This window comes from Photorhabdus heterorhabditis (genome assembly GCF_018448905.1).
In the GTDB taxonomy this organism is placed as follows: Bacteria; Pseudomonadota; Gammaproteobacteria; order Enterobacterales; family Enterobacteriaceae; genus Photorhabdus; species Photorhabdus heterorhabditis.
Map to the genome: position 1 here is coordinate 1 of NZ_RCWA01000036.1, position 47,740 is coordinate 47,740.

The 47,740-nt window shown below is 42.2% G+C and carries 40 protein-coding genes and 2 pseudogenes; 32 read left to right on the top strand and 10 right to left on the bottom strand.

All coding sequences use genetic code 11. The features are described 5' to 3' along the window. The 3 genes and pseudogenes from EAE89_RS18135 to EAE89_RS18145 all read left to right on the top strand — a co-directional run. Positions 1 to 116, top strand: a pseudogene (locus EAE89_RS18135) (IS630 family transposase); the annotation flags it as partial. A 37-nt stretch (positions 117 to 153) separates the two neighbouring features. Continuing rightward, complete coding sequence (locus tag EAE89_RS18140; RefSeq protein ID WP_214086360.1) at positions 154 to 543, top strand: hypothetical protein; 390 nt, start codon at positions 154 to 156, stop codon at positions 541 to 543. After that, positions 521 to 898, top strand: a complete 378-nt coding sequence (locus tag EAE89_RS18145; protein WP_054479270.1) for an ASCH domain-containing protein — start codon at positions 521 to 523, stop codon at positions 896 to 898. The genes EAE89_RS18140 and EAE89_RS18145 overlap by 23 nt, the downstream gene beginning before the upstream one ends. Positions 899 to 1,097: 199 nt before the next feature. Here EAE89_RS18145 and EAE89_RS18150 read toward each other — a convergent pair whose 3' ends face one another. Then, complete coding sequence (locus EAE89_RS18150; RefSeq protein WP_214086361.1) at positions 1,098 to 2,081, bottom strand: quinone oxidoreductase; 984 nt, start codon at positions 2,079 to 2,081, stop codon at positions 1,098 to 1,100. 170 nt (positions 2,082 to 2,251) lie between these two features. Here EAE89_RS18150 and dnaB point away from each other — a divergent pair, with 170 nt between their 5' ends. From dnaB to EAE89_RS18180, 6 genes and pseudogenes are all read left to right on the top strand, one after another. Then, a complete protein-coding gene (dnaB, locus tag EAE89_RS18155; protein ID WP_054479273.1) occupies positions 2,252 to 3,661 on the top strand; it encodes a replicative DNA helicase in 1,410 nt (469 codons plus the stop codon). Positions 3,662 to 3,699: 38 nt separating this feature from the next. Continuing rightward, positions 3,700 to 4,779 (top strand): alanine racemase, encoded by a 1,080-nt coding sequence (gene alr / locus EAE89_RS18160; RefSeq protein WP_214086362.1) that lies wholly within the window; start codon positions 3,700 to 3,702, stop codon positions 4,777 to 4,779. Positions 4,780 to 4,831: 52 nt separating this feature from the next. Then, positions 4,832 to 6,028 carry an amino acid aminotransferase gene (locus EAE89_RS18165; protein WP_054479277.1) on the top strand — a complete coding sequence of 399 codons (1,197 nt, stop codon included), beginning with the start codon at positions 4,832 to 4,834 and terminating at the stop codon, positions 6,026 to 6,028. 249 nt (positions 6,029 to 6,277) lie between these two features. After that, positions 6,278 to 6,481: pseudogene (locus EAE89_RS18170) on the top strand (colicin E3-like toxin immunity protein). 655 nt (positions 6,482 to 7,136) lie between these two features. Continuing rightward, positions 7,137 to 8,228: a PfkB family carbohydrate kinase gene (locus tag EAE89_RS18175; protein WP_214086363.1), complete on the top strand. Its 1,092-nt coding sequence runs from the start codon at positions 7,137 to 7,139 to the stop codon at positions 8,226 to 8,228. Further along, on the top strand, positions 8,225 to 9,163 hold the full coding sequence (locus EAE89_RS18180; RefSeq protein WP_214086364.1) for a pseudouridine-5'-phosphate glycosidase: 939 nt from the start codon (positions 8,225 to 8,227) through the stop codon (positions 9,161 to 9,163). Before EAE89_RS18175 ends, EAE89_RS18180 begins: the two co-directional genes overlap by 4 nt. A gap of 48 nt (positions 9,164 to 9,211) precedes the next feature. Here EAE89_RS18180 and uvrA read toward each other — a convergent pair whose 3' ends face one another. Next, positions 9,212 to 12,046 carry an excinuclease ABC subunit UvrA gene (uvrA, locus tag EAE89_RS18185; RefSeq protein ID WP_054479284.1) on the bottom strand — a complete coding sequence of 945 codons (2,835 nt, stop codon included), beginning with the start codon at positions 12,044 to 12,046 and terminating at the stop codon, positions 9,212 to 9,214. A gap of 359 nt (positions 12,047 to 12,405) precedes the next feature. Here uvrA and EAE89_RS18190 point away from each other — a divergent pair, with 359 nt between their 5' ends. After that, positions 12,406 to 12,951, top strand: coding sequence for a single-stranded DNA-binding protein (locus EAE89_RS18190; protein WP_054479287.1), 546 nt, complete (start codon positions 12,406 to 12,408; stop codon positions 12,949 to 12,951). A gap of 77 nt (positions 12,952 to 13,028) precedes the next feature. Here the strand turns inward: EAE89_RS18190 and fghA are convergent, their stop codons facing one another. From fghA to EAE89_RS18205, 3 genes are all read right to left on the bottom strand, one after another. Further along, positions 13,029 to 13,871 carry an S-formylglutathione hydrolase gene (fghA, locus tag EAE89_RS18195; protein ID WP_214086365.1) on the bottom strand — a complete coding sequence of 281 codons (843 nt, stop codon included), beginning with the start codon at positions 13,869 to 13,871 and terminating at the stop codon, positions 13,029 to 13,031. A gap of 88 nt (positions 13,872 to 13,959) precedes the next feature. Next, positions 13,960 to 15,069 (bottom strand): S-(hydroxymethyl)glutathione dehydrogenase/class III alcohol dehydrogenase, encoded by a 1,110-nt coding sequence (locus EAE89_RS18200; protein WP_054479292.1) that lies wholly within the window; start codon positions 15,067 to 15,069, stop codon positions 13,960 to 13,962. Between the two features lie 816 nt (positions 15,070 to 15,885). Continuing rightward, a complete protein-coding gene (locus EAE89_RS18205; RefSeq protein WP_054479294.1) occupies positions 15,886 to 16,218 on the bottom strand; it encodes a hypothetical protein in 333 nt (110 codons plus the stop codon). 659 nt (positions 16,219 to 16,877) lie between these two features. Between EAE89_RS18205 and EAE89_RS18210 the strand changes: the two genes are divergently transcribed. The 3 genes from EAE89_RS18210 to EAE89_RS18220 all read left to right on the top strand — a co-directional run bounded on the left by EAE89_RS18210 (position 16,878) and on the right by EAE89_RS18220 (position 20,616). Further along, entirely contained in the window at positions 16,878 to 17,033 is a 156-nt protein-coding gene (locus EAE89_RS18210; protein ID WP_244866599.1) for a hypothetical protein, read from the top strand. Positions 17,034 to 17,348: 315 nt separating this feature from the next. Then, the gene (locus EAE89_RS18215; protein WP_214086366.1) at positions 17,349 to 18,695 is read left to right on the top strand and encodes an NCS2 family permease; all 1,347 of its coding nucleotides are present in this window, start codon (positions 17,349 to 17,351) and stop codon (positions 18,693 to 18,695) included. A gap of 271 nt (positions 18,696 to 18,966) precedes the next feature. Then, positions 18,967 to 20,616 carry a Na+/H+ antiporter gene (locus EAE89_RS18220; protein WP_054479297.1) on the top strand — a complete coding sequence of 550 codons (1,650 nt, stop codon included), beginning with the start codon at positions 18,967 to 18,969 and terminating at the stop codon, positions 20,614 to 20,616. A 193-nt stretch (positions 20,617 to 20,809) separates the two neighbouring features. On the opposite strand, the gene metR is transcribed toward EAE89_RS18220, so the two are convergent. Further along, positions 20,810 to 21,766, bottom strand: a complete 957-nt coding sequence (gene metR / locus EAE89_RS18225) for an HTH-type transcriptional regulator MetR (protein ID WP_054479300.1) — start codon at positions 21,764 to 21,766, stop codon at positions 20,810 to 20,812. 108 nt (positions 21,767 to 21,874) lie between these two features. Here metR and metE point away from each other — a divergent pair, with 108 nt between their 5' ends. Continuing rightward, positions 21,875 to 24,151, top strand: coding sequence for a 5-methyltetrahydropteroyltriglutamate--homocysteine S-methyltransferase (metE, locus tag EAE89_RS18230; protein ID WP_214086367.1), 2,277 nt, complete (start codon positions 21,875 to 21,877; stop codon positions 24,149 to 24,151). Between the two features lie 238 nt (positions 24,152 to 24,389). Next, positions 24,390 to 25,223 (top strand): twin-arginine translocation signal domain-containing protein, encoded by an 834-nt coding sequence (locus tag EAE89_RS18235; protein ID WP_214086368.1) that lies wholly within the window; start codon positions 24,390 to 24,392, stop codon positions 25,221 to 25,223. A gap of 329 nt (positions 25,224 to 25,552) precedes the next feature. On the opposite strand, the gene pcp is transcribed toward EAE89_RS18235, so the two are convergent. Further along, positions 25,553 to 26,209 carry a pyroglutamyl-peptidase I gene (gene pcp / locus EAE89_RS18240; protein ID WP_054479307.1) on the bottom strand — a complete coding sequence of 219 codons (657 nt, stop codon included), beginning with the start codon at positions 26,207 to 26,209 and terminating at the stop codon, positions 25,553 to 25,555. An 809-nt stretch (positions 26,210 to 27,018) separates the two neighbouring features. Here pcp and udp point away from each other — a divergent pair. The 11 genes from udp (at position 27,019) to hemB (ending at position 36,562) form a co-directional block, all read left to right on the top strand. Continuing rightward, the gene (gene udp / locus EAE89_RS18245) at positions 27,019 to 27,774 is read left to right on the top strand and encodes a uridine phosphorylase (protein ID WP_054479309.1); all 756 of its coding nucleotides are present in this window, start codon (positions 27,019 to 27,021) and stop codon (positions 27,772 to 27,774) included. Positions 27,775 to 27,870: 96 nt separating this feature from the next. Then, entirely contained in the window at positions 27,871 to 28,656 is a 786-nt protein-coding gene (locus EAE89_RS18250) for a tyrosine-protein phosphatase (RefSeq protein ID WP_054479311.1), read from the top strand. 68 nt (positions 28,657 to 28,724) lie between these two features. After that, positions 28,725 to 29,261, top strand: coding sequence for a DedA family protein (locus tag EAE89_RS18255; protein WP_420806671.1), 537 nt, complete (start codon positions 28,725 to 28,727; stop codon positions 29,259 to 29,261). Between the two features lie 126 nt (positions 29,262 to 29,387). Further along, positions 29,388 to 30,722 (top strand): DNA recombination protein RmuC, encoded by a 1,335-nt coding sequence (gene rmuC / locus EAE89_RS18260; RefSeq protein ID WP_244866601.1) that lies wholly within the window; start codon positions 29,388 to 29,390, stop codon positions 30,720 to 30,722. Positions 30,723 to 30,794: 72 nt separating this feature from the next. Next, a complete protein-coding gene (gene ubiE / locus EAE89_RS18265) occupies positions 30,795 to 31,550 on the top strand; it encodes a bifunctional demethylmenaquinone methyltransferase/2-methoxy-6-polyprenyl-1,4-benzoquinol methylase UbiE (protein WP_149617381.1) in 756 nt (251 codons plus the stop codon). 28 nt (positions 31,551 to 31,578) lie between these two features. Further along, positions 31,579 to 32,202 carry a ubiquinone biosynthesis protein UbiJ gene (ubiJ, locus tag EAE89_RS18270; protein WP_235525469.1) on the top strand — a complete coding sequence of 208 codons (624 nt, stop codon included), beginning with the start codon at positions 31,579 to 31,581 and terminating at the stop codon, positions 32,200 to 32,202. After that, positions 32,189 to 33,826 (top strand): ubiquinone biosynthesis regulatory protein kinase UbiB, encoded by a 1,638-nt coding sequence (ubiB, locus tag EAE89_RS18275; protein WP_054479317.1) that lies wholly within the window; start codon positions 32,189 to 32,191, stop codon positions 33,824 to 33,826. Before ubiJ ends, ubiB begins: the two co-directional genes overlap by 14 nt. 107 nt (positions 33,827 to 33,933) lie before the next feature. Next, on the top strand, positions 33,934 to 34,194 hold the full coding sequence (gene tatA, locus EAE89_RS18280; RefSeq protein ID WP_054479319.1) for a Sec-independent protein translocase subunit TatA: 261 nt from the start codon (positions 33,934 to 33,936) through the stop codon (positions 34,192 to 34,194). A 3-nt stretch (positions 34,195 to 34,197) separates the two neighbouring features. Next, positions 34,198 to 34,641 (top strand): Sec-independent protein translocase protein TatB, encoded by a 444-nt coding sequence (gene tatB / locus EAE89_RS18285; protein WP_054479321.1) that lies wholly within the window; start codon positions 34,198 to 34,200, stop codon positions 34,639 to 34,641. A 21-nt stretch (positions 34,642 to 34,662) separates the two neighbouring features. Next, positions 34,663 to 35,439: a Sec-independent protein translocase subunit TatC gene (gene tatC / locus EAE89_RS18290; protein ID WP_054479323.1), complete on the top strand. Its 777-nt coding sequence runs from the start codon at positions 34,663 to 34,665 to the stop codon at positions 35,437 to 35,439. 109 nt (positions 35,440 to 35,548) lie between these two features. Then, positions 35,549 to 36,562 carry a porphobilinogen synthase gene (hemB, locus tag EAE89_RS18295; protein ID WP_054479325.1) on the top strand — a complete coding sequence of 338 codons (1,014 nt, stop codon included), beginning with the start codon at positions 35,549 to 35,551 and terminating at the stop codon, positions 36,560 to 36,562. A 48-nt stretch (positions 36,563 to 36,610) separates the two neighbouring features. Here hemB and rfaH read toward each other — a convergent pair whose 3' ends face one another. Beyond that, a complete protein-coding gene (rfaH, locus tag EAE89_RS18300; RefSeq protein ID WP_054479327.1) occupies positions 36,611 to 37,099 on the bottom strand; it encodes a transcription/translation regulatory transformer protein RfaH in 489 nt (162 codons plus the stop codon). Positions 37,100 to 37,573: 474 nt separating this feature from the next. On the opposite strand from rfaH, the gene ubiD reads away from it, so the two are divergent. Together ubiD and fre are read left to right on the top strand one after the other, a co-directional pair. Beyond that, positions 37,574 to 39,046, top strand: a complete 1,473-nt coding sequence (gene ubiD, locus EAE89_RS18305) for a 4-hydroxy-3-polyprenylbenzoate decarboxylase (RefSeq protein ID WP_054479329.1) — start codon at positions 37,574 to 37,576, stop codon at positions 39,044 to 39,046. Positions 39,047 to 39,056: 10 nt separating this feature from the next. Then, positions 39,057 to 39,758 carry an NAD(P)H-flavin reductase gene (fre, locus tag EAE89_RS18310; RefSeq protein WP_054479331.1) on the top strand — a complete coding sequence of 234 codons (702 nt, stop codon included), beginning with the start codon at positions 39,057 to 39,059 and terminating at the stop codon, positions 39,756 to 39,758. Between the two features lie 83 nt (positions 39,759 to 39,841). Here the strand turns inward: fre and fadA are convergent, their stop codons facing one another. Both fadA and fadB read right to left on the bottom strand, forming a co-directional pair. Further along, complete coding sequence (gene fadA, locus EAE89_RS18315) at positions 39,842 to 41,008, bottom strand: acetyl-CoA C-acyltransferase FadA (RefSeq protein WP_054479332.1); 1,167 nt, start codon at positions 41,006 to 41,008, stop codon at positions 39,842 to 39,844. 11 nt (positions 41,009 to 41,019) lie between these two features. Continuing rightward, entirely contained in the window at positions 41,020 to 43,206 is a 2,187-nt protein-coding gene (gene fadB, locus EAE89_RS18320) for a fatty acid oxidation complex subunit alpha FadB (protein WP_054479334.1), read from the bottom strand. Between the two features lie 275 nt (positions 43,207 to 43,481). On the opposite strand from fadB, the gene pepQ reads away from it, so the two are divergent. Genes pepQ through hemG form a run of 4 tightly spaced genes read left to right on the top strand, consistent with a single transcriptional unit; the run spans position 43,482 to position 47,476 of the window. Further along, entirely contained in the window at positions 43,482 to 44,816 is a 1,335-nt protein-coding gene (gene pepQ / locus EAE89_RS18325; RefSeq protein WP_054479336.1) for a Xaa-Pro dipeptidase, read from the top strand. Next, a complete protein-coding gene (locus EAE89_RS18330; RefSeq protein WP_054479338.1) occupies positions 44,816 to 45,427 on the top strand; it encodes an IMPACT family protein in 612 nt (203 codons plus the stop codon). Before pepQ ends, EAE89_RS18330 begins: the two co-directional genes overlap by 1 nt. Before the next feature lie 37 nt (positions 45,428 to 45,464). Continuing rightward, the gene (gene trkH / locus EAE89_RS18335; protein ID WP_214086370.1) at positions 45,465 to 46,916 is read left to right on the top strand and encodes a Trk system potassium transporter TrkH; all 1,452 of its coding nucleotides are present in this window, start codon (positions 45,465 to 45,467) and stop codon (positions 46,914 to 46,916) included. Positions 46,917 to 46,939: 23 nt separating this feature from the next. After that, on the top strand, positions 46,940 to 47,476 hold the full coding sequence (gene hemG / locus EAE89_RS18340; protein WP_054479342.1) for a menaquinone-dependent protoporphyrinogen IX dehydrogenase: 537 nt from the start codon (positions 46,940 to 46,942) through the stop codon (positions 47,474 to 47,476). Positions 47,477 to 47,740: the final 264 nt, after the last annotated feature.

Here is a 47,740-nt window from a genome sequence, read left to right on the forward strand (position 1 = left end):
GAAATCATAGCTGTCAATTTATGTGGCAGTTGATTAATTATGTTGATGCCTTTTTGGCATCGTTTTCATCACAGCAAAAACCAGGAAGACAAAGAATGGGTGTAGCACTATTATGAAACCTTATTTATATGTGCAATGAAAGATGTCCTTCATATGAAGAGAGGGGATATCATTGTTATATATAGAACGACTGATAAACAAGGGGCAGCACGATATAGATCTGTGATTAGTTCACTTTGCGTTGTTGAAGAAGTCAGGTGTATTAATGAGTTCTCAACGCTAGGAAGTTATATTGATTATTGTAGTAAATTTAGTGTCTTTAGTGAAAATGAATTAATTGAAAAATATAGAATAAGAAAGTACCCATACATAATAAGATTTACTTATAATATGGCTTTACCCAAAAGGATTATTCGTGATAGACTCATTAACGAAGTCGGTTTAAATAATGGTGATTATTGGGGTGTAATGAAATTAACCAATGATCAATTTAATAAAATTATCAAACTGAGTGAAGTGAATGAAAGTTTTATTATCAATTAAGCCAGAATATGTTGATAGAATACTTGATGGCTCAAAGAAATTTGAATTTAGGAAAGTTGCTTTTAAGAATAATCAAGTTCAATCCGTTGTTATATATGCAACTATGCCGATAGGAATGATTGTCGGTGAGTTTGAAATTAAAGAGATCATTTCTAACTCTCCTTCCGTTGTATGGGAAATGACTCATAAATTTGCAGGTACAACGAAGGATTTTTTTGATAGTTATTTTGAGGGAAGAGAAAAGGCTGTCGCAATTAGTATTGGTAATGTTAAAAAATACGATAAGCCTTTGCCTTTAAATATGCTTGGTCAAGGGGTAACAGCGCCTCAATCTTATCGTTACTTATCTGCATGAGGTACGTCCTACCAATAGGGGTATTGCTCTGTCTATCTCCTATGGATTTCAAGATACATCGCAACGGCAAGGGAGCGAATCCCCGGGAAAATAGATAACTATGTGACCGGGGTGAGTGAGTGCAGCCACAAAAGGCAACTTGAAAGATAACGAGTATATTAGACTTGCTGGCTTAGTTAATAATCCGCTCAACTTACCGTTAAGGGATTAGTAAACTTGACCCTTGTGTTGCTCGACTTTCCAGAATCTGATGTGCCCTTGTTGCTTCACTTAGCGGGAACTTCTGATTTTCTGGTACATCGACATTAATTTTGCCGCTGGCAATCAGATCAAATAATTCTTTACTTGCTTCATCCAACTCTTCTCGCGTTGAAATATAGCCGGCGATAGAAGGGCGGGTAACAAATAGTGAACCTTTTTGATTCAAAATCCCCAAATCAACACCAGTAACAGGCCCGGATGCATTGCCAAAGCTGACCATCAATCCGTGACGTTTCAAGCAATCCAGTGAATCTAACCAGGTAGATTTACCAACCGAATCATAAACTACACCGACTTTCTCACCACGGGTAATTTCATGAACCCGTTCGACAATATTTTCACGGTTATAGTTAATTACCTGCCATGCCCCGGCATTTTTAGCGAGTTGTGCTTTCTCATCCGAGCCAACTGTCCCAATAAGTTTTGCCCCTAAAGTTTTTGCCCATTGGCAGGCAATTAGCCCAACGCCACCCGCAGCGGCATGAAATAAAAAGATTTCTCTTGGCTGAATTTTGTACGTACGGCGTAGAAGATAATAAACCGTCAGTCCTTTTAAAAAAGAAGCAGCAGCTTGCTCGAAGGAGATAGTATCAGGCAGAACAGTGACTTTATTTTCCGCGACATTATGCACTTCACTGTAAGCACCCAAAGTTGATTGTGCATAAACCACGCGATCACCGACTTTTAGGGTAGTGACCGCAGAACCAACTTTGGTAACGACGCCTGCGGCTTCAGTCCCCAGACCGCTAGGTAATTGTGCTGGTGGATAGAGTCCACTACGAATATAAGTGTCGATGTAGTTGATTCCAATAGCTCTGTTTTCTATTTGTACTTCATTATTAGCAGGATCTACAGGTGTAAATTCACAATATTTCAGGGTTTCAGGGCCACCAGTTGTAGAAAATTCGATATGTCTTGCCATGACTCAACCTCTTAAATGTTGGTGGAACGCTTGTACGTAACAGTTGAGCTCATTGTAAACGGGCTTTAGTGTGTCAGAAATAATTACAAACTATATGTAATTACTCAAGGCACTTCATAGCGTATACTCGTGTCCTGTTGCAGATTTATCAGTAGATTATTGCGGGATTCATGGCGGGAAAAAAATCAACTCACAACAAAGCGGTCGAACCTAAAGATCGCCAAATGGAAGGACTGAAGCTTCCGCCACACTCTTTGGAAGCAGAGCAATCCGTGTTAGGCGGTTTAATGTTAGATAACGAGCGCTGGGATAATGTATCCGAACGTGTTACTAGCAATGATTTTTTCAGCCGTCCACACCGGCGCATTTTTTCTGAAATGCAGCGATTGCTGGAGATGGGTAATCCAATCGATCTGATTACGTTATCTGAATCTCTTGAGCAAAGTGGTGATCTAAGTAATGTAGGTGGTTTTGCTTATCTGGCCGAGTTATCAAAAAATACGCCAAGTGCCGCTAACATTAACGCTTATGCAGATATTGTCCGTGAACGTGCTGTTGTCCGCGATATGATCGCCGTTGCGAATGAAATTGCGGATGCCGGTTATGATCCTCAGGGCAGGAGCAGCGAAGAATTATTGGATCTGGCTGAATCACGAGTATTCCAGATCGCAGAAAACCGGGCCAGCAAAGATGAAGGGCCAAAAGGGATAGAGCGTATCCTTGAGGAAACCGTCGAACGAATTGAACAACTCTATCAGCGCCCTCATGATGGCGTAACCGGTGTTTCTACCGGTTATCAGGATCTGGATAAGAAAACCGCGGGGTTACAGAAATCGGATCTGATTATTGTGGCCGCTCGTCCTTCTATGGGTAAAACCACTTTCGCTATGAACCTGTGTGAAAATGCAGCTATGATGCAGGATAAGCCGGTTCTGATTTTCAGCCTTGAGATGCCTGGCAACCAGATCATGATGCGTATGTTGGCATCTCTTTCTCGAGTGGATCAGACTCGTATCCGCACCGGCCAGCTTGATGATGAGGATTGGGCGCGGATCTCCAGTACGATGGGAATACTGCTGGAAAAACGCAATATGTATATTGATGACTCGTCGGGTCTGACGCCTACCGAAGTCCGTTCCCGCGCCCGGCGTGTTTTTCGTGAAAATGGTGGATTGAGTCTCATCATGATCGACTACCTGCAATTGATGCGGGTTCCGTCCTTATCTGATAACCGTACCTTGGAGATTGCAGAGATTTCCCGTTCATTGAAGGCGTTGGCTAAGGAGCTTCAGGTGCCGGTGGTTGCACTTTCTCAGCTCAACCGTAGCCTTGAACAACGTGCGGATAAACGTCCAGTTAACTCCGATTTACGTGAATCCGGTTCTATTGAGCAGGATGCTGATCTGATCATGTTTATCTACCGTGACGAGGTTTACCATGAGAACAGCGACATGAAAGGTGTGGCTGAAATCATTCTTGGTAAGCAGCGTAACGGCCCAATTGGTACAGTTCGCCTGACGTTTAATGGTCAATGGTCGCGGTTTGATAACTATGCCGGACCCAGTTATGACGACGAATAAGTACTAACCACCAAAGAATCAATAAATTAAGGAATAGAATGAAAGCGGCAACCGCAGTTATTAACCGCCGCGCTCTGCGACATAACCTGCAACGGGTAAGGGAGCTTGCCCCTAAAAGTAATCTGATTGCAGTTGTGAAAGCAAACGCTTATGGCCATGGTTTACTAGAAACAGCACATACGCTGGAAGATGCCGATTGTTTCGGTGTAGCGCGAATTGGTGAAGCATTGACGTTGCGTAATGGTGGTGTCGTCAAACCGATTCTATTATTAGAAGGATGTTTTGGTGCGGTTGATCTGCCGGTGTTGGTAGCCAACCAGATTGAGACTGTGGTTCACAGCATTGAACAACTGGAGGCACTGGAACAGGCTGAGTTAACTCATCCGGTAAAAGTGTGGATGAAACTTGACAGTGGAATGCATCGCCTTGGCATACGGCCGGAAGATGCAGAAGATTTCTACGAACGGCTGAGTCGTTGTAAAAATGTGCAGCAACCCGTTAATATTGTTAGCCATTTTGGCAGGGCTGATGAACCAACGGCAGACACAACTTGCCAACAGATAGCCTGTTTTCAAGCTTTCTGTGCTGACAAACCGGGAGAAAAATCTATTGATGCATCGGGAGGTATCCTGTTGTGGCCAGAAGCCCATCAGGATTGGGTGCGTCCTGGGCTGATGATGTATGGTGTATCGCCATTGTCTGATAAAACGGCCATGGATTTTAACCTGATCCCAGCGATGACCTTAAAATCGAGCTTAATTGCTGTTCGTAAGCATAAAGCTGGCGAGTCAGTCGGTTATGGCGGGACTTGGGTTAGTGAACGTGATACTCGTCTGGGGGTTGTGGCTATCGGTTATGGTGATGGTTATCCGCGTAGTGCTCCTTCAGGGACACCAATATATATTAATGGCCGTGAAGTGCCGATTGCTGGCCGTGTCTCGATGGATATGATCTCTGTTGATTTGGGGCCAGATGCGACAGATAACGTCGGTGATGAAGTGGTCCTCTGGGGAGATGTGTTGCCAGTGGAACGGGTTGCTGAATGCACTGGTATCATTACTTATGAGTTGGTGACCAAACTCACTTCCAGAGTGGTAATGGAGTACCTGGACGAATGATGTTGTAGGTTATATTGTTCTTAAGTAACTCACTAATAAGGAGTAAAGCCTGATGTTCCAGAATGTTGATGCTTATGCCGGTGATCCTATTCTTTCGCTGGCTGAAGAATTTAAAAAAGATCCTCGTGCGGAAAAAATTAATCTGAGCATCGGGCTTTATTACGATGAGCAGGGTGTGACTCCGCAATTGCAGTCGGTAGCTACCGCAGAAGAACAACTTAGAGCGTTATCGCAGACTGCCTCTCTTTATCTGCCGATGGAAGGATTGACATCATATCGTCTTGCGGTTCAGGAACTGTTATTTGGTAAAGATCATCCGGTGTTGAAACAGCAGCAAGTGGCAACCATTCAAACATTAGGCGGTTCTGGCGCCCTTAAAATTGGTGCTGATTTTTTGCGTCGCTACTTCCCTGATTCAGAAGTATGGTGCAGTGATCCAACCTGGGAAAACCATGCTGCTATTTTTGCAGGTGCTGGTATTAAGGTGAATTATTACCCTTATTTTGATACACAGACCAAAGGGGTAAAATTCAGTGAGATGTTGGAAACGTTCGGGAAATTACCAGCAAAAAGCATTATTGTGATGCACCCTTGTTGCCATAATCCAACAGGATCTGACCTGACCTATGATCAGTGGGATCAGGTTGTTCAGATTGTTAAAGAGAGAGAATTACTGCCATTCCTTGATATTGCTTATCAGGGACTTGCTGATGGTATGGAAAAAGATGCTTATGCCATTCGTGCTATGGCGACAGCCGGATTGCCTTGTCTGGTAAGTAATTCTTTTTCGAAGATATTCTCCATGTATGGTGAACGCGTCGGTGGCTTATCTGTCATTTGTGATGGTGAGCAGATTAAAGAGCAAGTATTGGGGCAACTGAAAGCGGGTGTACGTCGTGTCTACTCTAGCCCGCCGAATTTTGGTGCACAGGTTGTCGCTAAGGTGCTGACTGATCCCGCATTGAAAGCGCAGTGGTTGGAAGAAGTTGAGCGTATGCGCTTGCGTATTTTGGAAATGCGCACAGTGCTGGTGGATACCTTGAAAACCACATTACCAGAGAAAAACTTTGAGTATTTTCTAAAACAGCGCGGGATGTTCAGCTATACCGGTTTTAGTCAGAAACAGGCGGATCGTTTGCGCCAAGAGTTTGCTGTTTATCTGGTTGGTAATGGCCGGGTTTGTATGGCGGGTGTTAATCACCGTAATGTTGCACGTATTACTGAAACATTTGCGGCGGTAAATAAGTAATAAATTTTAATGTAAATGAGCTGCTGTTGACGATTGTGAGCGGCAGTTTTGTAAAATAGTAGTATACCCTCTTTAGAAGCGTACCGTGTATGGTGTGCTTAATTTTAACTTCAATCAATTGAATTATAATATTTTTTCTCTGTGTTTTTTCACCCTGCAATTATTAATTAAACTATTAACTAGTATCACTAATCTTAAATAAAGTGGAGGGAGAAAGCGTAACATTAAAAAATTTTTATGAGGTGAGTTATGGGGTTAAAGTTAAACATTGTGTGGTTTGACAGAAAATCGGAAGAGTTTATTGGTGAAGAGTATTCTGGAGATCTGGGAGATGATGGTTCAGTAATAGAGAAATTAGGGCTTCCTATTCAAGATAATATTAATAATGGTGGATTCGATGTAAAAAAATAATGGGTTCCGATACTTTAGTCATATTTTAAAAATAAAATTTAAATAGATAAATATTGGTATCAAATATATTTTGACTACCGAGATTAATGGTAATTATTTATTCTTACTTAAACCTTGCTAACATGAATTGCAGAAAAATTAGGTAGATAATAAGTATTGAGTTCTATATATCATAGAATTCAGTTCTTTTATGTACCACTCTTAATGGTAATGACAATATACTTTCATAGTTATTTTATTGAATTTAATTACCTAGTTAAACGATAATTTTTGATTATTATGGTCATAGGATAACTTTCTTATCTAATAATATACTATTTGATAATGCTCCGACTATCCCTATTTATTGTGAAATAGATCACTTTTTTATGAAATATGTTTCATCCGGTAAAAATACTTATGACTATTTCAAAGCATAGCCAAACACTTGTTAGTATTCGATAAGAATTTTCCTATTCCTTTGTTTTATCAGGTTTATTTTAAACATAAAATACAGATTTATTATCAAAGTGCTGGAATAAATGTTTTCTAGCAGAATTTAACTTGATGGTTATCACATAAAATAGGACTGAAAATTCAGCAAAGCATTCTTACGATCATTCTCTCAACTTCGTTATAAAGTAAAAAATCCTTCTTTACTGTTTTGCGTTTCACGCATAAAACAAACGTATGTTTAGAAACAAACAAGTGCCTAAAAATGACGAACCGGGAAAAGCAAATATTGTATCTTCTGAGACAAGATCCGTTGATCCCACAGCAGGAAATTGCCAATATTTTAGGGATAAGCCGCTCTGGTGTCGCGGGTCACATTATGAATTTAATGAATAAAGGGTATATAAAGGGGAAAGGTTATATTTTATCTGATCACAATTATGTGGTGGCTGTTGGTTCTATTAATATGGATGTCTGTGGTTATGCCTCTTCTAAATTAATTTATGCAGATTCTAACCCAGGAAAAGTAAAGTGTGCACCTGGTGGTGTAGGGAGAAATATTGCCCAAAATATCGCGTTGTTAGGTAAAGAATGTCATCTTATTTCTGTGGTTGGTAATGATTTCTATGGTAGTACTTTATTGGATTTAGCCAAACGTGCAGGTGTCAACATCGATCATTGCTATAAGCTTCATGGTGAGAATACCTCAACTTATATCTCTTTATTAGATGACAATGGCGAGATGTTAGTTGCCATTAACGACATGCATATTCTGGAAAAACTGACGCCATCGTTGTTGGTGGATAATTGTGATCTTATCCAGCATGCGGGTGTACTGGCTATTGATTGCAATTTATCCGAAGAAGCCTTGACCTGGCTGTTTACCAATGCCGGAACAGTCCCTGTATTTGTCGATCCGGTATCTGCATTTAAAGCACCTAAAATTAAAAATTGGCTTTCCTATATTCATACTTTAAAGCCTAATCGCCTAGAGGCAGAGGCGCTTAGTGGCATGAAAATAACCCATCTTTCTGATGTTCTTGGTGTAGCACAGTGGTTTCATGATCAGGGCGTGCAGCGATTAGTGCTCAGCATGGGTATGGACGGTGCCTATTTCAGCGAAAATAATGGTGTGGCCGGCTGGTCACGTCCCATCAGTATCAAGATTGTCAATGTAACAGGTGCCGGCGACGCTATGATGGCCGGGTTGGTAAGCTGTTGGCTGGAGGATATGACGCTGGCCGAAAGTGTTCGCTTTGCTCAAGGATGTTCTGCGTTAACGCTATCTTGTGAATTTACCAATAATCCAAATCTGTCGAATGGCAGTGTTCAAAAACTTTTGGAATTACCATCATGAAAAATCACGCTATTGGAAATGAATATCTGGATATTTCTTCAGAAGTTACTGAGGCTTTAGCGAATAATCAACCTGTCGTAGCGTTTGAATCCACGATTATTGCTCAAGGGATGCCCTATCCGCAGAATGTGGAGGTTGCCTTACAGGTTGAACAGAAAGTCAGGGAGAATGGCGCTGTTCCCGCAACGATAGCTGTCATCAATGGGCGGATGAAAGCGGGATTGTCGCATGAGGAAATAGAACTTTTAGGTAGAGAAGGTTATAAGGTGACGAAAGTCAGTCGCCGTGATTTACCCTTTGTTATCGCTGCTGGAAAAAACGGTGCGACTACGGTTGCTTCTACCATGATTATCGCTGAAATGGCGGGCATTAAAATTTTTGCTACTGGCGGCATTGGTGGTGTGCACCGTGGAGCGGAACATACTTTTGATATTTCCGCCGACTTGCAGGAATTGGCTAAAACCCGTGTTGCGGTAGTTTGTGCCGGGGCTAAATCCATTTTGGATCTTGGTTTGACAACAGAATATCTTGAGACTCATGGTGTGCCACTCATTGGTTATCAGACTCACTCTTTGCCGGCGTTTTTCTGTCGTACCAGTCCATTTTCGGTTAGTGCTCGCTTAGATTCCCCAGAACAGATAGCCCAAGTCATGGCGATAAAATGGCGTACTGGATTGCAGGGGGGATTAGTGATAGCTAATCCGATCCCTGAGCAGTACGCCATGCCAGAAGAGGAAATTAATGCTGCTATTGAGCAGGCGGTGCGTGAGTCCATTGAGCAGGAAGTTAGTGGAAAAGAGTGTACACCTTTTTTGTTAGCCAGAGTGGCTGAGTTGACTGGCGGCAATAGCCGGTCTTCTAATATTCAATTAGTGCTCAATAACGCTGAATTAGCGGCGAAAATTGCTTGTCATTATTGGGAAAACTATATGTGAAGTTGCTGTCAGGAAATAGAGGGGCCTCACTAAGCCCCTACCTGCGCGTTATACTTTTTTCTGCAATATAGGTTTCAGGAAACGGGCGGTATGTGATTTTTCACATTCGGCTACCTCTTCTGGGGTGCCAGAAACCAGAATTTCGCCGCCGCCGCTACCTCCTTCAGGACCAAGATCAATGATCCAGTCAGCGGTTTTAATAACATCAAGGTTGTGCTCAATAACCACAATAGTATTTCCTTGAGCGCGTAACTGATGCAAAACCGCCAGCAATTGCTGGATATCAGCAAAATGCAAACCTGTTGTTGGTTCATCAAGAATATATAATGTCTGTCCAGTTCCGCGTTTGGATAACTCGCGTGCTAGTTTTACTCGCTGAGCTTCACCACCTGATAACGTTGTTGCTGATTGCCCCAGACGAATGTAGGAAAGACCAACATCCATTAATGTTTGCAGTTTACGAGCCAAAGCCGGAACAGCATCAAAGAATTCACGAGCTTCTTCGATAGTCATATTCAGCACTTCATTGATATTCTTGCCTTTATATTTTATTTCCAATGTTTCACGGTTATAACGCTTACCTTTACATTGATCGCAAGGTACATAAATATCAGGTAGGAAGTGCATTTCTACTTTAATCACGCCATCACCCTGACAAGCTTCACAGCGTCCACCTTTAACGTTAAAACTGAATCGTCCAAGTGTATAACCACGGGTACGGGATTCCGGTACGCCAGAAAATAATTCACGGACTGGCGTGAATACGCCGGTGTAAGTTGCTGGGTTAGAACGGGGAGTTCGGCCTATCGGACTCTGGTCAATATCAATCACTTTATCGAAATGTTCCAGCCCCTGAATATCAACATAAGGAGCGGGGTTGATATTGGTCGCACCATTTAACTGACGTTGTGCAATGGGGAATAGCGTATCATTTATTAGCGTCGATTTACCGGAGCCAGAAACCCCGGTAATACAAGTGAATAACCCGACTGGCAGATTGAACATCACATTTTTCAGGTTATTACCTTTGGCACCAATCAGTTTCAGTATCTTTTCCGGATCTGCCGGAATACGCTTTTCTGGAATCGCAATTTCTCGTTCACCACTCAGGAACTTACCTGTCAGTGAATCTTTACTCACCATGATATCTTTAACTGTGCCTTCTGCGACGATTTCGCCACCATGCACACCGGCACCGGGGCCGATATCAATGATATGGTCGGCAGCGCGGATTGCATCTTCATCATGTTCAACCACAATCACGGTATTTCCCAAGTTGCGCAAGTGGATCAGTGTCTCCAGCAAGCGTTCATTATCCCGCTGATGCAATCCGATAGAAGGTTCATCAAGTACATACATCACTCCCACCAGACCGGCACCAATTTGGCTGGCAAGGCGGATACGTTGAGCTTCACCACCGGACAGCGTTTCGGCAGAACGGGAAAGTGTCAGATAATTCAGACCAACATTAACCAGAAATTTCAGACGGTCGCGGATCTCTTTCAGTACTTTCTCAGCGATTTGTGCACGTTGACCGCTGAGTTTGAGATTTTGGAAGAAGTTCATCGCATGGCCGATACTGAAATCTGAAATCTCCGGCAGGGTTGTATTCTCGATAAATACGTAACGTGCTTCTTTGCGCAAGCGGGTTCCGTGGCAGGAGATACATGAGCGATTACTAATATATTTTGCCAGTTCTTCACGAACAGCAATGGATTCCGTTTCTTTATAGCGGCGTTCCATATTATGCAGTACACCCTCGAACGGATGGTTGCGTACTGTGGTATCGCCACGGTCATTGATGTATTTAAATTCGATAGATTGTTTACCAGAACCGTACAACACCACTTTCTGAATACTGCTGCTCAGGGAGTTGAAAGATGCTTCAATATCGAATTTATAATGTTCTGCCAGTGAACATAGCATCTGGAAATAGTAGAAATTACGGCGATCCCAGCCACGAATCGCACCACCGGCGAGAGAGATATCACCATTCTGAATCACTCTGTCAGGATCGAAAAATTGCTGAATGCCTAAACCATCACAAGTTGGGCAAGCACCGGCTGGGTTGTTAAAAGAGAACAAGCGAGGTTCCAGTTCACTCATACTGTAGCCACATGTTGGACACGCAAAGTTGGCGGAGAAAATCAGTTCCTCAGCCTGAGCGTCATCCATATCGGCGACAATGGCTGTACCGCCTGAAAGCTCCAGAGCGGTTTCAAAAGATTCCGCCAGACGTTGCGCCAGATCGGCGCGAACTTTAAAACGATCAATGACCACTTCAATGGTGTGTTTCTTCTGTAATTCCAGTTTTGGTGGATCGGATAAATCACAGACCTCGCCATCAATGCGCGCGCGGATGTAACCTTGTGCTGCCAGATTATCCAGTAATTTAGTGTGTTCGCCTTTGCGCTCTTTTACAATCGGTGCCAGCAGCATCAAGCGATTACCTTCTGGCAGTGCTAATACATTATCTACCATTTGGCTAACAGTCTGAGCTGTCAATGGAATATCGTGATCAGGGCAGCGAGGTTCACCTACTCGGGCAAACAGCAAACGTAGATAATCATGGATTTCGGTAATTGTCCCCACGGTTGAACGTGGGTTGTGGGAAGTGGATTTTTGCTCAATGGAAATGGCCGGGGATAATCCTTCAATATGATCAACATCGGGTTTCTCCATCAGTGACAGAAACTGGCGCGCATAAGCTGAAAGCGATTCAACATAACGGCGCTGCCCTTCTGCATAAAGGGTGTCAAATGCTAGAGAAGACTTACCTGAGCCGGACAAACCCGTGATAACGATCAGCTTGTCTCGGGGAATTATCAGATTGATATTTTTGAGATTATGGGTGCGTGCGCCCCGAACTTCGATGTTATCCATGAACTATTTCCCGGATGATTCATACGTGCATATACCCGTCATCTTTCAAGTTGCCTCTTTGTTGGCTGCACTCGCTCACCCTGGTCACAGAGTTTGCTATGCTCCCGGGGATTCACTCCTTTGCCGCCGCGATGCATCTTGAAATCCATAGGGTATATAATAATAAGTGAGTTATTATTACACAGAGTTGACTGATTAGATATACAGTATTTAAGTGAAATAATGTAATAAGTACAGTATGAAAGTACGGTAAGCTTCGCAAAGTCCACTTTAAAGTGGTCACGTTTCATTTTTAGCGTCGCATGTTAAACTGCGTTGCTTAATAATTGTAGAAATTCATTTCATCAGGAGTATTCCCAATGGCCAGCAGAGGCATAAACAAAGTTATTCTAATTGGTAATCTGGGGCAGGACCCTGAAGTCCGCTACATGCCAAACGGCGGCGCAGTTACCAACATTACTCTGGCGACTTCTGAAAGCTGGCGCGATAAACAAACCGGCGAGATGAAAGAGAAGACTGAATGGCACCGGGTGGTTTTATTCGGCAAACTGGCAGAAGTTGCGGGTGAATACCTGCGTAAAGGCTCGCAGGTTTATATTGAAGGTTCCCTGCAAACTCGCAAATGGCAGGATCAGAACGGCCAGGATCGTTACACCACTGAAGTTGTGGTAAACATGGGTGGTACCATGCAAATGTTGGGTGGCCGCGCTGGTGGTAATTTCCAGGAGGGGCAACCACAAGGGGGAAGTTGGGGACAGCCACAGCAACCACAATCACAGCAGCCACAATCACAACCACAACAGGCTCAGCAGTTCAGCGGCGGCGCTACTTCTCGTCCAGCTCAATCCTTTGCTCCACAGAGCAATGAGCCGCCAATGGATTTTGATGATGATATTCCTTTTTAGGATTTACCTAAGAGTAAAAGTGTAAATTTACGAGAATAAGCCTCTGTTTTTGCAGAGGCTTTTTATCTGAACTCGTATTAAATTGACTGGATAGCCACTAGGGTATTGGCATGATACGCGATATGTTCGCCGATAAAACTGGCGACGAAATAGTAGCTATGGTCATAGCCGGTGCGTAGGTTTAGTGTGTAGGGATGTCCTGTCCTTTCGCATATATCTTTTAGTCGTTCAGGGCGCAACTGTTCTTCAATAAACGGGTCATCGGTACCGATATCAATTAACACATGCAATGGTTCAGTGCTATTGGCTAGCAGCTCGACTGTATCATAGGTTTTCCATGTGTCACGATCTTCGCCCAAGTAAGCGCGAAAAGCTTTTTCTCCCCAAGGAACCTGAGAGGGCGCAACGATCGGTGAAAAGGCCGATGCACTGCGGTAACGATCTGGATTACGTAGAGCTATCATCAGTGCTCCGTGGCCGCCCATAGAATGACCACTGATGGTCCTAGCGGTTGTTGCCGGAAAATGTGCTTCGATCAGGGCCGGTAGCTCTGACACCACATAATCGTACATGCGGTAGTGCGTCGCCCAAGGTTGCTGTGTCGCGTTGAGGTAAAAACCGGCTCCCTGACCCAAATCATAAGCGTTATCATCCGCAATTTTTTCACCGCGCGGGCTGGTATCCGGGGCGACAAGGATAATACTCTGTTCGGCAGCGTAACGTTGAGCACCGGCTTTAGTGATGAAATTCTGCTCATTGCATGTTAAGCCTGAGAGCCAGTACAGCACCGGTAATTTCTGATGTTCAGCTTGAGGAGGAAGGTAGACAGCAAAATTCATGGTACAGCCAAGTACAGCCGATTCGTGCTGATAAACATCCTGCCATCCTCCAAAACAAGCGTGGTGTTCAATTCTCTCCATTCTTTTTCCTCTGTAAAACTTACCGGTTCACTCATTTCACGTTAAAAACCGTCTGCTACAGCACGGTTTTTAACTCCTGTAAAACAGTTTAGTAATGGATGACTGTGCGAATGGATTTTCCCTCATGCATCAAATCGAATGCTTCATTGATGCGTTCGAGCGGCAAGGTGTGAGTAACAAAGGGTTTTAATTCAATTTCACCTTTCATTGCTTCTTCCACCATTTTAGGCAACTGACTGCGGCCTTTAACACCGCCAAAGGCGGTGCCTCGCCATGAACGGCCCGTGACTAGTTGAAATGGTCGGGTTGAGATTTCTTGCCCTGCACCGGCCACACCAATAATTACTGATTGCCCCCAGCCACGGTGTGCACTTTCGAGCGCGGCACGCATGACATTGACATTACCAATACACTCAAAGGTGTGATCCACACCCCATTCCGTCATTTCGATAATAACCTGCTGAATAGGTTTGTCGTAATCATTCGGGTTCAGGCAGTCGGTTGCACCGAACTGTGTTGCCAGCTCAAATTTTGCTGGATTTGTATCAATGGCAATGATTCTGCCCGCTTTTGCCTGACGAGCGCCTTGGATCACGGCAAGGCCAATGCCGCCGAGTCCAAAGACGGCGACAGAGTCACTAGGTTGCACTTTAGCTGTATTGTGCACGGCACCAATGCCGGTAGTGACACCGCAGCCCAGTAGGCACACTTCTTCATGGTTTGCTTCTGGGTTGATTTTTGCCAGTGATACTTCGGCTACGACTGTATATTCGCTGAATGTGGAGCATCCCATATAATGATAAATAGGCTGCCCTTTGTAGGAAAAACGGGTTGTGCCATCTGGCATGACTCCTTTCCCTTGAGTTGCCCGTACGGACACACACAGGTTGGTTTTTCCTGATTTACAGAACAGGCATTCTCCGCATTCCGCGGTATAAAGAGGGATAACGTGATCTCCGGGTTTAACGCTGGTGACGCCTTCGCCAACCTCAACGACTACGCCTGCACCTTCATGCCCGAGTACGGTAGGAAAAACGCCTTCCGGATCATCCCCTGACAGGGTGAAGGCATCCGTGTGGCACACACCGGTATGACTGATTTTGACCAGTACTTCACCGGCTTGGGGTGGGGCAACATCGATTTCAACGATTTCAAGGGGTTGACTTGGTCCAAATGCAACAGCGGCTCGTGATTTCATAATCTTTCCTTTTGAATAAACAATGTCATGTGTTCGCGAATACAGATTAATAAAGTCAGTCGGTTTGTCAGCGAAGGTATGTTCGGTGCGGATAAACTGCATCTTCGATCGAGGCTTTTTGTGCGTCAATCTGGCCTTTTATCCTCCTGATCCGAGTGAGAACACGTTTTTTCTCTTTCTGGCGAATGGGTATAAAACAAGTATCTCCTGAATAGTCGGGGATGTATATATACTCGTTATCTTTCAAGTTGCCTCTTTGTTGGCTGCACTCACTCACCCCGGTCACAGAGTTATCTATGTTCCCGGGGATTCGCTCCTTTGCCGTCGCGATCCATCTTGAAATCTATTGGGTCTAGCGTGTGGTGAAATATGGATTTAGATCGCACTATTGAGTCTATTTGTTTTTTAATTCTGTATCCTGTTCTGATAAATATTTACCTATTTTTTCAGTGAACCTTAGTTTAAATTAATAGGAATAAACGAGATGAGTTATTCACATTATATGATTGAGAATTCATTGATCTTATTATTAAGGCAAAATCCTTGATTGATTTTAGTATTAATTTTGGCAGGGATTTAGCTTTGGTTGAAAAATGATGATAAAAATTTGGTGATTATCATGTTTAATTTAGATATTTAAATTAGTAAATTATTTATATAAAAATTGCTATAAATTAAAGGTTTATTTCTTGGGTTTTATAATTAAATTTGTTGAAATGAATTTTTCCACGGATGTCTATGAAATAGATAAGCTTTATTTTAGACAAGGAGAATGGGGGGTGTTATAAGGCTCTGCATAAGCAGAGCCTATATGTATTACTGCGTAACATCGATCAAACCGAGATCATTATTTAATGTTGTGCCACTAATCATATAGTTGGCAATCGCTTGGCTTCCTTTTTTGTATGAAAAAACTTGATGAGCTTCATTATCACGACCCCATACTACAAATACATGCATATAAACCGTCGCGCCATCAGGAACGCCAAGATCGCCTGGGTCAATGGTTTTTGTTACTCCAAGAGTAATGTCATCACTTTGTTTACTTAAATACTTTTCGCCATCAGAATCAATATAACTAAACAGAATTCTGGCAACAAATCCGCCTGAATTTTTTAGGCTCATTTGTCCAATTTGTTGAAATTCCATCATAATTTCCTCTTAAGAAAAACATTAATAACATTAAGATATTCGATTGCACAAATCGTCCAAGATTTATAAAAAGTAAATAACATCTTAAAACAACTGGGGCAAATAAATATTATGTTTATTTTAGGGGGGATAAAATTATGCTGATAAACATCAAGAATATATGATTTATTTGTTTTTATTTTTGCAGATATTTAATATAGTTCATTATTTTTCTTTGAAATATAATTCAGTGTGATTTTTGTTTTTTATTATATAGTAACGTTTTTATATTATTTTTATAATGCTCTTATATTGTTTTTATTAGCAATAATTTCAATGTATAATATTTTTGTTGAGAGTTTGGAATTAAATTTTTATTTTTGAATGGTTTATCCAAATAGCATTTAATATATAACTCTTTGAGTTAAGTTAATGGGAGTCTATTAGACTTCATTTATTGAGTCAGTATTAGTTGTTTGTCATTCTGGAGTATCAATCTAAAATTTTATTTTATAAAACTATAATATCATTAAATGAATTAAGAAAACGTACAATTTTTTAGGTGTTATATTGGAATATGAATAATTGAATCTTTGTAAGTAATAATATATACCCAATAGATTTCAAGTTGCAGGGCGGCGGCAAGGGTGCGAATCCCCGGGAGCATAGAGTTATCTATGCTCCCGGGGATTGGGAGTTTGTTTGGCCCATTGCTTGCAGGTGTAGCGAGTTCAGTGGTGCTATCAGGTTTACCTATTTTACTTGTCATCATTGCGGCATTATTTCTGGTTTCGACAATGGATCGGTTTAATCCACAGAGTGATAATGGCTGAAGGCTGAAGATTGTTACAGCGATAGAAGCTGGTTGTGAGCAGCAGCCAGCCCCGAGTAAATCTTATTTCTTTTCGAAGAGTGAATAAATTGAACTCTAAATAATCTCGTTAGCTATTGATTTCGACACTATGATCACTGGATAATCTTTCGCCTTAAATTCTCTCACTGTTTTCTATTCTAAAAGCCAAACGATTGCTTTTATGATTTATTGAACCGATTGGTGCAATATTCATTAGTTGTTATTCAGTGAGGTAATCGTTTTCGTTTGATTAGGAAGTGGAAGAAGTACCATGAACATAATGCAGGGGAATAATATGTCTGGCACTCAGGCACCAGTTAAATGCAGACTGGATAAGTATTTCAAATTGACTGAACGTGGAACAACGGTACGCCGTGAAATGCTGGCAGGACTCACAACTTTCTTGGCGATGGTTTATTCAGTCATCGTTGTACCGGGGATGTTAGGGCAGGCAGGGTTTCCCCATACGGCTGTCTTTATTGCGACTTGTTTGGTTGCCGGTTTTGGTTCTTTGTTAATGGGCCTTTGGGCTAACTTGCCGATGGCAATTGGTTGTGCAATTTCATTGACTGCATTTACCGCTTTTAGTTTGGTTTTAGGACAGCAAATCAGTATTCCGGTTGCACTTGGTGCAGTATTCCTGATGGGGTGCTTGTTTACGGTGATTTCTGTTACTGGTATTCGTTCCTGGATTTTACGCAATATACCTATGGGTATTGCACATGGTGCAGGGATTGGTATTGGACTGTTTTTGTTACTGATTGCGTCAAACGGTGTTGGTCTGGTCATTAAGAACCCGTTGGAAGGTTTGCCTGTTGCTCTGGGGGCGTTCACCTCTTTTCCTGTGGTGATGACTTTGCTTGGGCTGGCTGTTATTTTCGGCTTGGAAAAGTTGAAAGTTCCTGGCGGTGTGCTGTTGGTGATTGTTGTGATTTCTGTTATTGGGTTGATTTTTGATCCAACGGTGAGATATCAAGGGTTCTTTAAAGTACCGAGTCTGGGTGATGATGGATTGTCCCTGATTTTTAGTATGGATATTATGGGGGCTTTACAGCCGATTGTATTACCTAGTGTGTTAGCGTTGGTAATGACCGCCGTATTTGATGCGACCGGTACAATCCGTGCGGTAGCAGGGCAAGGGAATCTGTTGGATAAAGGTGGACAGATTATTAACGGTAGTAAAGCGCTGACTGCCGATTCTGTCAGTAGTATTTTTGCCGGTGCTATCGGTGCTTCTCCGGCTGCGGTATATATTGAATCAGCCGCGGGTACCGCAGCAGGTGGTAAAACAGGTTTAACCGCAACAGTTGTCGGTATCCTGTTCCTGTTGATTTTGTTCTTTTCTCCACTTTCATATCTTGTACCGGCATACGCGACTGCACCGGCGCTGATGTATGTTGGTCTGCTGATGTTGAGTAATATCAGGAAACTGGATTTCAATGATTTTGTTGGGGCAATGTCCGGTATGCTCTGTGCAGTCTTTATTGTTCTGACCTGCAATATTGTTACTGGTATTATGCTGGGCTTCAGCTCTTTGGTTGTTGGTCGTATCTGTTCCGGTGAATGGCGTAAATTGAATATGGGGACAGTGGTGATTACGATCGCTTTGGTAGCATTTTATGCTGGTGATTGGGCTATTTGATTGATTAAAAAGTGCGTAAGGGGCGTCTGTGCCTGCGCACTTTACCATTTCTTGCGATTACTTTTAAATTTTCAATTATTTCACCGCTATTTATCTGATTAGTTTACAATATTCCTGCAATTCTTTTGGATACGGCTCGGCATGTATCCACCTTTTTCGATTGATTCAGTTATTTTAGTATTAAGATTCTATTCTCACTGTTTTTGTTTTGACGGAAAGAAAAAGTCTCAATCTATATACCAATGGTTCTCAGGTAAATTGTAAGGGCAACATGGAAATATTCTTTACTATTTTGATCTTGATTTTGGTGGTTTCAGTCTCTGGCATTCTGACTAAGGTGATTCCGTTCCGCATACCTCTGCCGTTAATACAAATTGCGATGGGGGCATTATTGGCTTGGCCACATTTTGGTTTGCATGTTACCTTCGATCCTGAACTGTTTCTTGTTCTGTTAATCCCTCCTCTGTTATTCGTTGATGGCTGGAAAACGCCAACCAGAGAGTTTTTCCAGCATGGAAGAGAAATTTTCATACTAATGTTGGTACTGGTTCTGGTTACTGTTGTTGGTATTGGTTATCTGATTTACTGGCTGATGCCGGGCATTCCATTAATTGCCGCTTTTGCTCTTGCTGCTGTGCTATCGCCAACAGATGCAGTGGCTTTGTCATCCATTGTTGGAAAAGGGCGTATGCCTAAGCGCATGATGAGTGTGATGGAAGGGGAAGCGTTAATGAACGATGCTTCCGGTCTGGTAGCTTTAAAGTTCGCGGTAGCGATAGCAATGGGAACGATGGTATTTACTGTTACCGGCGTGACTATCGAATTCTTCAAAGTTGCTATTGGTGGTTTGTTATCCGGCATTGCCGTGACTTGGTTATACAGTAAATCTTTGCGTTTGATGAACCGTTGGAGCGGTGGCGATCCCGCAACACAAATTGTTTTTATGTTGCTGTTGCCGTTTGCTTCTTACATGATTGCAGAACATATCGGCGTCTCCGGTATCTTGGCTGCGGTTGCTGCGGGCATGACTATCAGTAAAGCTGGGGTTATTCGTAATGCGCCGTTGGCGATGCGTTTACGTGCTGATAGTGTCTGGTTAATGCTGGAATTTGTGTTTAATGGTCTGGTATTTATTATGTTGGGCCTGCAATTACCGGGGATCTGGGAAACGTCTGTTGTACAGGCAGAACTCGATCCAACAGTTGAAACCTGGATGTTATTTGCTGCCGTTGCAGTGATTTATGGTGCGCTTCTACTATTGCGTTTCTGTTGGTTGTGGCTGATGAAAAATATCAGCAAAACTTTTATGAAAAAAAATCCGCTGCATTTCGCGGCTTATACCACCCGTGAATTGTGGCTGGCATCTTTTGCTGGTGTTCGCGGTGCAATCACACTTGCTGGCGCGCTGTCTGTTCCTCTGTTTCTGGCGGATGGTACGCCATTCCCGGCTCGTTATCAGCTTATCTTTATTGCTGCCGGGGTCATCCTGTTCTCGTTGTTAATTGGGGTTATGTCTTTGCCATTCCTGTTACGGGGAATTCAAACTTCCAATAAAGAGGCAGATATCAGTGAAGTAAGAATGGCGCGGGCAGCCATGGCGGAAGTGGCTATTGTCAGTATGAATAAGATGGAGGAACGTCTTTCTGCCAGTACTGAAGAGCAACTGGATGCTGAAGTTATTACTGAAGTTGCTTCCAGAGTAATTGGCTATTTGCGTCGCCGTACTGTGGGGCAGGATGAGATAGAACATAACCTGCTAGTGGAAGATTTGGAACGTCGTTTTCGTCTGACTGCATTAAGGGCAGAACGCGGCGAGCTGTATCATTTGCGTGCAACCAGAAAAATCAGTAATGAGACACTTCAAGCCTTACTGCATGATTTGGATTTATTGGAAGCTCTATTGGTAGAGAAAGAGCACTGATATCCTGTAATTTATTGGTTGTCACGGCAATATTGTGAACGGCTTTATTCAGTCTGAACGGTGAATATCTCGCTTTTCAGGCTGATAGCTGATTTGTGATCTGGCTGGTGGTATTGATTCTCCCGCCGTGGATACCGGAACCTCATTACCCATGATGAATAATATGTTGGTTCCGGCGGCATGGTTGATAAATTTACCATTGGAGGGAGTTTTCTGGTTGTGTTGCTCTGGGGTCATCGACGCTTAATTTTGAAATTCCTTTTACGAACGGCAGATTGTCCATTGCGTGCTGACGTGCAGAATGAATAAATGCGTCAATCTCAGGCTGGTGTTGTTCACCTTCACGGACGGCAGCATACAGCCTGCTCCATAGACCTTCTCCCAGTGTTTTAGTGACCACTAACCCTTGCCTTTCGAATGATTCAACAACCCAATGTGGCAGAGCCGCGATTCCCATGCGGGCAGCGACCATTTGAATCAGTAATAGTGTGTTATCCACATTTTTCAACGTAGGAATAACGCCGGCTGGTTGCAGAAAACGCCGCCAGATATCGAATCGCTGACGCTGAACGGGGTAGATCATCAATGTCTCATCAATTAAATCTTTTGGCTGGATGTGCAGTTTATTTGCCAACGGGTGATCCGGAGCGACAACTAGTTTGACCTCATAATCAAATAGCGGTGTGTAGTGTAGATGACTTTCAGGGAGAATATCTGATGTCAGAACCACATCCAGTTCCCGTTGCTGTAGTGCAGGCTGTGGATCAAAAGTGACGCCAGATTTGAAATCCACGTTGACCTGTGGCCAGGCTTCGCGGAAATGTTTGAGTGCCGGTGTCAGCCATTGAATACAACTATGGCATTCAATGGCGATACGTAGATTTGTTTGGCTTGGCTCTTTACATTCGCAGAGTGCACTTTGGACCAAAGGAAGAACTTGTTCTGCCAACCGTAATAAAATCTCACCCTGTGGGGTGAAACGAAGTGGCTGACTTTTACGAATGAACAGCCGAAAACCAAGGCGATGTTCAAGATCACTGAACTGATGGGATAAAGCGGACTGTGTTTGATGCAGGTGATTGGCTGCTGCCGCTAATGAACCACAATGACTCAATGATTGTAATGTTTTTAGATGTTTTATTTCGATCATGAGAAACCTTCAGGATGATAATGAATAAATTGCGCTTGTGGTTTATACCTTACCTGTTGATTATGGATGTGTAAACATCTAGACGGCTAAAAATGACGGGATAATGAAATGACGATTATTAATCACACACTTGGCTTTCCACGTATCGGTTTGAAAAGAGAACTCAAAAAGGCTCAGGAAAACTATTGGGCAGGGAAAATTTCCCAGCAAGAATTATTGGAAACAGGCCGTGAGTTACGTGCCCGTCACTGGGAGCAACAGAAGCAGGCTGGTGTTGATTTAGTGCCGGTTGGTGATTTCGCTTGGTATGATCATGTTCTGACGACTAGCTTACTACTCGGTAATGTACCACCGCGTCACCAGAATCCAGATGGCACGATTAATCTGGATACACTATTCCGTATTGCCCGCGGTCGTGCGCCGACAGGTGAACCTGCCGCTGCTGCAGAAATGACTAAATGGTTTAATACTAACTACCATTATATTGTGCCAGAATTTCAGCAAGGACAGGAATTTAAACTGAGTTGGACTCAGTTACTAGAAGAAGTGGATGAAGCGTTGGCCTTGGGTCATCAAGTGAAGCCAGTTTTACTGGGGCCGGTAACTTACCTGTGGTTGGGTAAGGTGAAAGGTCAGGTATTTGATCGTCTCTCTTTATTGCAAGATATTCTTCCTGTTTATCAGCAAGTATTAGCTGAGCTGGCTAGACGTGGTATTGAATGGGTTCAGATTGATGAACCTGCGCTGGTTCTGGAATTACCAGCAGAGTGGCTGGCAGCTTATCCGGTTGCTTATCAGGCACTTCAGGGGCAGGTTAAATCATTGTTGACCACCTACTTCGATAGCATTGGTCACAATCTGGAAACGATCAAATCCCTGCCGGTACAAGGGCTGCATGTGGATCTGGTTGCTGGTCAAGATGATATTGCACAATTGCATGAATTATTGCCAAAAGAATGGTTACTTTCCCTTGGTGTGATTAATGGTCGTAACGTATGGCGTGCCGATTTAACCGCTAAATATCAGTTGATTAAGCCATTGATAGGTAGTCGTACACTGTGGGTCGGTTCTTCTTGTTCCCTGCTGCACAGTCCTATCGATTTGAGTGATGAGACAGCGCTTGATGCAGAGGTGAAAAGCTGGTTTGCGTTCGCATTACAGAAATGTGAGGAATTGGCTCTGCTAGCTGCGGCATTGAATCAGCCAGAAGGCAGTAAACAAGCAGAATTGGATGCTTACAGTGCGCCAATCCGTGCTCGCCGTGAATCTAAACGGGTGAATAATCAGACGGTTACTGAGCGACTTACCGCAATTAATCCACAGGACAGTGAGCGTAATCAGCCATATCCACAACGTGCAGAAATACAGCGCCAGCGCTATAACTTGCCATTGTGGCCGACAACAACAATTGGATCATTCCCGCAAACAACGGAAATCCGCAGCTTGCGTCTGGATTTCAAAAAAGGCCGGGTAGATGGTACTAACTATCGAACCAATATTTGTGAACATATTAAGCAGGCAATTAACGAACAGGAACGTTTAGAATTAGATGTCTTGGTTCATGGCGAAGCTGAGCGCAACGACATGGTGGAATACTTTGGTGAACACTTCGATGGTTTTGTCTTTACGCAGAATGGTTGGGTTCAAAGTTATGGGTCCCGTTGTGTTAAGCCACCAGTGATTATTGGTGATATTAGCCGTCCTGAAGCTATCACTGTGGAGTGGGCGAAATATGCTCAATCGTTGACAGAGAAACCTGTCAAAGGAATGTTAACCGGGCCTGTAACTATTCTCTGTTGGTCATTCCCAAGGGAAGATGTCAGCCGTGAGACGATTGCTAAGCAAATTGCATTGGCACTGCGTGATGAAGTGAATGATTTGCAGGAAGCTGGCATTGGTATCATCCAGATTGATGAACCTGCATTGCGAGAAGGTTTGCCACTGCGTCGGGAAGAATGGCAAGCTTATCTAGACTGGTCGGTAGAGGCATTTAAATTGAGTGCTGCAATTGCTAAAGATGACACACAGATTCACACTCATATGTGTTATTGCGAGTTCAATGACATCATGCCTTCTATTGCAGCATTGGATGCGGATGTGATTACTATTGAAACTTCCCGTTCAGATATGGAGCTGTTGGAGTCATTCGAAAACTTCTCTTATCCAAATGAGATTGGGCCGGGTGTTTATGATATTCATTCACCTAACGTACCTAGTGTTGAATGGATTGAAGCACTATTACGCAAAGCAGCTGATCGTATTCCGGTCGAACGTTTGTGGGTTAACCCGGATTGTGGCTTGAAAACTCGTGGTTGGACCGAAACTCGCCAGTCATTGGCAAATATGGTGCAGGCGGCGAAACGTCTACGTGAATCGGCGAAATAACTAATCTAACAATTTGCCTGTCACCTCTAATGGGTGATGGGCATTTTTCATAAAATAATCTTTCTCTTAGGGGAGTTTGTCGCTTAATGGGACTTCCTCTGTAATAAAACTTTTTGTGATTTATATATTCCATATTGATATTGGAAAAAATATATTTTATTAACAAAATACCCGCAACGTAACAAAATGGAAACTGGAAGCATTGTAATAGAAACTAAATAATTAATGAGAGGATTATATGGATGTAAATAATTTGCAAGGTAAGAAAAGTAGCTCTCGAAGAGATTTTCTAAAAAGTGGTGCTGTTATCACGGCTACGGCTGCATTTGCTCCGATTGGTTTGGCCCGTGCAGAAGGAAAATTATCGTCACAGAATGGAATAGGTGTGTGTACGCTTGCTCCAGAGCAAATATCAGGGCCATATTTCCGAAATAGTAAAATTGTAAGGAGGGATATTACTGATTCAGAAGCAGGAATACCTTTTTTATTAAAAATCACTATCATGGATGAGAAAACATGTAAGCCTGTCGATAAATTATTTGTTGATATTTGGCACTGTAATAGTCGGGGGAAATATTCTGGCTGGAGTTATATAAGCCCTGATATACCACCTAAAGCCGGTGAAATATCCGCTATCGACAGAACTGATGATAAAGTTTTTCTAAGAGGTGCTCAACAATCGGATAAAAATGGAGTGGTCAATTTTACTACTATTTATCCTGGGTTTTATGTTGGTAGGGCAACTCATATTCATATTGCAATTAGACAGATTAGCAAAGATATAAATGAAAAAGAGCATTTTTCCTTTGTTGGTCAGATGTATTTTCCTGAAGAAATCAACACAGAGGTTTATAAATATGATCTGTATTCAAAACGGAAGATAATCAGAACCAAAAATCATGAAGATGAATATTTTAAAAATATGAATGGTCATCTTTCAGAAATAAAATTAACAAAAATAGATGAATCTGATATTAACCGTGGAATATTGGGTGAAATAATTTTATCAATAGACTTGGAAAATATATCTAATTTCATAACTAAAGATGATTTATATTCTCATGCGGTATGACCGATTCTGTTGAATAGACTAAATTTCAATGTAATAACAGTCGAAATTATAAAGTAACCTATGTAAATAGTATGCTGATTAGTCATTTAAAAAAAGTATCAGGTGCTTGATATACCCAATAGATTTCAATTTGCAGCGTGGCGGCAAGTGAACGCAGCCAACAAAGAGGCAACTTGAAAGATAACAGGTATAGTTACATATGGACATTGTGCAGGCACAGAGAGAGAGGATTATCTTTGCTGTTTGGTTAATATTATCCAGTAGATCGTGGTTCTCTGTGCCTGTCATTTTCGTGGAGAGTTTTCAACCGCAGTGAGCGAAACATCAAATTAATGAGTTGCACCTCCACTGATGACGACATCCTCACTGTTTTTTAATGCTTCATCGATGGCAATTTCCAGCGCTGTTATGACAGTTTCTAAGGTCATACTTGGAGTACCTGAGTGCCGAGCTGCCTGCTCAGGCAGATAGGGAATATGGATAAATCCACCACGTATTTCAGGATTGGTGTATGCCAAATGATGCAACAAGCCATACATAACGTGATTACAGACAAAAGTGCCTGCGGTTTGTGAGATTGAGGCAGGGACTCCTGCTTTATGCAAGCCTTTGACTATCGCATTGATCGGTAATGTGGAGAAGTAGGCCGCAGGGCCTGTTACGACTATGGGAGTATTGATAGGCTGATTGCCTTGATTATCAGGAATACGAGCATCATTAATATTAATTGCTACGCGTTCTACGGTAATATCTGGCCTACCGCCCGCTTGTCCTACTGAAATCACTAGATCAGGTTGTATTTCATCAATAGCGGTGTATAGGCAAGCCAGAGAGACATCGAATACGCATGGAAGCTGGCGAGCTTCGACCCGCGCTCCGCATAGTCTGCGACCTTGCAGCTGTTTAGCTGCTTCCCATGACGGGTTTATCGTTTCATCGTCGAAAGGATCAAAACCTGTAATTAAAACTGTTTTTTGTGGCACCATAGATAGCACTCCTGCATGTTGGAAAAATTCTAATATGTTTAAACAATATGCATTCTATAAAAGGTGATTGTGATATTTATATTTGTTAATTGTTACATTTTTATTGTAAATATAATTATAACATTGTGAAAAATAATAAAGAAAAAACATTTCATTAGATATGGAAATAAAATATAATTTTTTTTAATTTTTCACGATAATAAAAATTCGATGAAAATATAATTCGATGTATTGTACTGTTGGTTTATATACCCAGTGGATTTCAAGATGGATCGCGACGGCAAGGGAGCGAATCCCCGGGAGCATAGATAACGATGTGACCGGGGGAGTGAGTGCAGCCAACAAAGAGGCGACTTGAAAGATTACGGGTATAAACATAGGAGCGGATAATTTATATTTAATGAAGTTGCAGTAGACCTTTGTTTTTCTTCTTCACGGTTAATAAATCAAATCAGTTATTTGGGCCTATTCTCTTCTTGGTGTTGTTTGAAATATAAATATAATTAAACAATTTATTGTTTGTTTCCCAGTGTGAATGTATTCAGATAGCTTATGATTGAGAGAAAACATTCGGCTTTTTTTGTTAAATTTGCAATTGTTGTTCAATCCCGTGTTAATCTTCAGTAATAGTTAGACCACTCATTTTTTCTTGTTTTATGGTTATTTTGTGACTTATGTCTCAAAATAATGTACGTTTTTCTTTTTTATCTTACTTTAAAGTGATATTTATCACTAATAGATGTCTAAATACTCAATACAGTAGATTTCAATTAATTTCATTATAAATTCTTCCCTCTGAGGAGTCTGATATGTCTGATGTGTTTCACTTGGGTCTGACCAAAAGCGACCTGCAAGGCGCAACTCTAGCTATTGTTCCGGGTGATCCGAAACGTGTGGAAAAAATTGCAAGATTAATGGACAACCCAGTTCATCTTGCTTCTTTGCGTGAATTTACGTCATGGCGAGCAGAAATTGATGGTAAAGCAGTTATTGTTTGCTCCACGGGTATAGGTGGTCCATCAACGTCCATTGCTGTTGAAGAATTAGCACAATTAGGTGTTCGTACTTTCCTGCGTATTGGTACAACAGGGGCAATTCAAGAAAATATTAATGTTGGTGATGTACTGGTAACCACGGCGGCTGTTCGCTTGGATGGTGCTAGCTTGCATTTTGCGCCGATGGAGTTTCCGGCAGTTGCAGATTTTGAATGTACAACTGCGTTGTATGAAACGGCAAAAGATTTAGGTGCAACGACACATGTTGGCGTAACAGCTTCTTCAGATACTTTCTATCCTGGTCAGGAACGTTATGATACCTATTCTGGCCGTGTTGTGAGTCGTTTCAAAGGGTCAATGGCTGAATGGCAGGCAATGGGCGTCATGAACTATGAAATGGAATCTGCAACTTTGTTGACTATGTGTGCAAGCCAGGGGCTGCGTGCGGGTATGGTTGCTGGTGTCATTGTTAACCGTACTCAGCAGGAAATCCCTGATGTTGAATTGCTAAAGAAAACCGAGAGCAGTGCATTGATGATCGTAGTAGAGGCTGCTCGCCGCCTATTGTAAATCATATTCTTTAGGGCCGGAATATTCCGGCTCACTCTTCTTTTTAGATAGAAATCTGTTAATGTCTTAATATTTTACAACTAATTAAGAGTAATCATGATTACAACATCCTTCTTATTACATCCATCGGCGCTTCCCCTCCATGGAGGGATTAATTTCCGTGATTTAGGTGGTAAAACGGTAGTCAGTGGCGGGAAAATCAAATCAGGTTTACTTTTCCGTTCCGGTTCTCTAGATCTTTTGACAGAAAAAGACCAATCTTTCTTGGCAAAGAAAAACCTGTTTCAAATTATAGATTATCGGGATATAAGTGAAATATCTGATAAGCCCGATCAGATATGGAATGGTGCTAATTATCACCATGCCCCTGCTAATCCATTATCTGAGGAGGTGAATGCTAATCTGGAGAAATTAGCGTCAGAAACGTTGGAACAATTTAATCCACAGGCATTTATGTTCCGTCTTTATGAATTATTGCCTTTAAAAAACCCCGCTTATAAGACACTGGTTAGCTTACTGCAACAGCCGGAAAAAGGCGGAATAGTACAACATTGTGCGGTAGGTAAAGATAGAACCGGTGTAGGTTCTGCGCTGGTGTTGTTTGCACTTGGCGCTGATTTGGACACGGTAATGGAAGATTATTTGGTGACTAATTCTACGTTGGCTCCTTACCGAGAGTATTTGTTGAATGAACATGCGAAAACCATGAGTGACAATGTGGTTGAGAAATTCGCTTATGTCTATTCCGTCAGAGAAGAGTTTCTCATGACGGCATTAAACAGTATTAATCAGAATTATGGCAGTGTAGATGTATGGCTGGAGAAAGACTTTGGCCTTGATTGTGCAGCCCGTAAGAAATTACAAGGTTATTTCCTTGAATAAAATATCGGTTTAATTCTGGTTAATACGGTAGTAGTTAAATTGAATATGGTATTAATCAATATAGGAATATGAATTTGAGCCTCCATGAATTAGTTGATCTGGTTGTAGATTTTGTTAAAGCCCATGATACTTGGATCATACCGATAATTTTCTTACTCGCTTTTGGTGAATCTTTAGCTTTTTTCTCCTTGCTATTGCCAGCAACTATCATATTGCTCGGATTAGGTGCATTAATAGGTGAAAGTGGCCTTAATTTTTGGCCAATGTGGTTGGCAGCAGCAGCAGGGGCCTTTTTCGGCGATTGGGTATCCTACATCGTTGGTGCTTATTTTAAAGGTGATGTTGTCAAGATTTGGCCGATTTCCCGCAAGCCACAGTTGTTGACACGAGTGCACCATTTCTTTGATCGTTGGGGTATTTGGAGCATTTTCTTCGGTCGGTTCTTTGGCCCATTTCGTGCAATTGTGCCATTAGTGGCGGGGATCTGTACTATGCCATTGCGCTATTTTCAAATTGCTAATATCTGTTCTGCACTTATCTGGTCTTTTGGGATATTAGCGCCAGGTGCTTTTGGTTTGCAATGGCTGGCTGAATGGATGAGCTGATTGCGAGTGGCTTCGTAAACTGAACCATTTATATAAATCAATCTGGACATATATACAGTATCTATTTAATTTAACTGGCTGAAGAATGTAACAGAGGAAATACAGGTGGATATCCAGTTGCTATATATGTTGATTGGTATTTTCGGGGGCTTGCTGGGTGGGGGCGTTATCGTCTGGCTTTCTGTTTATCAACGTATTCAGCAACAAGAACGGGAGTTCCGGGAATTAAACAGCCAGCTTGCAGTTGCCAATGAAAAACTTGAGCAGTTGGCTTACTGGCGGGCTGAATGTGAACAATTGAACCAGGAATTGCGAGCCCAGAGAGAAGTCAACAGCGTGCAGGAATCTGAACTACGGGAAGTGACTACTCGGCTGGAAGAGAGTCGCCTTGCAGCTGAGGAGAAACAGCGGTTATTGATCAATAGTGAACTACGTCTGAATACTCAATTTGAAAATTTGGCTAACCGTATTTTTGAACAAACTGGTCGTCGTACAGATGAGCAAAATCGGCAGAGTCTTAGTAGTCTTCTGACTCCGTTTCGTGAACAACTTGATGGTTTTCGCCGCCAGGTACAGGAGAGTTTTGGTCAGGAAGCCCGTGAACGGCATACTCTTACACATGAAATCCGTAATTTACAGCAACTGAATGCCCAGATGGCGAAAGAGGCTGTTAATCTGACAAATGCCCTTAAAGGTGATAACAAAATTCAAGGAGATTGGGGGGAAGTGGTGCTTGCTCGTATTCTGGAAGCCTCTGGGTTACGAGAGGGACATGAATTTTGCACTCAGGTGAATATCAAGGTAGAGGGTAACAGTCGTTTCCAACCCGATGTTATTGTTCATTTGCCGCAAGGGAAAGATGTGGTTATCGATGCCAAAATGTCACTAGTGGCTTATGAGCGTTATTTTAACAGTGAAGATCGGCATCAGCAGGAATTAGCCCTTCAGGACCATATTAACTCAATTAAAGGCCATATTCGCGGCTTGAGTCGTAAAGATTACCAGCAACTACCTGGGTTGAAATCGCTGGACTATGTACTGATGTTTATTCCAGTTGAACCCGCTTATTTGATTGCGCTCAACAGAGCGCCTGAGCTGCTTGATGAGGCACTTAAACACAATATTATGCTGGTTAGTCCATCAACATTATTAGTTGCAGTGCGTACTATCAATAACTTGTGGCGATATGAGTATCAGAGCCAAAATGCTCGTTTAATCGCGGATAAGGCTTCTAGAATGTACGATAAGATGCGTTTGTTTGTTGAGGATATGCAAGGTTTAGGGCAAAGCTTGGATAAGGCTCAACTTAATTATCGGTTAGCAATGAAAAAGCTTACTGGGGGACGTGGTAATCTGATTAGCCAGGCGGAGGGTTTTCGTAATTTAGGAGTTGAAGTAAAACGTCCTATTGATCCTGAATTAGCTGATAGGGCTAACCAACCATCCTGTGCTAATGATTAACGCTAGGATGGGGTTTTGTATGAAAGGCTGATACACTTTTATAACAGTTTGAGTAAAAAGCGGGCAAATAATATGGTAGACCAAACGAAACAAACCACACATTTTGGTTTCCGCACTGTAGCGAAAGATGAAAAAGAGGGCATGGTAGCTGAAGTGTTTCATTCTGTTGCTGCAAAATACGATTTAATGAATGATTTAATGTCGTTTGGCATCCATCGTATCTGGAAGCGTGTGGCGATTAATGCCAGTGGTGTTCGCCGGAGTCAAAGGGTGCTTGATTTGGCTGGTGGTACGGGAGATCTGACAGCTAAATTTTCCCGCATAGTTGGTGAGAAAGGGGAAATTGTTCTTGCTGATATAAATGAATCTATGCTGAAGGTTGGGCGTGAGAAATTACGTGATACTGGTATTGTTGGTAATGTCAGTTATGTGCAAGCTAATGCGGAAGCTTTACCTTTTCCTGATAACTATTTTGATTGCATCACTATCTCTTTTGGTTTACGCAATGTGACTGAAAAAGAAAAGGCCCTGCGCTCTATGTTTCGGGTTTTGAAACCTGGTGGGCGCTTATTGGTGCTTGAGTTTTCTAAACCTTTGCTTGCACCATTAAGTAAAGCTTATGATGCTTATTCTTTCCATTTGTTGCCAAAAATTGGTCAAGTTTTTGTGCAGGATGCTGATAGTTATCGTTATCTGGCGGAATCTATTCGTATGCATCCTGATCAAGAAACACTTAAAACAATGATGGAAGATGCTGGCTTCGAACAGGTGACTTATACCAATATGACTGGCGGCATTGTTGCACTACATAGAGGTTTCAAATTCTGAGATGGAAAGGCCATCACTGAGTAAAACTATGAATTCCACATTGATGCCGGTTTTAACCGCAGTGATGGAAACATCGTTGAATCACATGTTGTACCGCGAACCTGTGTTGAGGCTAGCCCGTATACGCTTGATGGGTAAAGTTTTGTCGATTGAACTGAAAGAAATGAATACACCACTTACACTGGTATTCAGTGAAAAACAAGTGGACGTATTAAGTCAATGGACTGAATCTGCCGATTGTACAGTTAAAACTAATTTTTCTGTTTTGCTTAAGCTACGGGATCGTCAACAGCTTTCCAGGTTACTCAATAATGGTGAAATAGTTATTGAAGGGGATATGCAGGTCGTTCAGCAATGGTCTGCTTTGCTGGATATGGTTGAATGGGATTTGGCCCATTACCTTTCCCCTTATGTTGGAGATATCGCTGCTGAAGGTATTAATCAGGTAATTAAAAAAGGATTTCAGTTTTTTTCCGGTTCAATAGCGTGCCAGAAAAATTATCTGGTGGAAACATTAACAGAAGAATGGAAACTGGCGCCAAATAAGCTTGAAGTGGCTCATTTCAGTGAAGAAGTTAGCGTGTTAACCGAAGATATCAGGCAAATAGAGCAACGATTGGCGGTATTAGAGGGAAAATATGACACCAAGTGAATTAAGACGCCTTTATTTGATTATACGGGTTTTGCTTTCTTACGGATTGGATGAACTGATTCCCCGGATTCGTTTGACTTGGCCTCTTCGTTTTGGGCGTTATTTGTTATTCTGGATTCCGAACAGACATAAAGATAAATCACTTGGGGAGAGATTACGACTTGCCTTACAGGAGTTGGGACCAGTCTGGATTAAATTTGGCCAGATGCTTTCAACAAGGCGTGATCTTTTTCCACCTGCAATAGCGGATCAATTGGCTTTGTTGCAAGACCGGGTTGCCTCTTTCGACGGTGCTTTAGCTCGTCAATATATTGAAACTTCTTTAGGGGGAGAGCTGGAAACTTGGTTTGATGATTTTGAACCTAAAGCTTTAGCTTCTGCTTCAATTGCTCAGGTACATACTGCTCGGTTAAAAGAAAATGGTCAGGAAATCGTTATTAAAGTAATCCGCCCGGATATTCTGCCAATTATTAAAGCAGATATCCGGTTAATGTATCGTCTGGCTAACTGGGTACCAATGTTATTGCCCGATGGGCGCCGTTTACGTCCTCGTGAAGTCGTGAGGGAATACGAAAAGACGTTGATTGATGAGCTAAATTTACTGCGTGAAGCAGCTAATTCAATTCAGCTTCGCCGTAATTTCGAAAAGAGTTCAATGCTCTATGTGCCAGAAATTTATTCTGATTATTGCCGTGAAAATGTTCTGGTGATGGAACGGGTTTATGGTATTCCAGTTTCTGATATTGAAGCGTTGGAAGCGCAGAATACCAATATGAAATTACTGGCTGAACGGGGAGTTCAGGTTTTTTTTACTCAGGTTTTTCGTGACAGTTTCTTTCATGCGGATATGCATCCGGGAAATATTTTTGTCAGTTATGAACATCCTGAAGATCCGTTTTATATTGGTATTGATTGCGGTATTGTTGGTTCTCTTAATAAAGATGATAAACGTTACCTGGCTGAGAATTTTATCGCTTTCTTTAATCGTGATTATCGGAAAGTTGCTGAACTTCATGTGGATTCAGGTTGGGTGCCCAGTGATACCAATGTTGAAGACTTTGAGTTTGCAATTCGTACAGTTTGTGAACCAATATTTGAGAAGCCGCTTGCAGAAATTTCATTTGGGCATGTTCTTCTGAATCTGTTTAATACTGCACGCCGTTTTAATATGGCAGTACAGCCTCAGTTGGTTCTTCTGCAAAAGACGCTTTTGTATGTAGAAGGCTTAGGACGGCAGCTCTATCCACAACTTGATTTATGGAAAACAGCAAAACCGTTTCTGGAGGAGTGGTTACATAGTCAAGTCGGATTACCTGCGGTTATTCGTGCACTGAAAGAAAAAGCACCTTATTGGGCAGAAAAGTTGCCAGAGCTACCCGAATTAGTGTATGACAGTCTTCAGCAGCATAAGTATTTGCAAGCCAACATTGAGAAGCTGTCAGATCAGTTAAAAGGACAACAGATAAAACAGCGGCAGTCACAGTATTTGCTCGGTGTTGGTGCGACATTGTTTCTCTGTGGGAGTTTGTTTTTGTTGTCTGGCTTAGCAAATATCCCTTGGCTGTTTATAGGCATGGGCGCTGTTTCATGGCTGTTTGGCTGGTGTAGGTTGAGTAAAACTTAGTAAAATTTGTCTTAGGTAGCTTTATTTGAAGGTCGGTATTTTCGAAGACATAGTTCGTCGTATAATGAGCTATGAATGATAATCCCTGTTAATAGAGGTAAATCAGGATGGGCGGTATAAGCATTTGGCAATTACTTATCATTGCGGTCATTGTGGTGCTGTTGTTCGGCACAAATAAACTTCGTACTCTGGGTTCTGATCTTGGGGCATCTATTAAAGGTTTTAAAAAAGCGATAGGGGATGATAATCAGCCTGATCACGCTCAGAAAACCAGTAATGATGCTGATTTTGAAACTAAAAACATTACTGAAAAACAATCTGTAGCTCGATCTGAAACATCTGAGAGCAAAAACAAAGAGCAGGTATAAACCGTGTTTGACATTGGTTTTGGCGAGCTACTATTGGTTATGGTCATTGGCTTGGTGGTTCTGGGGCCAGAACGGCTACCGGTGGCAGTAAAAACGGTTGCTGGTTGGATCAGGGCATTACGTTCTTTGGCTGCTAACGTCCAAAATGAGCTTGCCCAGGAACTGAAATTACAGGAACTCCAGGAAAGCCTAAAAAAAGTCGAAGAAGAAGCAGGCTTGCAGAATTTATCTCCGGAATTAAAAGCTTCGATGGATGAGTTGAAAGAAGCGGCTGAATCTTTGAAAAAAGCATACCAAACCGAACCTGATGCGGGGAATATGCAAGCATCAGAAATAAATGGGGTGGCCCAAAAGTCGGCAACGTCTCAGATTGTGGCTTCATCCGGATCTTCTTCTCCAGTGGATGATAAAGCGGCTTCTGATGCGAAGAAAAAAACTTCTGATTAAGTTAATGGTGAACACTAAAACATGGCTGTTGATGATACTCAACCACTTATCAGTCATCTTATTGAACTGCGCAAGCGAATTCTAAACAGTTTACTGACTGTATTAGTGGTTTTTTTAGCATTGGTTTATTTTTCTAACGACATCTATCAGATGATTTCTGCACCTTTAATTAAGCAATTGCCTCAAGGTGCCAGTATGATAGCGACGGATGTTGCTTCTCCCTTTTTCACACCAATAAAATTGACCATTATGGTGTCGATATTTGTATCTGCACCTATGGTTCTCTATCAGGTGTGGGCATTTATTGCTCCTGCATTATATAAGCATGAGCGCCGCTTGATGATCCCTCTGCTTTTTTCCAGTAGTTTGTTGTTCTATTTGGGGATGGCATTTGCTTACTTCGTCGTATTTCCGATAGCTTTTGGATTCTTTGCTAAGACTGCTCCTGAAGGAGTTTTGATTGCAACAGATATCAGTAACTATTTAAGCTTTGTCATGGCACTGTTCATGGCTTTTGGTGTTTCTTTTGAAGTACCAGTTGCCATTATTTTATTGTGCTGGAGTGGGGTGGTGACACCTGAATCCCTGAAGAAAAAGCGCCCGTATATTTTGGTAGGCGCTTTTGTTGTCGGCATGTTGTTAACGCCCCCAGATGTCTTCTCGCAAACTTTACTGGCTATTCCTATGTATCTGTTGTTTGAACTGGGTATTTTGCTCTCTCGTTTTTACACTGGGCAGCGCAAACTGGGAGATCGTTCAGAAGACGAGCAAACATCGGAAGCAAATACGGAAAAGTGATAATAGTAATCTTAACATGTTGTTCTGTAGTGTTAAGATATTAACACAAAGCGATAGCATATTAATTAACCCAGCGCTAGTGCGCTGGGTTTTAAGTTAGGAGAGCTATATGGGCTATGTATTTCCAGGCACTTTCCCAGGCCGCCGAATGCGCCGAATGCGCCGTCATGATTTTTCCCGTCGTTTAGTTGCTGAAAATCAATTAACTGTTAATGATTTAATCTATCCTGTATTTGTGATGGAAGGAACTCACTGTCGTCAGGAAGTTCCTTCTATGCCAGGAGTGTATCGTCTGACAATTGATCTTTTGTTGAAAGAAGCTGAAGAGATTGCTCGGTTGGGTATTCCTGTGTTGTCTCTGTTTCCTGTTATTGAAGCAGATAAAAAATCTTTGGATGCGAAAGAAGCTTATAGCCCTGATGGGCTAATTCAGCGGACTATACGTGAGCTGAAAGATGCAGTTCCTGAACTGGGATTACTAACTGATGTGGCATTAGATCCGTTTACTACACATGGTCAGGATGGGATCATCGATCAGGATGGTTATGTAATTAATGATGTAACCAAAGAGATCTTGGTTAAACAGGCGCTGTCACATGCGGAGGCTGGTGCTGAGATTGTTGCACCGAGTGACATGATGGATGGGCGGATTGGTGCAATTCGAGAGAAGCTTGAAGAGGAAGGTCATGTAAATACTCAGATTATGGCTTATTCCGCTAAGTATGCTTCTGGTTATTATGGTCCTTTCCGTGATGCTATCGGCTCAAGTAGTAATCTAAAAGGTGGTAATAAAAAGAATTATCAGATGGACCCAGCCAACAGCGATGAAGCATTGCAAGAGATTGCACAGGATTTGCAGGAAGGCGCTGATACTGTGATGGTTAAACCGGGTATGCCTTACTTGGATGTTATCCGTAGGGTAAAAGAGACATTTGGTGTTCCAACCTTTGCTTATCAAGTATCTGGCGAATATGCCATGCATATGGCTGCTATCCAGAATGGCTGGTTACAGGAACAGGTAATTATAGAGTCCCTGTTATGTTTCAAGCGTGCAGGAGCAGATGGCGTACTGACATATTTTGCAAAACAGGTTGCTCAACAGTTATTTGAGCAGCGGTTTTAATATTGATTAAAAACGGGTGAATATGATTCTGCCCGTTTTTTTGTTTGGTTAAATTTTCACAAACTGCTTGTTATCAAGTGCCTTAGGTAATTGCTTATTCAGAATATTAAGCAACAAAATAGAACGGGTTTCTCCATCTGGCTCATTGTAGATAGCTTGTAATCCTTCAAAAATTCCTTCTGTGATTAATACCGTGTCACCAGTCACAGGTGTATTTGGTGATACATATTCTTGCTCTGTCGTAGACATGATTTCATTAATCAGCGTTTCCGGCACGATAGCCGGATGTATACCAAAACGGACAAAATGGCTGACGCCGCGCGTTGAATTGACAGTCGTAGTATGGATAACTTCTGGGTCAAACTGAACAAACAAATAATTAGGGAAAAGTGGTTCTGTATTCACAGTACGTTTACCACGGGTTATTTTTTCAATTCTCGCAGTAGGAGTCAGGCAGGCAACATCCTGTCGTTCTAGATTTTCTATTGCTCGTGAAATTTGTCCACGTTTACAGTAGATGAGGTACCAGTTTTCCATGTTTATTTAACCTTGATCCAATGACTATTAAGCATAGCAAAATAGGAAAGGGCATTACAGGCATTATCTTAGTGATAATTGTTTGATGATAGATATTTATTGTTATGAGTAGGCACTGTATTTTCAGTAAAAAAGCGATGAGTAATATTATGGTAGACCGTTGGTGATTCTTTCTGCAATTAATAGGGGGAAAAAATAAATGTATAAATATTTCTGCTTAATAATGGCAAACTTTCAGATAATTCGAGCTAGTTAATCTATGCTAAAGATCGGTTGGATATAATGTTTGCCGAGCATGATATCTGCTCTGTTAATTGCAGGTATATTTGGCTCTGAGATCGCAAGGTTGAATTAAACCCATTGCTTTTTATTAAGTTATTGGTTTACCTTGTAGTCTTCCAAAAAAACACAAAAAAGCTGAATGGGATAGCTTATAATGTTTTCCCCCCTTAAAAACCGGCATGAATGGATAGTATGAAATACCGTGATTTGAGAGACTTTCTGACCTTGTTAGAGCAGAAAGGTGAATTGAAACGTGTCAGCCTTGAAGTTGATCCTTATTTGGAGATGACTGAGATTGCGGATCGTACTCTTCGTGCTGGTGGACCGGCCTTATTGTTTGAAAATCCCAAAGGCTATTCAATGCCTGTATTGTGTAATTTGTTTGGTACTACCGAACGTGTTGCTATGGGGATGGGGCAGGATGATGTTAAAGCTTTGCACGATGTAGGTAAGTTGCTCGCTTTTTTGAAAGAACCTGATCCCCCGAAAGGTTTTCGTGATTTGCTGGATAAGTTGCCGAAATTTAAGCAAGTCCTTAATATGCCGACCAAACGGCTTAGTACTGCGGCTTGTCAGGAACAGGTTTGGGTTGGGGATGATGTAGATTTAAACCGTATCCCTATAATGCACTGTTGGCCAGAGGATGCGGCTCCGCTGATTACTTGGGGGCTGACAGTAACACGTGGCCCAAATAAAGAGCGGCAAAACCTTGGTATTTATCGCCAGCAGGTGTTGGGTAAAAATAAACTCATTATGCGTTGGTTATCTCATCGTGGTGGGGCTCTTGATTTTCAGGAATGGTGTCAGGCACACCCAGGAGAGCGTTTTCCTGTTGCTGTTGCGTTGGGGGCTGATCCGGCAACGATATTGGGTGCTGTGACGCCAGTTCCCGACACGTTATCAGAATATGCATTTGCTGGGCTGTTAAGGGGACATAAAACAGAAGTTGTGAAATGTCTTTCAAATAACTTGGAAGTGCCAGCAAGTGCAGAGATCATATTGGAGGGATATATTGAGCCTGGCGAGTTAGCCCCTGAAGGGCCATATGGTGACCATACGGGTTATTATAATGAAATTGATATGTTCCCAGTGTTCACTGTGACACATGTTACTCAACGTCACGATGCTATTTATCACTCGACTTATACTGGTCGCCCGCCAGATGAACCTGCGGTATTAGGGGTTGCATTGAATGAGGTGCTGGTTCCGATTTTGCAAAAGCAATTTCCTGAAATTGTCGATTTTTATTTGCCTCCAGAAGGTTGCTCTTATCGCCTTGCAGTTGTGACTATGAAGAAACAGTATGCAGGTCATGCTAAACGGGTCATGATGGGGGTTTGGTCATATCTGCGGCAATTTATGTATACAAAATTTGTTATTGTTTGTGATGATGATATTAATGCCAGAGACTGGAACGATGTCATTTGGGCAATAACTACGCGAATGGACCCGGTAAGAGATACAGTATTAATGGATAATACTCCAATCGATTATCTCGACTTTGCATCACCAGTTTCAGGATTAGGTTCGAAAATGGGAATGGATGCAACGAATAAATGGCCGGGGGAGACGCAGAGGGAATGGGGACGCCCTATCGTGATGAGTGAGGAAGTGCGTACTCGCGTCAACAAAATTTGGGATGAATTAGATATTTTAAGACCATAAGAGGGAACGCATGACAACACTGAGCTGTAAAGTAACCTCCGTAGAGGCTATTACTGATACGGTTTATCGGGTACGGTTACTTCCTGATTCTCCGTTCTCATTCCGTGCCGGTCAGTATCTGATGGTGGTGATGGATGAGAGAGATAAGCGTCCGTTTTCAATGGCATCAACGCCTTCAGAAAAGAAGTTTATTGAACTACATATTGGTGCCTCCGAACTGAATCTGTATGCAATGGCTGTGATGGATAGAATTCTTGAACGGAAAATAATTGATGTTGATATCCCTTATGGTAAAGCTTGGTTCCGTCAGAGTAGCACTAATCCGCTGTTATTGATTGCAGGTGGTACGGGGTTTTCTTATACCCGTTCTATATTGTTGACAGCTTTGGAAGAACAACCTGAACGCCAGATCTCTATTTACTGGGGGGGAAGAGAATCACAACATTTATATGATCTTGCCGAATTACAGCTACTTACAGATAGTTATCCTAATCTGATAGTTGTTCCAGTTGTTGAACAGTCGGAGAATGGCTGGTGTGGGCGTACTGGGACAGTTCTCAAAGCGGTGCTAGAAGATTTTGGTAGTTTGTCCAATTACGATATCTACATTGCTGGGCGTTTTGAAATGGCAAAAATTGCTCGTGAGCGCTTTTGTTGTGAGCGTGGGGCCTCTGCTGACAGTATGTATGGCGATGCTTTCGAATTCATTTAAAATGATAATAAAAAAACCCGCCCCTGACAGGCGGGAATTACGGCAACAACGACTCAGTTATAGTATTTTTTACAGATAAGTTCTTAATCCATTCTTTCTATGATGGTGGCAATACCTTGGCCTAAGCCGATACACATGGTTGCCAGACCAAATTGAACATTGCGGCATTCCATCAGATTCAACAATGTTGTTGTGATGCGAGAACCTGAGCAGCCTAATGGGTGTCCGAGAGCAATTGCGCCACCGTTCAGGTTGACTTTGTCATCCATACTATCCAGCAAATTCAGGCCCTTCAGGCAGGCAAGTGACTGAGCAGCAAATGCTTCGTTTAGTTCAATCACGCCAATGTCATCCAGTTCTAAACCTGCTTTTTTGAGCGCCATTTGTGTAGCAGGGACTGGGCCATATCCCATAATGGAAGGATCGCAACCAACAACTGCCATGGAACGGATACGGGCACGAGGTTTCAGCCCCAGACTCTTGGCATAACTTTCACTGGTTATCAGCATTGCAGATGCACCATCGGATAAAGCAGAGGAGCTTCCTGCTGTGACTGAGCCTGTTACTGGATCGAATACAGGACGCAGAGCAGCCAGATCTTTCAGATTAGCATCTGGGCGGATCACCTCATCGTAATCAAGTAGCTTCAGTGTGCCATCGGCATCGTGACTATAAATTGGTGATATCTCGTTGGAGAATGCGCCTGATTGTGTGGCTTGTGTTGCACGTTGATGAGAACGAAGTGAAAATTCATCCTGCATTTCACGGCTGATATGGTGAATTTTTGCCAGCATTTCAGCGGTTAAACCCATCATACCTGCGGCTTTAGCAACGCTTAGACCCATTTTAGGGTGGAAATCCACACCATGAGTCATCGGAACATGGCCCATGTGTTCTACGCCACCAATCAGAGTAGCATTGGCTTCTCCGGTCATGATCATACGGGCGCCGTCATGCAGTGCCTGCATTGATGAACCGCACAGCCGGTTAACAGTCACGGCGGGTACAGAGTGAGGAAAACCAGCCAGCAATGCAGAATTACGGGCGATGTTGAAACCTTGTTCCAGAGTTTGTTGAACACAGCCCCAGTAAATATCATCTATCTTGTGTTTCTGTATTGCCGGATTACGCTTAAATATTTCTTTCATCAGGTGAGCGGAGAGATCTTCAGCCCGGACCTGACGGAAGGCACCACCTTTTGAGCGCCCCATGGGGGTACGGATGCCATCAATAATGACTACATTTTCCATGTTTCCAGACCTCACACTGTTGTTCCGGTGCTGACAGCAATCGTTGCTGCTGTAGGATAGTAACTTTCATTACGTTCAGCTTTGGCTTTCAGACCAGGTGGCACCTGATAAAGAGCACCGAGGTGAGCATAATTTTCAGCCATTTTTACGTAAGCTGCTGTTCCCATTGTTTCCAGATAACGGAAAACGCCACCACGGAACGGAGGGAAACCGAGGCCATAGACCAGAGCCATATCTGCTTCTGCTGGGCTGGCAATGACACCTTCTTCCAAACAACGGACAACTTCATTGATCATTGGAACCATAGTACGGGCAATGATTTCCTCGCCGGAGAAATTATTCTTCGGTTGGCAGATGGTTGCCAGAAGTTGATCTGTTTGATCGTCCTGCTCTTTCTTCGGTTTGCCTTTCTTATCCTGCGTGTATTTATAGAAACCAGTGCCGTTTTTCTGCCCGTAACGTTGATTTTCATATAAAACATTAATGGCATCTTTATAATCAAGCTGCATACGATCTGGGAACCCTTTGGCCATGACTGACTGGGCATGATGTGCAGTATCAAGACCAATAACATCAATAAGATAAGCAGGACCCATCGGCCAGCCAAATTCCTTCTCCATAATTTTGTCTATTTGGCGGAAATCGCCACCGTCACGTAACAACAGACCGAAACCAAAGAGATAAGGGAGTAGCACCCGGTTTACAAAGAATCCCGGGCAATCATTAACTACGATGGGGGTTTTGCCTATTTTGCTGGCGTAAGCAACTACGGTTGAAATTGTCTTTTCAGATGTTTTTTCACCCCGGATAACTTCAACCAACGGCATACGATGGACCGGATTAAAGAAATGCATACCACAGAAGTTTTCTGGACGTTTTAAGGCGTTGGCTAATTCTGAAATTGGAATTGTTGAAGTGTTGGATGCCAAGACACAATCTTCATTAACTAAATTTTCAGTTTCTGATAGTACAGCCGTTTTGATTTTAGGATTCTCTACTACTGCTTCAACCACGATTTGAGCCTGTTCAATACCGGCATAATTTAATGTAGGTTGAATAGAAGAGAGGGTTTTTGCCATTTTTATAGCATTCAGACGACCACGTTCAAACTGTTTGTTTAAAAGTTTCGCCGCTTCATTCATGCCTAACTCAAGGGCCTGCTGACTGATGTCTTTCATCATAACAGGGATCCCTTTCCGGGCAGATTGATAGGCGATACCACCCCCCATAATTCCTGCGCCTAGCACTGCAGCATATTCAGGTGTTGTGACTTCTTTCAGATGTTTTTTCGCCAGTCCTTTTATGTACTGGTCATTAAGGAAAATACCGACTAAAGCACGGGCAACATTTGTCTGTGCCAGAGGAATAAAGCTGGCAGTTTCTTGTTTCAGTGCTTCATCACGGCCAAGTTTAGCGGCTTTTTCTATGGATTTAACTGCAGTGATAGGTGCTGGGTAGTGTGGGCCAGCAACTTTCATCACCATGCCTTTTGCTACACTAAAACTCATACCACGTTCAATGTCATTAAGTTTCAAAGGCTCTAACTTTGGCTGGCGTGCTGCTTTCCAGTCTAGGTTTCCTGCAATAGCCTGTTCCAGCATTGAGACTGCAGAATCAATCAGTTTTTCATTAGAAACAACGGCATCAATAAGGCCATTTTTCAATGCTTCTTCCGCACCAATATCTTTACCTGCGGCGATGATATCCAGTGCATTGTCTGTCCCGATAAGGCGTGGAAGGCGAACTGAGCCGCCGAAACCAGGCATGATACCAAGCTTGGTTTCTGGCAGCCCAATGCGCACGTCGGGGGAGGCTACACGGAAATCTGTAGATAGAACACATTCACAACCGCCACCTAGAGCATAACCATTTATTGCCGAAATGGTTGGGACGGGTAAATCTTCTATCCGGTTAAAAATGCTATTTGAGAAATCAAGCCATTCTTGCAGTTTTTCTACGGGTGAATCAAATAAAGAGAGGAATTCAGTAATATCCGCACCAACAATAAATGCGACTTTCTCAGAACGTAATAAAACGCCTTTCAATCCAGCTTGTTGCTCTAGGCTTGCGACAGCCTTATCCAGAGATGCAACAGTTTTGGTATCCAGTTTATTAATAGCGGCTGGGGCATTGAAAACTAGCTCAGCAATGCCATCTTTCAGCCAGCTTACTTGAATTGTTTCACTTTGATAGAGCATGTCGTTCTCCTAAATGAGCGCATACCATCTGGTATGACCAGATGGGTTTGATTGTGGTTATTATGTTAAGTAAATGCAAATGAGTGATTAATTTTTTGCAAGGGTGATCACAAGTAAGATTTATATCTCATGGGCAATAATTGTTTTTATATTTTGATAAATAAGGGATTAGTAGGATCAGATAATATTGAAATGATTTTGACGTGATACCTGCAAAGATCAACGATTGTGATAAGCTGATGATTCAGACATAAAATAAAAAAAGGTCAATTGAAATGGAAAAGTTGGCATCTCTGTACCACGAACATATCTCTACATTACAACAACGTGCCCGTGAAGTATTGGCACATAATCAATTTGACGCTCTGCTTATTCACTCTGGAGAGTTACAACGTATTTTCCTTGATGACAGAGACTATCCTTTCAACGTTAATGCTCACTTCAAAGCTTGGGTGCCAGTAACTAAAGTGCCTAATTGCTGGTTATGGGTAGATGGTATTAATAAACCTAAATTATGGTTTTATTCACCAATAGATTATTGGCACAGCGTAGAACCGTTACCAACCAGTTATTGGACCAAAGAAGTCGAAATGATTCATCTGGCAAATACCGGAGATATTAATTCAGAGCTAAATTCTTATGTAAAACATAATGTTGTTTATATCGGTTGTTCTCAACAAAGAGCAAAAGAACTTGGTTTTTCTGAACATAATATTAATCCAAAGGCTGTTCTGGATTATTTGCATTTTTATCGTTCATATAAAACAGATTATGAATTGGCTTGTATGCGTGAAGCGCAGAAAACGGCTGTTGTTGGGCATTTGGCAGCTCATGAAGCATTTCAGGCTGGCATGAGTGAATTTGATATCAATATATCTTATCTGATGGCAACAGGTCACCGTGATACAGATGTTCCTTATGACAATATTATTGCTATGAATGAGAATTCAGCCGTCTTGCATTACACAGTATTACAGCACAATGCACCTGCCGAAGCGCGTAGTTTTCTGATTGATGCCGGTGCTGAATATAATGGCTATGCGGCAGATATTACCCGTACTTATGCAGCAAAAAGTAATAACGAATTTGCTTCTCTGATTAAAGATGTAAATGCTGAACAAAAAGCTCTCATCAGTACAATTAAAGCAGGAGTTCGCTATACCGAATATCATATCCAAATGCATCATAGAATCGCCAAATTGCTGAAAAAACATGGGATTGTGAAAAATATTAGTGAAGAGGCTATGGTTGAAAAAGGGCTGACAATGCCATTTTTTCCGCATGGTATTGGTCATCTTCTTGGATTACAGGTTCATGATGTGGCAGGATTTATGCAGGATGATACAGGTACGCATTTAGCAGCGCCGGATGTATATCCATATCTACGCTGTACCCGTATTCTGGAACCTCGTATGGTGCTGACCATTGAACCGGGCCTTTATTTCATTGAATCGCTGCTTGCATCTTGGCGTGAAAGTGAATTTAGTAAACATTTTGACTGGAATAAAATAGAGATGTTTAAACCTTTCGGTGGTATACGTATCGAAGACAATATTGTTATCCATGAAAATAAAGTGGAAAACATGACTCGGGATCTTCAACTGCCATAATGAAACCTTATTTGATACCGGCAGCTTCAGTGAGTTGGGCTGAAGAGATTAAAAAAAGCCGTTTTATTACTCTGCTGGGACATACCTGCGGAGTAGATGAGGCTAAAGCGTTTATTCAGCAAATTAAAGCTCAATACCCTGACGCTCGTCATCATTGCTGGGCATTTGTTGCTGGTGCACCAGATGATTCACAGCAATTGGGTTTTTCAGATGATGGTGAACCTTCAGGAACCGCTGGTAAGCCAATGTTATCCCAGCTTATGGGAAATAATGTTGGTGAAATAACAGCGGTTGTTGTCCGTTATTTTGGTGGAATAAAATTAGGTACTGGTGGATTGGTTAGGGCATATGGAAGTGGTGTCCAACAGGCGCTGAAGTTACTGGAAACAAAATATAAGGTTCCACAGAAACTCTGTTCTTTACAGTGTGAATATGCCCATATTTCTATGGTTGAACAGTTATTACAGAAGTCAGCAGGAAAGATCATTTCCAGTGAGTATACAGAGAGTGTTACTTTGCAAATTTCACTCCCAGCTACCCTAGTGGGTGAAGTCAGTGATAAATTACGTGATCTGAGTCGTGGTGTACTGAATTTAACACCTGATTTGTAAATATTCTCTGTAACTGGATTTCTAAGGAACCAGCTGAATGCATTTTCGTGCCATAACCCGTATTGTTGGGCTGCTTGTCATTCTTTTCTCTGTCACTATGATTATTCCCGGGTTGGTAGCGCTTATCTATCGTGATGGCGCTGGGCGTGCATTTAGTCAGACATTTATTTTTGCCTTAGTTATTGGTCTGATACTTTGGATACCTAACCGGGAGCAAAAACACGAATTAAAACCTCGAGAAGGGTTTCTTATCGTGGTTTTATTCTGGACGGTATTAGGAAGTGTTGGGGCTTTGCCTTTCATCTTTTCTGAACAGCCAAGTCTTTCTATTACAGACGCATTCTTTGAATCTTTCTCTGGTTTAACAACAACCGGTGCGACAACACTTATTGGACTTGATTCCTTACCTAAGGCGATTCTCTTCTACCGGCAGATGTTGCAATGGTTGGGTGGGATGGGGATTATTGTATTGGCGGTTGCAATACTGCCTCTGCTTGGGGTTGGGGGAATGCAGCTCTATCGAGCTGAAATGCCGGGACCTTTGAAAGATAATAAAATGCGTCCGCGAATTGCTGAAACGGCAAAAACTTTATGGTTGATCTATGTGTTACTGACAATTGCTTGTGCTCTGGCATTATGGGCGGCTGGCATGTCAGTTTTTGATGCTATTTCTCACAGCTTTTCAACTATCGCGATCGGTGGATTTTCTACTCATGATGCCAGTATTGGTTATTTCGATAGTCCCGCGATAAACACCATTATTGCGATTTTTCTGTTGATTTCTGGTTGCAACTTTGGTCTGCATTTCGCGGTGTTAACGGGACGTAGTCTGACAGTATATTGGCGAGATCCTGAATTCCGTATGTTTATCTCCATTCAATTAGTTCTGGTGATTATTTGTACTCTAATGTTATGGAATCATGCTGTTTATAAATCGGGGATAGAGACATTAAACCAAGCTTTTTTCCAGGTTGTCTCAATGGCGACAACCGCTGGATTCAGTACAGATAGCTTTGCCCGTTGGCCATCATTTTTGCCCATATTGTTATTGTGTTCTGCTTTTATCGGTGGCTGTGCCGGTTCGACGGGGGGGGGACTGAAAGTTATTCGTATCTTATTGTTATTCCTGCAAGGTTCCCGTGAGTTGAAGCGCTTGGTTCATCCGAATGCGGTCTATACCCTTAAGTTAGGACGAAGGGCATTACCTGAACGTATTATTGAAGCTGTCTGGGGATTCTTCTCTGCTTATGCTTTGGTATTTATCATTAGTTTGTTGTTACTGATTGCAACAGGTGTAGACGAGCTTTCTGCTTTTTCTGCGATAGCCGCTACACTGAATAATCTAGGGCCAGGGCTGGGTGTTGTTGCAGATAACTTTACTGCAATGAATCCGATAGCTAAGTGGATATTAGTTATAACGATGTTGTTTGGTCGTTTGGAAGTATTCACTTTGTTAGTTTTATTTACACCGACCTTTTGGCGTGAATAGCCTATTGGGAAAAGGGTATAGATATGAATTGTTTATTGCTTTATTCCAGTCGAGATGGGCAGACGAAGAAAATTATTACTTGTATTGCTGAAAATTTACGCAGAGCAGGGGAAGTATGTGATCTTAAAGAATTGGCAACAGTAGAAAGAGTCAATTGGGAATCTTATGACAAGGTTATGATTGGAGCTTCAATCAGATATGGCCATTTTAATCCAGTACTGAAAAAATTCGCTATTTGCCATCAACAACAACTTAATAAAATGCCCACCGCATTTTTTGGCGTTAATCTAACCGCAAGGAAGCCAGAGAAATGTACTCCTGAAACGAATGTATATGTTCGTAAATTTTTGCTTAATACACCTTGGAAACCAGATCTGTGCGGTGTTTTTGCTGGCGCATTACTTTATCCTCGTTATCACTGGTTGGATCGTGTAATGGTTAAATTGATCATGAAAATGACTGGAGGGGAAACGGATACAACTAAGGAGATTGAATATACAGATTGGCAGCGAGTCGCTCGTTTTGCCGATGATTTCCTTAGAGTCTCGAATGAAAAATAATCAACTTGTTCTTTTTATCAATGTTTTGTTGAAAAAAACCGCGGTCGTTAACTTTTTTCAAATAAACACTTGCCAGCGCCGAAGAACGCCCTATAATGCGCCACCACTGACCGACACAACGCTGAGAAAACGTGTGAGGTTGGGCAGGGGAGCGCAAATAAGCGCTTGACTCTGCGGGCAAAAAGCGTAATATACGCAGCCCGGCTGACCGAGAATATCAAATTTTAAGGTGGCCTGCTCTTTAACAATTAATCAGACAATCTG

Coding starts and splice junctions, on each gene's coding strand:
- EAE89_RS18140 (WP_214086360.1), top strand. CDS start 154: ATGAAGAGAGGGGATATCATTGTTATATATAGAACGACTGATAAACAA.
- EAE89_RS18145 (WP_054479270.1), top strand. CDS start 521: ATGAAAGTTTTATTATCAATTAAGCCAGAATATGTTGATAGAATACTT.
- EAE89_RS18150 (WP_214086361.1), bottom strand. CDS start 2,081: ATGGCAAGACATATCGAATTTTCTACAACTGGTGGCCCTGAAACCCTG.
- dnaB (WP_054479273.1), top strand. CDS start 2,252: ATGGCGGGAAAAAAATCAACTCACAACAAAGCGGTCGAACCTAAAGAT.
- alr (WP_214086362.1), top strand. CDS start 3,700: ATGAAAGCGGCAACCGCAGTTATTAACCGCCGCGCTCTGCGACATAAC.
- EAE89_RS18165 (WP_054479277.1), top strand. CDS start 4,832: ATGTTCCAGAATGTTGATGCTTATGCCGGTGATCCTATTCTTTCGCTG.
- EAE89_RS18175 (WP_214086363.1), top strand. CDS start 7,137: ATGACGAACCGGGAAAAGCAAATATTGTATCTTCTGAGACAAGATCCG.
- EAE89_RS18180 (WP_214086364.1), top strand. CDS start 8,225: ATGAAAAATCACGCTATTGGAAATGAATATCTGGATATTTCTTCAGAA.
- uvrA (WP_054479284.1), bottom strand. CDS start 12,046: ATGGATAACATCGAAGTTCGGGGCGCACGCACCCATAATCTCAAAAAT.
- EAE89_RS18190 (WP_054479287.1), top strand. CDS start 12,406: ATGGCCAGCAGAGGCATAAACAAAGTTATTCTAATTGGTAATCTGGGG.
- fghA (WP_214086365.1), bottom strand. CDS start 13,871: ATGGAGAGAATTGAACACCACGCTTGTTTTGGAGGATGGCAGGATGTT.
- EAE89_RS18200 (WP_054479292.1), bottom strand. CDS start 15,069: ATGAAATCACGAGCCGCTGTTGCATTTGGACCAAGTCAACCCCTTGAA.
- EAE89_RS18205 (WP_054479294.1), bottom strand. CDS start 16,218: ATGGAATTTCAACAAATTGGACAAATGAGCCTAAAAAATTCAGGCGGA.
- EAE89_RS18210 (WP_244866599.1), top strand. CDS start 16,878: ATGCTCCCGGGGATTGGGAGTTTGTTTGGCCCATTGCTTGCAGGTGTA.
- EAE89_RS18215 (WP_214086366.1), top strand. CDS start 17,349: ATGTCTGGCACTCAGGCACCAGTTAAATGCAGACTGGATAAGTATTTC.
- EAE89_RS18220 (WP_054479297.1), top strand. CDS start 18,967: ATGGAAATATTCTTTACTATTTTGATCTTGATTTTGGTGGTTTCAGTC.
- metR (WP_054479300.1), bottom strand. CDS start 21,766: ATGATCGAAATAAAACATCTAAAAACATTACAATCATTGAGTCATTGT.
- metE (WP_214086367.1), top strand. CDS start 21,875: ATGACGATTATTAATCACACACTTGGCTTTCCACGTATCGGTTTGAAA.
- EAE89_RS18235 (WP_214086368.1), top strand. CDS start 24,390: ATGGATGTAAATAATTTGCAAGGTAAGAAAAGTAGCTCTCGAAGAGAT.
- pcp (WP_054479307.1), bottom strand. CDS start 26,209: ATGGTGCCACAAAAAACAGTTTTAATTACAGGTTTTGATCCTTTCGAC.
- udp (WP_054479309.1), top strand. CDS start 27,019: ATGTCTGATGTGTTTCACTTGGGTCTGACCAAAAGCGACCTGCAAGGC.
- EAE89_RS18250 (WP_054479311.1), top strand. CDS start 27,871: ATGATTACAACATCCTTCTTATTACATCCATCGGCGCTTCCCCTCCAT.
- EAE89_RS18255 (WP_420806671.1), top strand. CDS start 28,725: ATGAATTTGAGCCTCCATGAATTAGTTGATCTGGTTGTAGATTTTGTT.
- rmuC (WP_244866601.1), top strand. CDS start 29,388: ATGTTGATTGGTATTTTCGGGGGCTTGCTGGGTGGGGGCGTTATCGTC.
- ubiE (WP_149617381.1), top strand. CDS start 30,795: ATGGTAGACCAAACGAAACAAACCACACATTTTGGTTTCCGCACTGTA.
- ubiJ (WP_235525469.1), top strand. CDS start 31,579: ATGAATTCCACATTGATGCCGGTTTTAACCGCAGTGATGGAAACATCG.
- ubiB (WP_054479317.1), top strand. CDS start 32,189: ATGACACCAAGTGAATTAAGACGCCTTTATTTGATTATACGGGTTTTG.
- tatA (WP_054479319.1), top strand. CDS start 33,934: ATGGGCGGTATAAGCATTTGGCAATTACTTATCATTGCGGTCATTGTG.
- tatC (WP_054479323.1), top strand. CDS start 34,663: ATGGCTGTTGATGATACTCAACCACTTATCAGTCATCTTATTGAACTG.
- hemB (WP_054479325.1), top strand. CDS start 35,549: ATGGGCTATGTATTTCCAGGCACTTTCCCAGGCCGCCGAATGCGCCGA.
- rfaH (WP_054479327.1), bottom strand. CDS start 37,099: ATGGAAAACTGGTACCTCATCTACTGTAAACGTGGACAAATTTCACGA.
- ubiD (WP_054479329.1), top strand. CDS start 37,574: ATGAAATACCGTGATTTGAGAGACTTTCTGACCTTGTTAGAGCAGAAA.
- fre (WP_054479331.1), top strand. CDS start 39,057: ATGACAACACTGAGCTGTAAAGTAACCTCCGTAGAGGCTATTACTGAT.
- fadA (WP_054479332.1), bottom strand. CDS start 41,008: ATGGAAAATGTAGTCATTATTGATGGCATCCGTACCCCCATGGGGCGC.
- fadB (WP_054479334.1), bottom strand. CDS start 43,206: ATGCTCTATCAAAGTGAAACAATTCAAGTAAGCTGGCTGAAAGATGGC.
- pepQ (WP_054479336.1), top strand. CDS start 43,482: ATGGAAAAGTTGGCATCTCTGTACCACGAACATATCTCTACATTACAA.
- EAE89_RS18330 (WP_054479338.1), top strand. CDS start 44,816: ATGAAACCTTATTTGATACCGGCAGCTTCAGTGAGTTGGGCTGAAGAG.
- trkH (WP_214086370.1), top strand. CDS start 45,465: ATGCATTTTCGTGCCATAACCCGTATTGTTGGGCTGCTTGTCATTCTT.
- hemG (WP_054479342.1), top strand. CDS start 46,940: ATGAATTGTTTATTGCTTTATTCCAGTCGAGATGGGCAGACGAAGAAA.